This is a genomic window from Streptomyces sp. NPDC007346 (assembly GCF_040703535.1).
Lineage (GTDB): Bacteria > Actinomycetota > Actinomycetes > Streptomycetales > Streptomycetaceae > Streptomyces.
This window is the reverse complement of record NZ_JBEYKR010000042.1, coordinates 1-47,095: the sequence shown is the minus strand read 5'-3', so window position 1 is coordinate 47,095 and position 47,095 is coordinate 1. Positions and strand designations below refer to the sequence as shown.

Annotated in this window: 44 protein-coding genes and 1 pseudogene; 21 read left to right on the top strand and 24 right to left on the bottom strand. The window is 72.2% G+C overall.

Translation table 11 applies throughout. The features are described 5' to 3' along the window. Nucleotides 1-65 precede the first annotated feature (65 nt). The 3 genes from AB0917_RS13975 to AB0917_RS13965 all read right to left on the bottom strand — a co-directional run bounded on the left by AB0917_RS13975 (nucleotide 66) and on the right by AB0917_RS13965 (nucleotide 2,769). Entirely contained in the window at nucleotides 66-1,088 is a 1,023-nt protein-coding gene (locus AB0917_RS13975; protein WP_366819750.1) for a trypsin-like peptidase domain-containing protein, read from the bottom strand. Between the two features lie 281 nt (nucleotides 1,089-1,369). Continuing rightward, on the bottom strand, nucleotides 1,370-2,077 hold the full coding sequence (locus AB0917_RS13970; protein WP_366819755.1) for a methyltransferase domain-containing protein: 708 nt from the start codon (nucleotides 2,075-2,077) through the stop codon (nucleotides 1,370-1,372). 92 nt (nucleotides 2,078-2,169) lie between these two features. Beyond that, the gene (locus AB0917_RS13965) at nucleotides 2,170-2,769 is read right to left on the bottom strand and encodes a DUF3043 domain-containing protein (RefSeq protein WP_366819749.1); all 600 of its coding nucleotides are present in this window, start codon (nucleotides 2,767-2,769) and stop codon (nucleotides 2,170-2,172) included. A 341-nt stretch (nucleotides 2,770-3,110) separates the two neighbouring features. On the opposite strand from AB0917_RS13965, the gene AB0917_RS13960 reads away from it, so the two are divergent. The 5 genes from AB0917_RS13960 to AB0917_RS13940 all read left to right on the top strand — a co-directional run bounded on the left by AB0917_RS13960 (nucleotide 3,111) and on the right by AB0917_RS13940 (nucleotide 10,088). Beyond that, a complete protein-coding gene (locus AB0917_RS13960; RefSeq protein WP_366819748.1) occupies nucleotides 3,111-3,893 on the top strand; it encodes a PspA/IM30 family protein in 783 nt (260 codons plus the stop codon). A gap of 10 nt (nucleotides 3,894-3,903) precedes the next feature. Continuing rightward, the gene (locus AB0917_RS13955) at nucleotides 3,904-4,182 is read left to right on the top strand and encodes a hypothetical protein (RefSeq protein ID WP_366819747.1); all 279 of its coding nucleotides are present in this window, start codon (nucleotides 3,904-3,906) and stop codon (nucleotides 4,180-4,182) included. A gap of 425 nt (nucleotides 4,183-4,607) precedes the next feature. Further along, entirely contained in the window at nucleotides 4,608-5,918 is a 1,311-nt protein-coding gene (locus AB0917_RS13950; protein WP_366819746.1) for a sensor histidine kinase, read from the top strand. A 113-nt stretch (nucleotides 5,919-6,031) separates the two neighbouring features. After that, on the top strand, nucleotides 6,032-6,706 hold the full coding sequence (locus AB0917_RS13945) for a response regulator transcription factor (RefSeq protein WP_366819745.1): 675 nt from the start codon (nucleotides 6,032-6,034) through the stop codon (nucleotides 6,704-6,706). Between the two features lie 226 nt (nucleotides 6,707-6,932). Beyond that, the gene (locus AB0917_RS13940; protein ID WP_366819744.1) at nucleotides 6,933-10,088 is read left to right on the top strand and encodes an efflux RND transporter permease subunit; all 3,156 of its coding nucleotides are present in this window, start codon (nucleotides 6,933-6,935) and stop codon (nucleotides 10,086-10,088) included. Nucleotides 10,089-10,158: 70 nt separating this feature from the next. Here the strand turns inward: AB0917_RS13940 and AB0917_RS13935 are convergent, their stop codons facing one another. Together AB0917_RS13935 and AB0917_RS13930 are read right to left on the bottom strand one after the other, a co-directional pair. After that, nucleotides 10,159-10,353 (bottom strand): DUF397 domain-containing protein, encoded by a 195-nt coding sequence (locus AB0917_RS13935; protein WP_366819743.1) that lies wholly within the window; start codon nucleotides 10,351-10,353, stop codon nucleotides 10,159-10,161. Next, nucleotides 10,350-11,177, bottom strand: a complete 828-nt coding sequence (locus tag AB0917_RS13930) for a helix-turn-helix transcriptional regulator (protein ID WP_366819742.1) — start codon at nucleotides 11,175-11,177, stop codon at nucleotides 10,350-10,352. Before AB0917_RS13930 ends, AB0917_RS13935 begins: the two co-directional genes overlap by 4 nt. 149 nt (nucleotides 11,178-11,326) lie before the next feature. Here AB0917_RS13930 and AB0917_RS13925 point away from each other — a divergent pair, with 149 nt between their 5' ends. Next, nucleotides 11,327-11,626 carry a hypothetical protein gene (locus AB0917_RS13925; protein ID WP_366819754.1) on the top strand — a complete coding sequence of 100 codons (300 nt, stop codon included), beginning with the start codon at nucleotides 11,327-11,329 and terminating at the stop codon, nucleotides 11,624-11,626. Nucleotides 11,627-11,674: 48 nt separating this feature from the next. Here the strand turns inward: AB0917_RS13925 and AB0917_RS13920 are convergent, their stop codons facing one another. Together AB0917_RS13920 and nadA are read right to left on the bottom strand one after the other, a co-directional pair. Next, the gene (locus AB0917_RS13920) at nucleotides 11,675-13,861 is read right to left on the bottom strand and encodes a tetratricopeptide repeat protein (protein WP_366819741.1); all 2,187 of its coding nucleotides are present in this window, start codon (nucleotides 13,859-13,861) and stop codon (nucleotides 11,675-11,677) included. Nucleotides 13,862-14,145: 284 nt separating this feature from the next. Further along, nucleotides 14,146-15,333: a quinolinate synthase NadA gene (gene nadA / locus AB0917_RS13915; RefSeq protein ID WP_366819740.1), complete on the bottom strand. Its 1,188-nt coding sequence runs from the start codon at nucleotides 15,331-15,333 to the stop codon at nucleotides 14,146-14,148. 242 nt (nucleotides 15,334-15,575) lie between these two features. On the opposite strand from nadA, the gene AB0917_RS13910 reads away from it, so the two are divergent. After that, nucleotides 15,576-15,932 (top strand): iron-sulfur cluster assembly accessory protein, encoded by a 357-nt coding sequence (locus AB0917_RS13910; protein WP_003969624.1) that lies wholly within the window; start codon nucleotides 15,576-15,578, stop codon nucleotides 15,930-15,932. A 79-nt stretch (nucleotides 15,933-16,011) separates the two neighbouring features. Here AB0917_RS13910 and AB0917_RS13905 read toward each other — a convergent pair whose 3' ends face one another. Both AB0917_RS13905 and AB0917_RS13900 read right to left on the bottom strand, forming a co-directional pair. Further along, on the bottom strand, nucleotides 16,012-17,445 hold the full coding sequence (locus AB0917_RS13905) for a hypothetical protein (RefSeq protein WP_366819739.1): 1,434 nt from the start codon (nucleotides 17,443-17,445) through the stop codon (nucleotides 16,012-16,014). Between the two features lie 200 nt (nucleotides 17,446-17,645). Then, nucleotides 17,646-17,843: a hypothetical protein gene (locus AB0917_RS13900; RefSeq protein WP_366819738.1), complete on the bottom strand. Its 198-nt coding sequence runs from the start codon at nucleotides 17,841-17,843 to the stop codon at nucleotides 17,646-17,648. 156 nt (nucleotides 17,844-17,999) lie between these two features. Here AB0917_RS13900 and AB0917_RS13895 point away from each other — a divergent pair, with 156 nt between their 5' ends. Next, entirely contained in the window at nucleotides 18,000-18,974 is a 975-nt protein-coding gene (locus AB0917_RS13895) for a carbohydrate kinase family protein (RefSeq protein ID WP_366819737.1), read from the top strand. Here the strand turns inward: AB0917_RS13895 and AB0917_RS13890 are convergent, their stop codons facing one another. Next, the gene (locus tag AB0917_RS13890) at nucleotides 18,975-20,357 is read right to left on the bottom strand and encodes an aminotransferase class V-fold PLP-dependent enzyme (RefSeq protein WP_366819736.1); all 1,383 of its coding nucleotides are present in this window, start codon (nucleotides 20,355-20,357) and stop codon (nucleotides 18,975-18,977) included. A gap of 270 nt (nucleotides 20,358-20,627) precedes the next feature. On the opposite strand from AB0917_RS13890, the gene coxB reads away from it, so the two are divergent. Genes coxB through AB0917_RS13875 form a run of 3 tightly spaced genes read left to right on the top strand, consistent with a single transcriptional unit; the run spans nucleotide 20,628 to nucleotide 23,712 of the window. Continuing rightward, entirely contained in the window at nucleotides 20,628-21,596 is a 969-nt protein-coding gene (coxB, locus tag AB0917_RS13885) for a cytochrome c oxidase subunit II (protein ID WP_366819735.1), read from the top strand. After that, on the top strand, nucleotides 21,593-23,326 hold the full coding sequence (gene ctaD, locus AB0917_RS13880; protein ID WP_366819734.1) for a cytochrome c oxidase subunit I: 1,734 nt from the start codon (nucleotides 21,593-21,595) through the stop codon (nucleotides 23,324-23,326). The genes coxB and ctaD overlap by 4 nt, the downstream gene beginning before the upstream one ends. 44 nt (nucleotides 23,327-23,370) lie before the next feature. Beyond that, nucleotides 23,371-23,712, top strand: coding sequence for a hypothetical protein (locus AB0917_RS13875; RefSeq protein ID WP_366819733.1), 342 nt, complete (start codon nucleotides 23,371-23,373; stop codon nucleotides 23,710-23,712). A gap of 154 nt (nucleotides 23,713-23,866) precedes the next feature. Here AB0917_RS13875 and AB0917_RS13870 read toward each other — a convergent pair whose 3' ends face one another. The 5 genes from AB0917_RS13870 to AB0917_RS13850 all read right to left on the bottom strand — a co-directional run bounded on the left by AB0917_RS13870 (nucleotide 23,867) and on the right by AB0917_RS13850 (nucleotide 30,240). After that, nucleotides 23,867-25,606: an FUSC family protein gene (locus AB0917_RS13870; RefSeq protein WP_366819753.1), complete on the bottom strand. Its 1,740-nt coding sequence runs from the start codon at nucleotides 25,604-25,606 to the stop codon at nucleotides 23,867-23,869. A 355-nt stretch (nucleotides 25,607-25,961) separates the two neighbouring features. After that, the gene (locus AB0917_RS13865) at nucleotides 25,962-27,584 is read right to left on the bottom strand and encodes a sigma-70 family RNA polymerase sigma factor (RefSeq protein WP_366819732.1); all 1,623 of its coding nucleotides are present in this window, start codon (nucleotides 27,582-27,584) and stop codon (nucleotides 25,962-25,964) included. 220 nt (nucleotides 27,585-27,804) lie between these two features. After that, complete coding sequence (locus AB0917_RS13860) at nucleotides 27,805-27,999, bottom strand: antitoxin (protein ID WP_366819731.1); 195 nt, start codon at nucleotides 27,997-27,999, stop codon at nucleotides 27,805-27,807. Nucleotides 28,000-28,351: 352 nt separating this feature from the next. Further along, a complete protein-coding gene (locus tag AB0917_RS13855; protein WP_366819752.1) occupies nucleotides 28,352-29,347 on the bottom strand; it encodes an MASE1 domain-containing protein in 996 nt (331 codons plus the stop codon). 65 nt (nucleotides 29,348-29,412) lie between these two features. Then, nucleotides 29,413-30,240 (bottom strand): PP2C family protein-serine/threonine phosphatase, encoded by an 828-nt coding sequence (locus tag AB0917_RS13850; RefSeq protein ID WP_366819730.1) that lies wholly within the window; start codon nucleotides 30,238-30,240, stop codon nucleotides 29,413-29,415. A 159-nt stretch (nucleotides 30,241-30,399) separates the two neighbouring features. Between AB0917_RS13850 and AB0917_RS13845 the strand changes: the two genes are divergently transcribed. The 3 genes from AB0917_RS13845 (at nucleotide 30,400) to AB0917_RS13835 (ending at nucleotide 34,290) form a co-directional block, all read left to right on the top strand. Next, a complete protein-coding gene (locus AB0917_RS13845; protein ID WP_366819729.1) occupies nucleotides 30,400-30,669 on the top strand; it encodes a hypothetical protein in 270 nt (89 codons plus the stop codon). Nucleotides 30,670-30,825: 156 nt separating this feature from the next. Further along, nucleotides 30,826-32,307, top strand: coding sequence for a polyprenol phosphomannose-dependent alpha 1,6 mannosyltransferase MptB (mptB, locus tag AB0917_RS13840; RefSeq protein WP_366819728.1), 1,482 nt, complete (start codon nucleotides 30,826-30,828; stop codon nucleotides 32,305-32,307). A 306-nt stretch (nucleotides 32,308-32,613) separates the two neighbouring features. After that, nucleotides 32,614-34,290, top strand: a complete 1,677-nt coding sequence (locus AB0917_RS13835; RefSeq protein WP_366819727.1) for an ABC-F family ATP-binding cassette domain-containing protein — start codon at nucleotides 32,614-32,616, stop codon at nucleotides 34,288-34,290. A 187-nt stretch (nucleotides 34,291-34,477) separates the two neighbouring features. Here the strand turns inward: AB0917_RS13835 and AB0917_RS13830 are convergent, their stop codons facing one another. From AB0917_RS13830 to AB0917_RS13810, 5 genes are all read right to left on the bottom strand, one after another. After that, nucleotides 34,478-34,702: a hypothetical protein gene (locus tag AB0917_RS13830; RefSeq protein ID WP_018512798.1), complete on the bottom strand. Its 225-nt coding sequence runs from the start codon at nucleotides 34,700-34,702 to the stop codon at nucleotides 34,478-34,480. Nucleotides 34,703-34,814: 112 nt separating this feature from the next. Continuing rightward, nucleotides 34,815-35,447, bottom strand: coding sequence for a hypothetical protein (locus tag AB0917_RS13825; protein ID WP_366819726.1), 633 nt, complete (start codon nucleotides 35,445-35,447; stop codon nucleotides 34,815-34,817). A gap of 5 nt (nucleotides 35,448-35,452) precedes the next feature. After that, a complete protein-coding gene (locus AB0917_RS13820; RefSeq protein WP_366819725.1) occupies nucleotides 35,453-36,073 on the bottom strand; it encodes an L-threonylcarbamoyladenylate synthase in 621 nt (206 codons plus the stop codon). Nucleotides 36,074-36,177: 104 nt separating this feature from the next. Then, nucleotides 36,178-37,194, bottom strand: a complete 1,017-nt coding sequence (locus AB0917_RS13815; RefSeq protein WP_366819724.1) for a hemolysin family protein — start codon at nucleotides 37,192-37,194, stop codon at nucleotides 36,178-36,180. Continuing rightward, nucleotides 37,191-38,528 carry a hemolysin family protein gene (locus AB0917_RS13810; protein ID WP_366819723.1) on the bottom strand — a complete coding sequence of 446 codons (1,338 nt, stop codon included), beginning with the start codon at nucleotides 38,526-38,528 and terminating at the stop codon, nucleotides 37,191-37,193. Before AB0917_RS13810 ends, AB0917_RS13815 begins: the two co-directional genes overlap by 4 nt. Nucleotides 38,529-38,774: 246 nt before the next feature. Between AB0917_RS13810 and AB0917_RS13805 the strand changes: the two genes are divergently transcribed. From AB0917_RS13805 to AB0917_RS13795, 3 genes and pseudogenes are all read left to right on the top strand, one after another. Next, entirely contained in the window at nucleotides 38,775-39,752 is a 978-nt protein-coding gene (locus tag AB0917_RS13805) for a sporulation protein (protein WP_366819722.1), read from the top strand. A 217-nt stretch (nucleotides 39,753-39,969) separates the two neighbouring features. Next, nucleotides 39,970-40,557 (top strand): TetR family transcriptional regulator, encoded by a 588-nt coding sequence (locus tag AB0917_RS13800; RefSeq protein ID WP_366819721.1) that lies wholly within the window; start codon nucleotides 39,970-39,972, stop codon nucleotides 40,555-40,557. A 112-nt stretch (nucleotides 40,558-40,669) separates the two neighbouring features. Further along, nucleotides 40,670-41,601: pseudogene (locus AB0917_RS13795) on the top strand (IS5 family transposase). Between the two features lie 9 nt (nucleotides 41,602-41,610). Here the strand turns inward: AB0917_RS13795 and AB0917_RS13790 are convergent. Genes AB0917_RS13790 through AB0917_RS13780 form a run of 3 tightly spaced genes read right to left on the bottom strand, consistent with a single transcriptional unit; the run spans nucleotide 41,611 to nucleotide 42,753 of the window. Further along, nucleotides 41,611-41,841, bottom strand: coding sequence for a bacteriocin immunity protein (locus tag AB0917_RS13790; protein ID WP_366819720.1), 231 nt, complete (start codon nucleotides 41,839-41,841; stop codon nucleotides 41,611-41,613). A 53-nt stretch (nucleotides 41,842-41,894) separates the two neighbouring features. Continuing rightward, nucleotides 41,895-42,257 (bottom strand): DUF4180 domain-containing protein, encoded by a 363-nt coding sequence (locus AB0917_RS13785; RefSeq protein ID WP_366819719.1) that lies wholly within the window; start codon nucleotides 42,255-42,257, stop codon nucleotides 41,895-41,897. Then, nucleotides 42,250-42,753: a helix-turn-helix domain-containing protein gene (locus tag AB0917_RS13780; RefSeq protein WP_366819718.1), complete on the bottom strand. Its 504-nt coding sequence runs from the start codon at nucleotides 42,751-42,753 to the stop codon at nucleotides 42,250-42,252. Before AB0917_RS13780 ends, AB0917_RS13785 begins: the two co-directional genes overlap by 8 nt. Nucleotides 42,754-42,931: 178 nt before the next feature. Here AB0917_RS13780 and AB0917_RS13775 point away from each other — a divergent pair, with 178 nt between their 5' ends. From AB0917_RS13775 to AB0917_RS13760, 4 genes are all read left to right on the top strand, one after another. Further along, nucleotides 42,932-43,366, top strand: coding sequence for a hypothetical protein (locus AB0917_RS13775; RefSeq protein ID WP_366819717.1), 435 nt, complete (start codon nucleotides 42,932-42,934; stop codon nucleotides 43,364-43,366). Nucleotides 43,367-43,473: 107 nt separating this feature from the next. After that, nucleotides 43,474-44,697, top strand: a complete 1,224-nt coding sequence (locus AB0917_RS13770; protein WP_366819716.1) for a lycopene cyclase family protein — start codon at nucleotides 43,474-43,476, stop codon at nucleotides 44,695-44,697. Then, a complete protein-coding gene (locus tag AB0917_RS13765; protein ID WP_366819715.1) occupies nucleotides 44,694-45,422 on the top strand; it encodes a class I SAM-dependent methyltransferase in 729 nt (242 codons plus the stop codon). The genes AB0917_RS13770 and AB0917_RS13765 overlap by 4 nt, the downstream gene beginning before the upstream one ends. After that, nucleotides 45,419-46,978 (top strand): NAD(P)/FAD-dependent oxidoreductase, encoded by a 1,560-nt coding sequence (locus AB0917_RS13760; RefSeq protein WP_366819714.1) that lies wholly within the window; start codon nucleotides 45,419-45,421, stop codon nucleotides 46,976-46,978. The genes AB0917_RS13765 and AB0917_RS13760 overlap by 4 nt, the downstream gene beginning before the upstream one ends. A gap of 17 nt (nucleotides 46,979-46,995) precedes the next feature. Here the strand turns inward: AB0917_RS13760 and AB0917_RS13755 are convergent. Next, on the bottom strand, nucleotides 46,996-47,095 hold a 100-nt coding region (locus AB0917_RS13755), incomplete at its 5' end, for a DUF5914 domain-containing protein (protein ID WP_366819751.1).

Sequence of the window (47,095 nt, the reverse complement as noted above, 5' to 3'; positions counted from 1 at the left end):
GGTAGATCTCCAGGCCCGAGGCGCCGGGGCGCGCTTCACCGTAGCAGCGCTCGGAGCGCGGGGTCTCAGATCTCCCCGAGCGTGACCTCGGCCGTCCTGCTGTCGCCGTCCCGCGTGTAGGTCACGGTCACCTTGTCGCCCGGCTTGTCGCTCGCCAGGGCCTCGGAGAGCGCGGTGATGGTGGTGACACCGGTGTCGCCGATCTTCGTGATGATGTCCCCGGCCCGCAGCCCGGCCTGGTCCGCCGCGCCGTCCGGGTCCACGCTCACCAGCGCCACCCCGGCCGGCCGGTAGGAGCCGTCGACGACCGTACGGGCGGTGATGTTCAGGGCCGCCCGGCCCGAGTCGGTGACCCGGCCGTCCTTGATGATCTGGTCCGCGACCGTCTTCACCATCGAGACGGGGATCGCGAAGCCGATGCCCGGCGCCGCGCTGTCGCCCATCTGCGGGTCCGTCGCCGCGAGGGTCGGGATGCCGATCACCTGGCTGTCCAGATCGACCAGCGCCCCGCCGCTGTTGCCCGGGTTGATCGCCGCCGAGGTCTGCACCATGTTGGCGATCGTCGCGCCCGTGCCGCCGCCGGCCCGGCTCTCGCTGACGGTCCGGCCGAGCGCCGAGACGATGCCCTGCGTGACGCTGCTGGAGAGGCCGAGCGGCGAGCCCATCGCCATCACGATCTGCCCCACCTCGACCTGGTCCGCGTTCCCGAACTTCGCGGGCTTCAGCGCGTCGGGCACCTGGTCGAGCTTGATGACCGCCAGGTCCTGCTCCGGGTAGGAGGAGACCAGCGAGGCGTTCAGCACGGCCTCCCCGGTGGCGACGCTGACCTTGAACGTCTTCTCGTCACCGATCACATGGGCGTTGGTGACGATATGCCCCTTGTCGTCGTAGACGACCCCCGAACCGAGGCTGTCCGACGCGTCGATCTGCACCACGGAGGGCAGCACGTTCTTGATGACGGCCTGGTAGGCGCTCTCCAGATCGGCGGGGTCACGGGTCACGGAGCCCTGGGCCGTACCGGAGGGGCTGGCCTCCGGGGCCGGGGCGGCCGCCGGCGCCGCTCCGGAACAGCCTGCCGCCAGGGCCATCACGCAGACACCCGCCGACAGGGGCAGCAGCAGACGGCGACCTGCGGACAGGGGCGGCGGTGGCCGACGCGTACGGCCACGGGAAGAGATCTCCGGGGCTGACGGGGGCGTCGGGGTCTCCGGGGCTTCCCGGGATTCCGGGGCGGCCGGTGGTTCCGAGGGGGATGCGTCCATATCCGGAGTCTGGTGCCCCCACCCTTTCGGGTGCCTGTGCTGATGGGCCGAACGAGGCCCGCTCCCGTACGGCCCAGGGCCGAACGAGCCCGCCCCCGTACGGGCTCCTAGCCGCGCACCCCGCACAGGTGCAGCAGCGCCGCGACACTCCGGTACGGGTCGGTCCGCGCCGCCCGGTCCTCCAGGGCCAGCACCCGCTCCAGTTCGTCGGCGGGCAGCTCGGTCCCCTCGGCCACGTTGTCCGTGAAGACCCGCACCCCGTACCAGGCGTGCAGCGGGGCCGCGATCCCGGCCAGGGTGGCCCGCAGCGCGTCGAGCCGGTCGGCCCGCACGGTGGCACCGAGGCGATCGGTGTACGTGGGCGTGTCGAAGGCCTCCAGGGCCGCGCCGAAGTCCCCGCAGAGCCCGGGGCGCATCGCGAGCGCGTCCGCGTTCCGCACGAGCAGCGACAGCAGGCCGCCGGGCGCCAGCATCCGGGCCAGTCCGGCGAGCACCGGGTCGGGCTCCTCCACGTGCATCAGGACGCCGTGGCAGAGCACCACGTCGAAGCTGCCCGGCAGGAAGTGCACGCCGGTCTCCCGGCCGTCCCCCTCGATCAGCCTGACCCGCTCCCGGATGCCCTCGGGCTCGCCCGCCAGCACCTCGCGGGCCGCGGAGAGCAGCTCGGGGTCCGGCTCCAGACCGGTCAGCGAGTGGCCGGCCCGCGCCAGGCGCAGCGCCTGGACGCCCCGGCCCATGCCGACGTCCAGGATGCGCAGCCGTCGGCCGACCGGGAACCGCCCGGCCATCTGCTCGTCCAGCTGCCGGGCGACCAGCTCCTGGCGGACCGTGTCACGTACCCCGCCGGGGTCCCGTACGCCGCCGAGGCTCGCCGGAGAGACCCCGGTGGAGTCGGAGGGTTCCGTGCTCAGGGCCGCTCTCCGCGCTTGACCTGCGGCTTCGGGAGCCGCAGACGACGCATCTGGAGCGTGCGCATCAGACCGTAGGCCACGGCTCCGCGCTTGGGGGTGTCCGGGAAACGCTCCCGCAGCTGCTTCTTCAGCCGGATCGACAGACCGACCGAGTCGATCACGATCAGGATGATCACACCCATCCAGAGCATCAGCGAGATCGTCTGGATGTTCTGCACCTGGATCACGCTGAGGATCAGGATGACCACGGCGAGCGGCAGGAAGTATTCGGCGATGCAGAAGCGCGAGTCCACGAAGTCACGGACGAAGCGCCGCACCGGGCCCTTGTCACGGACCGGGAGGTACCGCTCGTCGCCCGAGGCGAGCGCCTCACGCTGCTTCGCCAGGTCGGCCCGGCGCGCCTCGCGCTGGCGCTTCACGGCCGCCTTGCGGTCGGTCGGCGCGCTGGACGCGGCGCGTCGGCGCTGCGTCTGGGCCTCGCTGCGCTTCGGGGTGGGGCGACCCTTGGGAGCCTGCGGGTCGCGGGGCTGCTTGGAGAGATCCGCCGTCACCTTGTCGGTGAGGCCCTTCTCTGTCTTGGCACGGCTACGGAACACAAAACCCAAGGGTACGGGGTCGGGATGCGGGCTCACGGACCCGGGCGGGAACGATCCGGCAACGGACGGCGTCCTGGTAAGCACCCCGACAGGGGCAGAAGGGACGTTTACCGCCGGTTTCCCTGACCGTATCGCCCGTTTCCTCGGCCGTCCCGACGGTTTCCCCGACCGCCGCCTACACCCTGGGCGGGAGCGGTCGCGGGGCGCAGTCGTCCTTGGGGAGGAGCACATCGGGACTCGAACAGTGCGGTAATAGAGGCAGGGCCCGTACTGTGGGTTCTATCGGGAGTGCTGGAGCTCAGTCCGTCAGAAGGGGGCGCGCGAAGCCCATGAGCGGTGTCATGAAGCGTATGGGGATGCTTTTCCGCGCGAAGGCAAACAAGGCCCTTGACCGGGCCGAGGATCCGCGCGAGACCCTGGATTACTCGTACCAGAAGCAGCTGGAGCTGCTTCAGAAGGTGCGCCGCGGCGTCGCCGACGTGGCGACGTCCCGCAAGCGACTGGAGTTGCAGCTGAACCAGTTGCAGGGCCAGTCGACCAAGCTGGAGGACCAGGGCCGCAAGGCGCTGGCGCTGGGCCGCGAGGACCTGGCGCGCGAGGCGCTGTCCCGGCGCGCCGCCCTTCAGCAGCAGGTGACCGACCTGGAGACGCAGCACACCACGCTGCAGGGCGAGGAGGAGAAGCTCACCCTCGCGGCCCAGCGGCTACAGGCCAAGGTCGACGCCTTCCGCACCAAGAAGGAGACCATCAAGGCGACCTACACGGCGGCCCAGGCGCAGACCCGGATCGGCGAGGCCTTCTCCGGCATCTCCGAGGAGATGGGCGACGTCGGCCTGGCGATCCAGCGGGCCGAGGACAAGACGCAGCAGCTCCAGGCGCGGGCCGGCGCCATCGACGAGCTGCTCGCCTCCGGCGCCCTGGACGACCCGACCGGCACGGCGAAGGACGACATCGCCGCCGAGCTGGACCGGATCTCCGGCGGCAGCGACGTGGAGCTGGAGTTGCAGCGCATGAAGGCCGAGCTGGCCGGCGGCTCCTCGTCCTCGCAGCAGGCGATCGAGGGCGGCGCGCAGGGCGGTGCGCCCCAGTCGCAGCAGTCCCCGCACAAGTTCGACAAGCAGTGAGGGCGGCGTCATGATCGTACGGATCATGGGGGAGGGCCAGGTCAAGCTGGCCGACAGTCACTTCGCCGAACTGAACGAGCTGGACGATCTCCTGCTCAAGGAGATGGACAGCGGCGACGGTCCCGGCTTCCGCACCACGCTCCACTCGCTGCTGGACAAGGTGCGCGAGCTGGGCACCCCGCTGTCCGACGACTCCCTGGAGCCGTCGGAGCTGATCCTGCCGGCGCCCGACGCGACCCTCGAAGAGGTGCGCGCCATGCTCAGCGACGACGGGCTCATCCCCAACTAGAGGCAGCCGCTCCGACGGAGCACCTGGCGGGTGGCCCCCGACCGGCGGCACCGGCCGGGGCGCCCGGCCTGAGGGCCTGCTCCATCAGCACTCGCACGTCTGCGCCCCGCGCCCGGCCCACCCGGCGCGGGGCGCGGTGCTGTCCGGGCTCTGCCCGGCCGCCCTCGTACGGTCCGGGGCCCTGGCTCGCCACCCTTGTACGGTTTGCGGCCCCGCTCCGCCCCGCCGCGTCCGTACGTCCGGAGGCTCGCCCCGCCGCGTTCGTACGGTCCGGAGGCTCGCACCGCCACTCTCGTACGGTCCGGGGCCCCGCCCCGCCGCGTCCGTACGGCCCTGGGGCGCCCGACCCCTCCGTACGGTTCCGTGGTCGTATCGGCACACCGCGGAGACGGTTCCGTACGCGACACGCCGTACCGTTGCTGGACGTGACCACCCTCCCCTCCGGGTTCGCGCGCGCCCGTCACTGGCTTCGGGACCACTCCCTCGCGTTCGACGCGGCCCTGGCGTTCTGCGTCCTGGTCTCGATGATCTGCGGTTCGTTCGCCGACCCGGGTACGGGCCACGGGCCGACGTTCGGGACCCGCACCCCCGAGGTCGTCAGCGTCCTGCTGATGGTGGTGGCCGCCTCGGCCCTCGTGCTGCGCCGGCGCCACCCCATGGCGGTCCTCGCGGCGACCGGTGTCCTCACGGCCACCGAGTACATCTTCATGGACCCGCCGGCCCCGGTCGTCATGAGCGCGGTCATCGCGCTCTACACCGTCGCCTCGCGCACCGACCGCCCCACCACCTGGCGGGTCGGCCTGCTGACCATGGGCATCCTGACGATGGCCGCGATGGTCTTCGGCTCGACGCCCTGGTACAGCCAGGAGAACCTGGGCGTCTTCGCCTGGACCGGGATGGCGTCGGCCGCCGGCGACGCCGTACGCAGCCGGCGCGCCTTCGTCGACGCGATCCGGGAGCGCGCGGAGCGGGCCGAGCGCACCCGGGAGGAGGAGGCCCGCCGCCGCGTGGCCGAGGAGCGGCTGCGGATCGCCCGGGACCTCCACGACGTCGTCGCCCACCACATCGCCCTGGTCAACGTCCAGGCCGGGGTCGCCGCCCACGTCATGGACAAGCGCCCCGACCAGGCCAAGGAGGCGCTCGCCCACGTACGCGACGCCAGCCGCTCCGCGCTCAACGAACTCCGGGTCACCGTCGGGCTGCTGCGCCAGTCCGGCGACCCCGAGGCCCCCACCGAACCGGCCCCCGGCCTCGCGGTCCTGGACCAGCTGGTGGACACCTTCCGCAACACCGGGCTCCCCGTCGAGGTGGCCGGCGCCGACCGGGCCCCCCGGCTCCCCTCCGCCGTCGACCTGGCCGCCTACCGGGTCATCCAGGAGGCCCTGACCAACGTACGCAAGCACGCGGGCGCCGGGGCCAAGGCCGAGGTGAGCGTCGTACGGGTCGGGGCCACCGCCGAGATCACGGTGCTGGACAACGGCCGGGGGAGCGCCGGTCGGCGCCCGGGAGGCGGGCCGGGCGGCGCACCGGAGGGCGGCCGGGGCACCACGCCCCCGGACAGCGGCGGCCACGGTCTGCTCGGCATGCGCGAACGTGTCACCGCCCTGGGGGGCGCCCTCACGGCGGGGCCTCGTTACGGGGGCGGGTTCCGGGTCCATGCGATCCTGCCCATCGAGGCCCGCACGGGCGAACCGGAACCACCCGGCCCGGCGGCCGCGACGGGGGAGCGCCGATGACACAGCCCGCACAGACGCCAGACACGCCACAGGCACCACACACGCCACAGGCACCGCCCACGCCAGACACGCCACAGGCACCGCAGCCGGCACCTGTTGAGGCACCGATCAAGGTGCTGCTCGCCGACGACCAGGCGCTGCTGCGCAGCGCGTTCCGCGTGCTGGTTGACTCCGAACCCGACATGGAGGTCGTCGGCGAGGCGGCCGACGGGGCGCAGGCGGTCGAGCTGGCCCGGACGACCGGCGCCGACGTGGTGCTCATGGACATCCGGATGCCGGGCACGGACGGACTCGCCGCCACCCGCATGATCAGCGCCGACCCGGAACTGGCCGCGGTGCGGGTGGTCATGCTCACCACCTTCGAGGTCGACGAGTACGTGGTCCAGTCCCTGCGCGCCGGAGCCTCCGGCTTCCTCGGCAAGGGCGCCGAGCCGGAGGAGCTGCTCAACGCGATCCGGATCGCCGCGGGGGGCGAGGCGCTGCTCTCCCCGGCGGCGACCAAGGGGCTCATCGCCACCTTCCTGGCCCAGGGCGGCAGTTCGGGGGAGGAGCCGGACAGCGCGGAGTACGGGGAGAGGCTGGCCGCGCTCACCGTGCGCGAGCGGGAGGTGCTCGTCCTGGTGGCGGGCGGCCACTCCAACGACCAGATCGCCGAGCGGCTGGCGGTCAGCCCGCTCACCGTCAAGACCCATGTGAACCGGGCGATGGCGAAGGTGGCGGCCCGGGACCGGGCCCAATTGGTGGTCATCGCGTACGAATCGGGCCTGGTACGCCCACGGGGGGAGTGACGGGGCGGTCGCAGGACGCGAAGGGTGGAGAAACGGCGTACTCCACCTGCGGTATGCGCGGCGTAAGAAAGCAACCCGGGGACCGACGTCCGGGCGATGCGGGTCGGAGATCGTATAAGCGGGCGGGATGTGTCCCCGTTGTACCCCTGTTTTCGATCCCTGCTTTCGACCCTTGCTTTCGCGTTCCGCCCTTCCGTCTCGCACGCCACAGAAGAGAGACCCACCCATGTCCTGGCTGTCCAGATTCAGCCTCGCGCAGCGGGCCCTGATCGGGCTGATCTCGATCGTCGCGCTCGTCTTCGGCGCGATTGCGATCCCGCAGCTCAAGCAACAGCTGCTGCCCACCATCGAACTCCCGATGGTCTCGGTGCTGGCCCCCTACCCGGGTGCGTCCCCCGATGTGGTGGAGAAACAGGTCGTCGAGCCGCTGGAGAACTCCCTCAAGGCCGTCGACGGCGTCGAGGGCATAACCTCCACCGCCAGTGAGGGCAACGCCCTCATCATGGCGACCTTCGACTTCGGCAGCGACGGCACCAAGCAGCTCGTCGCGGACATCCAGCAGGCGGTGAACCGGGCCCGCGCCCAGCTGCCCGCGACCGTCGACCCGCAGGTCATCGCCGGCTCCACGGACGACATCCCGACCGTGGTCCTCGCCGTCACCTCCGACAAGGACCAGCAGGCGCTCGCCGCCCAGCTGGACCGCACGGTCGTCCCCGCCCTCCAGGGCATCGACGGCGTCGGCCAGGTCATGGTGGACGGGGTGCAGGAGCTCCAGGTCTCCGTCGTCCCCGACGACAGGAAGCTCGCCGCGGCCGGCCTGAACGCGGGCTCGCTCGCCCAGGCGCTCCAGGCGGGCGGCGCCACGCTGCCGGCCGGTTCGTTCTCCGAGGCCGGCAAGAGCCGCACCATCCAGGTCGGCGGCGGCTACACCTCGCTGAAGCAGATCGAGGACCTCCAGGTCGTCGCCACGGGCCCGGCGGGCGCCTCGGACGGGCCGGGCAAGCCGGTGCGGGTCGGTGACGTGGCGGAGGTGAAGCAGGAGCCGTCCACCGCGGTCTCCATCACCCGTACCAACGGCCGTCCCAGCCTCGCCGTGATGGCCACGATGGACAAGGACGGCAGCGCCGTCGCCATCTCGGACGCCGTGATGGACAAGCTCCCCGACCTCCGTAAGGACCTCGGCGCCGGCGCCGAGCTGACCGTCGTCTCCGACCAGGGCCCGGCCGTCTCCAAGTCGATCTCCGGTCTCACCACCGAGGGCGCGCTCGGCCTGGTCTTCGCGGTCCTGGTGATCCTGGTCTTCCTCGGCTCGATCCGCTCGACGCTGGTCACCGCCGTCTCCATCCCGCTCTCGGTCGTCCTCGCGCTCATCGTGCTCTGGACCCGCGACCTGTCGCTGAACATGCTCACCCTCGGCGCGCTGACCATCGCGATCGGCCGGGTCGTCGACGACTCGATCGTCGTCCTGGAGAACATCAAGCGGCACCTCGGCTACGGCGAGGAGCGCCACGCGGCGATCATCACCGCGGTCAAGGAGGTGGCCGGAGCGGTCACCTCCGCCACCCTCACCACCGTCGCCGTGTTCCTGCCCATCGGCCTCGTCGGCGGCATGGTCGGCCAGCTCTTCGGCTCGTTCTCGCTGACCGTCACCGCGGCCCTCCTGGCCTCGCTGCTGGTCTCGCTCACGGTGGTGCCGGTCCTGTCGTACTGGTTCCTGCGCGCCCCCAAGGGCACCCCCGAGGACGCGGCGGAGGCCCGCCGCATCGCCGAGGAGAAGGAGGAGGCCAGCAAGCTCCAGCGCCTGTACGTCCCCATCCTGCGCTTCGCCACCCGCCGCCGGGTGACCAGCCTGGTGATCGCCGCCGCGGTGCTGCTGGGCACCTTCGGCATGGTGCCCCTGCTCAAGACCAACTTCTTCGACGCGGGCGAGCAGGAAGTCCTCACCGTCAAGCAGGAACTGGCCCCCGGCACCAGCCTCCAGGCCGCCGACGAGGCGGCCCGCAAGGTCGAGAAGGTCCTCACCGAGGACAAGGGCGTCAAGGACTACCAGGTCACCGTCGGCTCGTCCGGCTTCATGGCGGCCTTCGGCGGCGGGACGGGCGCCAACCAGGCCTCGTACCAGGTCACCCTGAAGGACGCGGCGGACTACGAGGACGCCCAGGACCGTATCGCGGAGGCCCTCGGCAAGCTGGACGCCATCGGGGACACCACCATCACCGCGGGCGACGGCTTCGGCGCCCAGGACCTGAGCGTCGTGGTCAAGGCGTCCGACGGCGACGTCCTGAAGAAGGCCGCCGAGGCGGTCCGTACCGAGGTCGCCACCATCAAGGACGTCACCGACGTCCAGAGCGACCTGGCACAGAGCGTCCCGCGCATCTCGGTCACGCCGAACGACAAGGCGGCCGCCGCCGGATTCGACTCCTCCACCCTCGGCGGGATCGTCGCCGGAGCCGTACGCGGCACCCCGGCCGGCACCGCGACGCTGGACGACACCGAGCGCGACATCGTCATCAGGTCCGCCCGCCCGACGGCCACCATGGCCGAACTGAAGGCCCTGCCGCTCGGCCCGGTCAAGCTCGGCGACATCGCCACGGTCGAACTGGTCCCCGGCCCGGTCTCGATGACCCGCATCGACGGCCAGCGGGCGGCGACCATCAAGGCCAAGCCCGTCGGCGACAACACCGGCGCGATCGGCACCACCCTCGCCTCGAAGATCGACGCGCTGGACCTCCCCGAGGGCGCCACCGCCACCATCGGCGGCGTCACCGAGGACCAGAACGACGCCTTCATGAAGCTCGGCCTCGCCATGCTGGCGGCCATCGCGATCGTCTTCATGCTGCTGGTGGCCACCTTCCGGTCGCTCATCCAGCCGCTGATCCTGCTGGTCTCGGTCCCGTTCGCGGCGACCGGCGCCATCGGCCTGCTGCTCATCACGGGCACCCCGCTGGGCGTCCCCGCGATGATCGGCCTGCTGATGCTCATCGGCATCGTGGTCACCAACGCGATCGTGCTGATCGACCTGATCAACCAGTACCGCGACCGAGGCCTCGGCATCGTCGAAGCCGTCATCGAGGGCGGCCGCCACCGCTTCCGCCCGATCCTGATGACGGCCCTGGCGACCATCTTCGCCCTGCTCCCGATGGCCCTCGGCGTCACCGGCGACGGCGGCTTCATCTCGCAGCCGCTGGGCGTGGTGGTGATCGGCGGCCTCATCAGCTCCACGCTGCTGACGCTGCTGCTGGTCCCGACGCTGTACGCGATCGTCGAACTCCGCAAGGAGCGCCGCGCGAAGAAGAAGGCCGCCAAGCGCGCGGCCAAGGCGGGCGTCCCGGCGCAGCCGGAGCCGGAGGAGACGAAGGAGGCACAGCCCTCGGGCGTGTAGCCGGTCCGGCCGTACGACACAGGGGCCTGTCCCACGCGGGTGCGTGGGACAGGCCCCTTGGGTATTCCGCCTACTTGAGAGAGGTGACGAACGCGTCCCAGGCGGGTGCCTGGATGACGAGTGCGGGTCCGGTGGGGTTTTTGCTGTCGCGTACGGGGACGAGCCCGGGGAAGCCGTCGCTGACCTCCACGCATTCGCCGCCGTTGGTGTTGCTGTAGCTGCTGCTGCGCCAGTGGGCGGTGCTCAGCTCGGGGGAGTGGGTCATGGTCGGTAGCCCTCCATCGCGGTACGAATCCGTTCCGCCGACCCGTCCAGCGTGAGGGAGTTGGCCCGCAGTACGTCGTACTGCCGCCGCCACTTCTTCACCGCGACCGGGTCCTCGTAGAGATGACCGGCCTGGATGCCCTCCTCGTACGCCACCGAAGTGCCATCCGGCAGGGTCAGCAGAGTCAGCGCGCCACCCAGCAGCGAGTGCGGTCCCGCACTGAACGGCATCACCTGAACCTTACTGTTCGGCGTGTCCACCTGCTCCAACAGCGAAGCCAGTTGCTCACGCATACAGTCCGGGCTACCGACCTGCCGCCGCAGCACCGCCTCATCGATGATCGCCCAGCGGAACGGTGGGTTCTCCGACCGCAGCCGCCCCTGGCGGGACATCCGTGCGGTGACGCGTTCCTCGACCTGCTCGGGGCTCAGCTCCTCCTGGCAGCGCAGCAACTCCCGTGCGTACTCCTCCGTCTGCAACAACCCCGGCAGCGCCTGCGCCCCGTACTGCTCTATCACCTCGGCCCGGAACTCGAAGTCCATGTACCGCTTGTACTGGTCCGGATGGATCTCGCGCCGGGCCAGTTCGTACAGCCCATGGAAGTGCTTGCCGGTCCCGAAGGCGATGTCCAGCCGGTCGGGGATGTCCGGCGGCGGCATCAGCTCGGCCGTCTCGATGCGGCCCAGCGTGCTCTTGCTGGAGTTGACGATGCCCGCGAGCTGATTGAGGGAGAGGCCTGCCTGCTCGCGGTGGCGGCGTTGTTCGGAGCCGAAGTAGTGGCGGGCGGAGAGATACGGGGTGAGGGGCTGGGGCTTGAACGTCACGGTGCGTGCCTTTCGTGTGTCCCGTTCCCAAGGCCGGGACAGCGGCGCCCTGTTGGGGAGAGGTTCCCCAGGGCGACGATTGCGGCACACACCGTAACCGCCTTCTCGTGCGGCGCACCAGAGGGCCTTCACCGGAGGTAGCGACCGAGATGATGTTCGACGGCAAGGGCCGGGCCATGCGACTGCTCCCGTGGACCAACGACTTCGGGGCGCCGTGCTGGCTCAGCACGACGGACCCCGACAGCCGTGTCTCCCGGATGGCCGACGAGCTGGAGGACGCGATGATCGCCTCGGCCGAGGAAGTGCTGGCCGAGGCGCGGGAGTTGCTGGCCGATTCCGTGGTGGGGGAGCAGGAGTTGCGGTTCGCGGGAACCCGGCTCGCCGAGTCGCTGGGGGACACCCTGCGGATCGCGGCGAGCCGGGGCGGGCGGCTGGAGAGTGCCGGATGACGGGCGGGCCGGTCGGCCTCAGGCGTTCCCGCCTCGGGCCGGTCGGCCTCAGGCGTTTCCGCCGAGGGCCTGGATGATCCGGTGCCAGGTCTCCCCGTGCGGTTCGGGGTGGCGGAGGCTCAGGGCGACGGTCTCCCTCACCAGGCGGGCGCGGGTCTCCTCGTCGGCCTTGTGGCGGAGTGCGGCCAGGTCGTCCGGGTCGAAGCCCTTGGTCTCGCCCGAGAGCACCAGGGCCACCTGGGCGTGGGTGAGCGAGGAGAGCCGGTCGCGGAAGACCTGGCCCTCGATGCCGCCCCCGTGCATCAGCGCCGTGCCGTCGCCGGCCTCCAACGACCGGTCCACGTAGGCCTGGAGGGCCTCGCGGTCCTCCACCAGACGGTACGCGGCGTCCAGCCCCTCGGCGCGGCCGATGTCGAGCATGGCCACGTGGGCCAGCGGGGTGTCCTCGGGCGGCTCCACGGTCAGCAGGCGCGGGTGCTCCTCCAGGTAGGCGCGTGACTCCGCCCAGTCCGCGCACTCCAGCCACTCCGCCAGCTGGTCCGACAGGATCAGCGGGTCGTAGGCGGCGGTCACCCCGTGGACGAGTACGGCGTCGCGGAGCGTGGCGTGGCGTTGTGCGCCGTGCGGGTCCAGGATCGCCAGCTCGTCCAGGGCCGTCGCCGCCTCCTCGCTGCCCAGCACCTCCGCGTTCCCGGACCAGAAGTCGCGCGAGCGGGGCCAGTTCGGCGTGAACATCCACGCGCTGACGGTGTCCAGGGTCTCCTGCGGCAGGGCGAGCCAGTCCGGTACGGGCGTGAAGGTCTCGTCCTCCCACGCGGTGTGGACCGCCGCGGCGTCACCGTACGAACGCAGCGCCTGCCGGGCCCGTACGGTCACGGTGTCCGGGCTCCCGACCGCCTCCCCGTCCTCGTCCAGCCACGTCACCAGCTCGGCCACCCCGGTCGTGGGCCAGGGCGCGGGGCAGCGCAGCAGGAAGGTGCTCCGCTCCACGCCCAGGCGCCGGGCGGTCGCCGGGTCGGCCGCGGTGAACTCCTTGACGGTCTCCTCGTACTCCTCGATCGCCGCCGCGTGCTCGCCGGTACGGGCGAGAGCCCGGGTCAGGTCGTCGAGCGCGGAGACCAGGGAGGCGGCGGAGGTGCCGGGTGTCTCCAGGGCCAGGGACCGGTGGAGGGCCACCGCTTCCCAGAACGCCTCCACCGCCTCCTGGGCATCGCCGTTCAGCTCCAGGTGGGTGCCGAGCACCTGGAGGGAGCGGGCCAGATCGGGCAGGAAGGCGTCGCCCTGTTCGCGGAGCAGTTCGACGGCCTCCCGCGCCGGGGGCAGGGCCTCCTCCGGGCCGCCGGTCCCGGCCAGGCTCCGGGCGAGGGTGCGCAGGGCGGCGGCGAGGCCCGGACGGAACTCCTCGGGGTCCTCGGCCGCCAGCTCGCGGTGGAGGGCGACGGCCTCCCGCGCCGTCCGGAGGGCCGCCTGGGGGTCCGCGGCCTTGGCGAGGTGGCCGGCCAGGTCGGCGAGGGTCGCGGCCAGTTCCGGGCGGAAGGCGGCGGGTCGCCGCGCGGCCAGGCCGTGGAAGAGGTCGCGTGCCTCCTGGGTCGCCTCCAGCGCCCCGGGGGTGTCGCTCACCACCGCGCGCCGGGTGCCGAGGGCGTGGAGCGCGGCGCCGAGCCGGGGGAGGAAGGCCTCCGGGTCCTCCTCGGCCAGGTGCCGGAGGAGCGTGACCGCCTCCTCCGCGTGGGGCACGGCCTCCACGGTCTCCCCGGAGCCCGCCAGATGCCCGGCGTAGCCCAGCAGGTACTCCGCGAGCGCCGGGACGGAGGCGCCCGGCTGCTCCTCCTCGACCAGCTCGCGCTGGAGCCGTACGGACTGCTTCGCGAACGGTACGGCGGTGGCCCGGTCACCGGTGTCGGCGATCCGGTCGCCCAGGGCCCCCATGGCCTGGGCCAGCTCCGCCTGGAAGTCCCCGGGGCGCTTCATGCCCAGCTCGGCGTAGATCCGCGCGGCCTCCTTCGCCGGGGCCAGGGCCCCTTTCCGGTCCCCGGCCCCGGCACGGAGGGCGGAGAGGTGGCTCAGGGCGGCGGCCAGGGCGGGCAGGCCGGTGGCGGGGTCGCGTTCGGCGGCGCTCCGCCGGCTCCGTACCTCCTCCTCCGCCCGCGGCAGGCCACCCAGGTCGGCCGCGGCCCCTACCCCCGTCCCCCGCGCCTCATCGCCCGCACCCGTCCCACGGTCCTCGTAACTCATGCCCGCCCCACTGTCCTCGCCGTACGTTCCGGTCAGCTGTCCCGCGCGCGTGAATGGCCGCTGCGGTGAGTAGCAGCGTAGTTACGGGGAGGAGGGGGCGGGTGCCGTATGGGGAAGATTCAGCCCGCCGGGAGGGGGAGCCCGCCGGGAGGGGGAGCCTTTCGGCGGCGGAAAGCCCGCCAGCAGCGGAAAGCCCGCCAGCAGCGGAAAGCCCGCCAGCAGCGGAAAGCCCCGGTATGCCGGCCTGCGGCATACCGGGGCTTCCCGGCGGACGACGGCTCCCGCTACGGCAGCGCCAGCATCCGCTCCAGCGCGAGCTTCGCGTACTTCTCCGTCTCCGGGTCGACCTCGATCCGGTTGACCAGCTTGCCCTCGGCCAGCGACTCCAGCGTCCAGACCAGGTGCGGCAGGTCGATGCGGTTCATGGTCGAGCAGAAGCAGACCGTCTTGTCGAGGAAGACGATCTCCTTGTCCTCCGAGGCGAAACGGTTCGCCAGGCGGCGGACCAGGTTCAGCTCCGTGCCGATGGCCCACTTCGAGCCGGCCGGGGCCGCCTCCAGGGCCTTGATGATGTACTCCGTCGAGCCCACGTAGTCCGCTGCCGCCACGACCTCGTGCTTGCACTCCGGGTGCACCAGCACGTTGACCCCGGGGATACGGGCCCGTACGTCCTCGACCGACTCGACCGAGAAGCGGCCGTGGACCGAGCAGTGGCCGCGCCACAGGATCATCTTCGCGTTCCGCAGCTGCTCGGCGGTGAGACCGCCGTTCGGCTTGTGCGGGTTGTACAGGACGCAGTCGTCCAGGCTCATCCCCATGTCCCGCACGGCCGTGTTGCGGCCCAGGTGCTGGTCGGGGAGGAAGAGGACCTTCTCGCCCTGCTCGAAGGCCCACTCCAGGGCCCGCTTCGCGTTGGAGGAGGTGCAGATCGTGCCGCCGTGCCTGCCGGTGAAGGCCTTGATGTCGGCGGAGGAGTTCATGTACGAGACGGGCACCACCTGGTCGGCGACCCCGGCCTCCGTCAGGACGTCCCAGCACTCGGCGACCTGCTCAGCGGTGGCCATGTCGGCCATCGAGCAGCCCGCCGCCAGGTCCGGCAGCACGACCGCCTGGTCGTTCGTGGTCAGGATGTCCGCGGACTCGGCCATGAAGTGGACGCCGCAGAAGACGATGTACTCCGCCTCCGGGCGCGCGGCCGCGTCACGGGCGAGCTTGAACGAGTCGCCGGTGACGTCCGCGAACTGGATGACCTCGTCGCGCTGGTAGTGGTGGCCGAGGACGAAGACCTTGTCCCCGAGCTTCTCCTTCGCCGCACGGGCGCGTGCGACCAGGTCCGGGTCGGAGGGGGAGGGCAGGTCACCGGGGCACTCGACGCCGCGCTCGCTCCTCGGATCGGCCTCGCGGCCGAGCAGCAGCAGCGCGAGGGGTGTCGGCTGTACGTCCAGGGGCTGGGCCGTGGTCACGTCACGCACCCTTTCTTCTCTGCGTTCTGCTCTGCGCTTCGGCGAACGCGCCTTTTCGTCTATTTGACGCTATCTATCATAGCTCCTTCGTGTCACTTTGACGATGCCGATAGCGTCGATGTGACGCATCCCCCGGGCGACCGGGTGTGCGAGCATGAAAAGGAACAGACAAGCGCTTGGCCCGGAATGAATCCGCGGCGCAGGCGGTTGAACCGTCGGCAAGCAGTCCGTACAACCCGGGAGAGAAGCAGATGTCCGTATCGGACGAGACCACCACCGTGAGCGACGGCATCCTCCTGTCCGACGCCGCCGCAGCCAAGGTCAAGGGCCTGCTGGAGCAGGAAGGCCGCGAGGACCTGGCGCTGCGTGTCGCCGTCCAGCCCGGCGGTTGCTCGGGCCTGCGCTATCAGCTCTTCTTCGACGAGCGTTCGCTCGACGGGGACGTCGTCAAGGACTTCGACGGCGTCAAGGTCGTCACCGACCGCATGAGCGCCCCGTACCTGGGCGGCGCCTCCATCGACTTCGTCGACACCATCGAGAAGCAGGGCTTCACGATCGACAACCCGAACGCCACCGGCTCCTGCGCCTGCGGCGACTCGTTCAGCTAGAAGCTGCGAGCACAGACGTACGACGGCGGCCCCGGGATCACCCCGGGGCCGCCGTCGTACATCTGTGCTGCCGCCCGTCTCAGCTGCGCGGCACCGTCGTCCCGCTCGCCGCGTCGATCACCGTCCGGTCGCCCAGCGGCTCGTCCAGCGTCACCGTCCGCTTCAGCTCCTTGGCGATCATGATGCAGGCGCCCTCCTTCTGCGGCTTCTCCGCGATGGAGATCCGCACCTGACCCGCGCTCTCCTCGGCGCTCGCCGTGTACGTGGCGCACACGCTGCCCCAGAAGGTCACCTCAAGGGTCCGGCCGTCCGCCGCGTACGAGGTCGTCTTCCGGTCGCCCGTCGGCGTCGGCGTGGCCGGCCTCTCGACGAACTCCGGCGCCACCGCGATCTGCGTGACCGTGCTCTCCGGCCCGCCCGGCGCCTGGCGGACGTGGAAGAGCCAGGACGGCACGAGGGTCTGCCGCCCGTCGACGTAGCTCAGGGCCAGCCCGAACACCGCCTCCTGGACCGTCTGCGTGACGGGCGCCCGCTTGCCGTTGGACGGCACGCACTGCGGGTCCGAGGGCTTGGGCTCGCCCTCCAGCGGTACGGGAGTGGCGCAGCCGCCGATGTCCCGGCCCCCGTCGCCCCTGGCCCTGCTCGCCTCGTTGAGCTGCTCGAGCGCCGCGCCGGCCCCGATCACCGGATAGGTGTCACCCTTCTCCAGCGCCTTCAGCTGCCCGCTGCCCCCGGCCACCGTGCCGTCCGGGCCGATCTGCACCCCGGTCGACCAGCCGTACGTGGGCAGCCCGTCCACCTTCGGCTCCGCGTTCACCACCCGTACGTCACCCATGAGCTGGCCCGCGTTCAGCGCCGCGTCGTCCTGGCCGACGGCCTTCAGCACCGGCGCGGCGGCGGCCTTCGCGGCCTTCTCGCTCACCGGCTGGCCGTCCGCCTGCGGCGGGCTCTGGTTGGCGCACATCTTCCCCTGCTCGCAGGGCTCGACGGGCGTGGTGCGGGCGAACGTCCAGGTGCCCGGGGCCTGCTTGGTGACCTTCAGGAGCGCGCCGGGCCCGTCCTCGTCGCCGACCACCCAGGACGCGTCCACGGTCCGCGGGGTGCCCGGGATGCCGAGCGCCTTCGCCAGCCGGGCGACCTCCGCCGGGGCGACCGTGCCGGTGGCCCGGTGGACCGCCGCCTCGTCCGGGCCGTCGGGGAGCTGGCCCGCCGCCCGGTAGACCACGGGCGGGCCGCCCGGGTCCGGTTCGCCCGGCGCGATGCCCGGGGGAGAGGCGCTGGAGTCACCGGGCGTGGCCGGGGCCGCCTCGGCGGCGTCCAGGGCCAGCACGGGGGCCGTGTCGCCGGAGGCGCCGCGGCGGTCAGCCGTGCCGCCGTCACCGGAGGCGGTGGAGGCCCAGTAGGCCCCGCCGCCCCCGGCCAGCAGCACTGCTGCCGCCACCGAGGCCACCGCGAGCGGCGGACGTCGCCGCCGGGGGCCGGTCACGTCGTTGTCGGGTCGCTCGGTGCTCACCGGATCGCTCCTTCGACTGCGTTGCCGTCGCGTTCACTGCCGCGTGCCCCCGGGGCGGGGACACCGGTGGGACGGAACGGAGGAGGATGCGGTTCCCGTGCGGCGGCCGACCGGGTGCGGGCACCGTACGGTTCACGCCAAAACCCGGGCGGCCTCGGCCATACCCGTGGGTGAGCCGGCCCTCGGGCCCCGGACCGCTCTCAGTCCCCGTACTCGGACATCGCGTCGATCAGCCGCGCCGACGCGGGCGGCACCGTCACCCCGTGGATCAGGGACGGCTCCACCGGCGCGGCGACGGTCTTCACAGGTGCGGCCCAGTGCGGAGCCATACGAGCGCAGTCCCCGCGCAGCTCGGCCAGGCTCACTTCGGACTCTCGCGATGCGGTGTGGTTCGACATATCCGCACCGTAACCACGGTCACGCTCAGGTAGAAAGCCCTACTATCGGGTAGTTTTCCCTTTTCCCGGCCGGAGAGATCACCCGGTAGCGTGAACTGTCACGCCGTCCCGGAGGGCGCACCTCGGCCCTTCGCCTTCCGCAGGAGAAGCCTCCCCGTGCGTATCGCAGTCACCGGCTCCATCGCCACCGATCACCTCATGACCTTCCCCGGCCGCTTCGCCGACCAGCTGGTCGCGGATCAGCTGCACACGGTCTCCCTCTCCTTCCTGGTCGACAACCTCGATGTGCGCCGGGGTGGTGTCGCCGCCAACATCTGCTTCGGCATGGGGCTGCTCGGCACCCGGCCGATCCTCGTGGGCGCCGCGGGCTCCGACTTCGACGAGTACCGCGCCTGGCTCGACCGGCACGGCGTCGAGACCGGCTCGGTCCGGATCTCCGAGGTCCTGCACACCGCGCGCTTCGTCTGCACCACCGACTCCGACCACAACCAGATCGGCTCCTTCTACACGGGCGCGATGAGCGAGGCCCGCCTCATCGAGCTGAAGAGCGTCGCCGACCGCGTCGGCGGCCTCGACCTCGTCTCGATCGGCGCGGACGACCCGGAGGCGATGCTCCGCCACACCGAGGAGTGCCGCACGCGGGGGATCCCGTTCGCCGCGGACTTCTCGCAGCAGATCGCGCGGATGGACGGCGAGGAGATCCGCATCCTGCTGGACGGCGCCACGTACCTCTTCTCCAACGAGTACGAGAAGGGGCTCATCGAGTCCAAGACCGGCTGGAGCGACGAGGAGATCCTCGCCAAGGTCGGCCACCGGGTCACCACCCTCGGCGCCCGCGGTGTCCGCATCGAGCGGGTCGGCGAGCCGGTCATCGAGGTCGGCTGCCCCGAGGAGGAGGCCAAGGCCGACCCGACCGGCGTCGGCGACGCCTTCCGGGCCGGGTTCCTCTCCGGTCTCGCCTGGGGCGTCGGCCTGGAGCGCGCGGCCCAGGTCGGCTGCATGCTCGCCACCCTGGTCATCGAGACGGTCGGCACCCAGGAGTACACCCTGCACCGCACCCACTTCATGGACCGCTTCACCAAGGCGTACGGCCACGAGGCCGCCGCCGACGTCCGGCAGCACCTGGCGTGATCAGCTGAGCCGGCGGACCACATAGGCCGAGCCCCGGTCCGCCGGCTCCTCGCCCACGTACTCCTGCTCGCGCATCTCGCACCAGGCGGGGATGTCGAGCCGCGCCGCCTCGTCGTCGGCGAGCACCGTCACCGTGGCACCCACCGGTACCCCTCCGATCACCTTTGCGAGCTCGATCACCGGGATCGGGCAGCGCCGGCCGAGCGCGTCGACCACCAGGGACGCGGCCGGGGCGGGGGAGGGCGGCGTGGAGACCGGGGCGCCGAGCCGCTCCCGTACCTCCGCGACGACCCCGGGCAGCACGTCCAGGAACCGCTCCACGTCCGCCTCCGCCGCCCCCCTCGGCAGCGACACCCGGACGTTCCCCTCCGACAGCACGCCCATCGCCTTGAGCACATGGCTCGGCTCCAGCGTGCTGCTCGTGCAGGACGAACCGGACGATACGGAGAATTCATACCGGTCCAGCTCGTGCAGCAGGGTCTCCCCGTCGACATAGAGACAGGAGAAGGTGACCAGATGCGGCAGCCGCCGCTCCGGATCGCCGACCACCTCCACATCGGCCACCCGCTCCGCCACGACCGACCGGATCCGGCCGACCAGCGCCCGCAGCCGCACCGCCTCGGCCGCCGCCTCGTCCCGTACCGCGCGCAGCGAGGCCGCCGCCGCCACGATCGCCGGCAGGTTCTCGAACCCCGGAGCCCGGCCCGACTCCCGCTCCCCGGCCGGGCCTTGCGGGGCGAACCGCACCCCCTTGCGTACCGCCAGCAGCCCCACCCCGGCCGGCCCGCCCCACTTGTGCGCGCTCGCCGTCAGCAGCGACCAGCCGCCCGCCACCGGCCCCCACCCCAGCGACTGGGCGGCGTCCACCAGCAGCGGCACCCCCGCCTCGGCGCAGAGCCCGGCCACCCGCTCCACCGGCTGCTCGGTGCCCACCTCGTGGTTGGCCGACTGGAGGCAGGCCAGCGCGGTGTCGGGGCGCAGCGCCGCGGCGTACGCCGCCGGGTCCACCGCCCCCGACCGCTCCACCGGCACCTCGGTGAACGATCCGCCCGCCGCCTCGTGGGCCGCCGCCGCATGGAGGACCGAGGAGTGCTCGACCGCCGAGAGGGCCAGATGGCGGCCGACACGCCGACGCCCCGAAAGAGCTCCGGCCATTCCCGCGTGCACCGCGCCCGTCCCCGAAGAGGTGAAGACCAGCTCGTCCGGGCGGCACCCGACCGCCTCCGCGGCGGCCTCCCGGGCGGCGTCCAGCAGCAGCCGGGCGCGCCGCCCCTCGCGGTACAGACGGGCGGGATCGGCCCAGCCCTCGTCGAGCGCGGCAAGCAGCGCCTGGCGGGCGACGGGGTGCAGGGGGGCGGCGGAGGCGGCGTCGAAGTAGGGCACGCCGCCACGCTAGCCCGCCCCGGCCCCGCCCCGGCGGCGGCTGCCGGGTCCGGCCGGGAGAGAGGGCGTCAGTTGGGCGCCGGAGGCCCGGATTCCACCCCTTCGGGGAGTCGGGCGGCGCGTTGGGCACCCTCCCCGCGCGACCCCAAATAGCGTCCAGTAGGGTTTGGTCCGCATAAACATCCAAACCCCTGCCCGCGACAGGGACGGCGACCGGCCAGAGAGACGGGCGCGCCGACCGTGCGGGCGAGACTCTCGGGAAGGCGCTACGTGAGTCCCAACGGCTCCGACCGCTCGTCGCGGCGCCCGATGCGGCGGAAGCTGCCGCAGGTGCTGACTGCGGGCCTGGTCCTGGCGACGGCCTCCGGTTGTTCATACAACTGGGAAAATTTTCCCCGCCTCGGTATGCCCACCCCGGTAACGGAAGAGGCCCCTCGGATCCTCTCCCTCTGGCAAGGCTCGTGGGCGGCAGCGCTCGTCACGGGCGTTCTTGTCTGGGGGCTGATCCTCTGGAGCGTCTTCTTCCACCGGCGTAGCCGGACCAAGGTGGAGGTACCTCCGCAGACCAGGTACAACATGCCCATCGAGGCGTTGTACACAGTGGTTCCCCTCATCATCGTCTCGGTGCTCTTCTACTTCACCGCGCGTGATGAGTCGAAGCTCCTCGAGCTCTCCGACGAACCGGCCCACACCGTCAACGTGGTCGGCTACCAGTGGAGCTGGGGCTTCAACTACATCGAGAAGGTGGAAGGCCAGCCCGCAGCGGGCAACGAGGTCCCCAAGGAGCTCGCGGCCATCCCCGACAAGTTCCAGAAGGACTTCCCGAAGGACGCCACCGGCGTCTACGACGCGGGCATCCCCGGCACCCGTAACCCCCAGAACGGCAACCCGGGTCCGACCCTGTGGCTGCCGAAGGGGGAGAAGGTCCGCTTCATCCTCACGTCACGTGACGTCATCCACTCGTTCTGGGTGGTGCCGTTCCTCATGAAGCAGGACGTCATCCCGGGCCACACCAACGTCTTCGAGGTCACTCCCAACCGGGAGGGCACCTTCATGGGCAAGTGCGCCGAGCTCTGCGGCGTCGACCACTCCCGGATGCTCTTCAACGTCAAGGTCGTCTCCCCGGAGCGTTACCAGCAGCACCTCAAGGAGCTGGCTGAGAAGGGTCAGACGGGCTACATGCCGGCAGGCATCGAGCAGACGGACCCGGCCAGGAATGCGGAGAAGAACCAACTGTGAGCATCCTCAACGAACCTCAGGGTGCCGCTCCAGCAGACGACTCGTACGAGGACGAGCTGCCGGTTCGGCGCAAGCAGCCGGGTAATGTCGTCGTCAAGTGGCTGACCACCACTGACCACAAGACGATCGGCACGCTCTACCTGGTCACGTCGTTCGCGTTCTTCTGCATCGGCGGACTCATGGCGCTCTTCATGCGCGCCGAGCTGGCCCGTCCCGGCACGCAGATCATGTCGAACGAGCAGTTCAACCAGGCGTTCACGATGCACGGCACGATCATGCTGCTGATGTTCGCGACGCCGCTGTTCGCCGGATTCGCGAACTGGATCATGCCGCTCCAGATCGGCGCGCCCGACGTGGCGTTCCCGCGGCTGAACATGTTCGCCTACTGGCTGTACCTCTTCGGCTCGCTCATCGCGGTGGCCGGCTTCCTCACCCCGCAGGGCGCCGCCGACTTCGGGTGGTTCGCCTACGCGCCGCTGAACGACACGGTCCGTTCGCCGGGCATCGGCGCCGACATGTGGATCATGGGTCTGGCCTTCTCCGGCTTCGGCACGATCCTCGGCTCGGTCAACTTCATCACCACGATCATCTGCATGCGCGCACCCGGCATGACGATGTTCCGCATGCCGATCTTCACCTGGAACGTCCTGCTGACCGGTGTCCTGGTCCTGCTGGCCTTCCCCGTTCTCGCCGCCGCGCTCTTCGCGCTGGAGGCGGATCGGAAATTCGGCGCACATATCTTCGATGCTTCCAACGGCGGCGCGTTGTTGTGGCAACACCTCTTCTGGTTCTTCGGACACCCAGAGGTGTACATCATCGCCCTGCCGTTCTTCGGCATCGTTTCCGAGGTCATCCCCGTGTTCAGCCGCAAGCCGATGTTCGGCTACATCGGTCTGATCGCGGCGACGATCGCCATCGCCGGTCTCTCGGTGACGGTCTGGGCGCACCACATGTACGTGACGGGCGGCGTGCTGTTGCCGTTCTTCTCGTTCATGACGTTCCTCATCGCGGTGCCGACAGGTGTGAAGTTCTTCAACTGGATCGGCACGATGTGGAAGGGGTCGTTGTCCTTCGAGACACCGATGCTCTGGTCCATCGGCTTCCTGATCACCTTCCTGTTCGGTGGCCTGACCGGCGTCATCCTGGCCTCGCCCCCGATGGACTTCCACGTCTCGGACTCGTACTTCGTCGTCGCGCACTTCCACTACGTCGTCTTCGGCACCGTGGTCTTCGCGATGTTCGCCGGGTTCCACTTCTGGTGGCCGAAGTTCACCGGCAAGATGCTGGACGAGCGGCTCGGGAAGATCACCTTCTGGACGCTGTTCGTGGGCTTCCACGGCACGTTCCTGGTGCAGCACTGGCTCGGTGCCGAGGGAATGCCGCGTCGCTACGCGGACTACCTCGCCGCCGACGGATTCACGGCGCTGAACACGGTCTCGACCATCGCCTCCTTCGTGCTCGGCCTGTCGATGCTGCCGTTCTTCTACAACGTCTGGAAGACCGCCAAGTACGGCAAGAAGATCGAGGTCGACGACCCCTGGGGTTACGGCCGTTCGCTGGAGTGGGCGACCTCCTGCCCGCCCCCGCGGCACAACTTCCTCACCCTGCCGCGGATCCGCTCCGAATCCCCGGCGTTCGACCTGCACCACCCTTCGTTGCGGGCGATCGACGAGGCCGCCAACCGGCCGGACGCCTCCGCAGTCGTGGCCCCGGGGGACAGCCAGGAGTGAGCGCGGTCCGTCCCGGTCCGCAGAGCCCGACGAGAGGAGGAGGCGTGAACCCCGACAAGGACAGCGCCCGCGGCCTGGCCCAGCTGGAGGGCTACCTGCTGTGGAACGCCGAGATCGAGAGGGCGCGCGCGCAGGCACGCCGCCTCACCGACCAGCTGCCCTGGCTCACCACCGCCCAGCGCGAGGACCTGGAGCGCGTCTATCTCACCGAACGGGTCGCCGTCTCCCGCGAGTCGCTCACCCGCGTCCGCGACCGGGCGGCCGAACTGCGCGGGGAGTACACCGCGCGCTACGAACGGCTCCGGGCCCGCTGCGTCGCCCTCTCGGTCATGGCGGTGTCCACGGTCACCGGCATCGGTACGTCACTGACACTGCTCCTGCGCTGAGCCACCGTGACCCGGCGCGGCCCCGGACGGCCCGGGTCACGGCCGCTCCGGCCACTTCCGTACGGCGCGGAACGGTGGCCGGCGGGATCGGCAGCGAGGCCCGCGTGACCGCGCCGCCCGTCGTCCCCGGCGAGGGCCCCCGCCCGACGGGCCGTCACACCAGCACACCGGGGCGTGCGGACGCCCGGTGCGCCTCCTCAAGGGCGGCCAGCTGCTCCCGGATCCGTTGGGCGTGCGACGGTGGCAGCGCGGCGCCCCCGTCGTGGAGGTGCACCGCACAGGCCGTCGTCGTGTCCACGAGACGCTCCACAGCACCGGCCACCTCCTCGAAACCGGCCGTGCGCCCCGCGACCGGCGGGAGTTCGGCCGCCGAGAGATCCAGCGCGGCCCGCGCCACCCCGAGCGAACGGTAGGCGTCCCGGCGCAGCACCTCCCGTCCCGCACCGTCCTGAGGATGGGCGAGCACGTGCCGCAGATACCGGTGCGCCGCCGCCACCGCCGTGTCCACCGCCTCCCGCACCCGGTGGCCGCGCTGGCCGGGCAGCGGCAGATGCCCCACCAGCACCACGATCGCGCAGGCCGTCAACGACTCCACGACCCGGCCCCACGCGGCTTGCGGCTCCCCCGACAGCACGACGAGGGAGAGCACGAGCACCGTGACGACCGCCGTCTGGGCCGCGAAGTGCCGGGTGGCGAGGGGGATCAGCGCCCCGCACACGGCGACGGCCGCGACGGCGGGCAGCGGGCCGGCCACCAGCGCGAAGAACCCGGCGAAGACGGCGGCGCCCACGACCGTCCCCGCGGCCCGGCTCAGCACGCGGGAGACGAGCGGCCCCAGGTCCGGCTTGACCAGGAAGACCGCCGTCGCGGGCATCCAGTACCAGTGCCCGTGGTCCAGGCCGAGCGCCACCGCCGCACTGACCGCGCAGCACAGAGCCACCCGGAACCCGTACTCACGCCCCGCCGGACCGAAGGCCCCGCGCAGCAGCGGGAGGAGCCCCGGCCGCCCGCGCGCGGTCCGCAACGCCTGCCCGGCCCGGCGGTCGAAGGCCTCCGCGGCCGCCAGCAGGGCGTCGTCCAGCGCGCGGAGCCCCGCACCGGAGCGCACCGGCGCGGGCAGCGGCCCGCAGGCACTGCCCGTACGCACCGCGTGGGCCAGGCGCAGCGGCCCCTCCGCGACCCGGCCGGGCAACGGCTCCCCGGCCCAGGCGAGCGCCGTCGCCGCCTCGGCCAGTGGCAGTGCCGCCGCGTACCGGGCGTGCAGCCGCCGCTCCGCCGCCGAACTCGCGTACTGCCGCAGCCGGGGCCCGGACAACGCGTCCTGCGCCCGGTCGAGCGCGGCCGTGAGCGCTGCCCGGCGGGCCGGCGCCCGCGTACCGCCCGCCGCGCGCAGCAGCCCGGCGACCGCCGTGTACACCCCGGCGACCGCCTCGCGCTCGCCGTCGTAGCGGTACGGGCCGCCGCCGGTCGGCCGCCGCGAGGGCACCACCAGCAACAGGAACAGCGCCCATGCCGCCCCCGCCAGGAACAGCAGCGCCCGCTCCCCGCCGGGCTCCGGCAGCGGCATCCCGGCCCCGATCACGGCCGAGACCAGCAACTGCGTACCGCAGGCCGAAGCGACCGGGCCCGTCGAACTGAGGGCCCCCGCCAGCAGTCCCAGCGCACCGAGCAGCACCGGCAGCACGAACATCGCCGCCCCCGGCGGACCGACCGCCGGCAGGAGCGAGCCGATCAGCAGTCCGGCAGCGCCCGCGAGCGCGGGGACCCCCACCCGGGACACGGACGAACGACGTCCGCCCGGCCGGTCGTTGATCCCGGCGAACATCGCCCCCAGCGCCGCCGGAACACCTGCCGTCGGCCGGTCGGCGAGCACCGCGAGGAGCAGCGGGAGCATGGCGAGCGCCCCGCGCAGCACCGCACCACCGTGGACCGGGCCGCGCTGGGTCCGCAGCACGTGGCCGAGCCAGAGCGGCAGCGGCCGGACGGCGAAGGGGAAAACGGGTGACACCACCGGGCTCCAGTCCACAGGGGAGGGGGATCCGCCGGGGGACACCATCGGCCTGGGCGCTGATGCCAGTCTGGACCACCGAGGTGGAGGTGGCGCTTCCGCCGCATTTCCATCACGTGAAAGATCACCACGTGCGGGAGAAGGGCGCCGCGTCCTCAGCAAGGGGCGCCGCGTCCTCATAAGGGGACGCCGCGTCCTTACGGAAGGGCGCCGCGTCCCCCTGGAGGATCACGCCCATCGCTCAGCGGGCCCCGAACTTCTGCGTCCACACAGGTCCCCCGCCGGAGTCCTGCTTCCCTATGCCCATCTCCTTGAAGGAGCAGTTCAGGATGTTCGCCCGGTGCCCCGGACTGTTCATCCACGCCTGCATCACATCGGCCGGTGTCCGCTGCCCCTTGGCGATGTTCTCGCCGTAGGTGCTCCACCGGTATCCGGCCGCGGTGATCCGGGCGCCCGGGTCGGTGCCGTCCGGGGAGGTGTGCGAGAAGTAGTCCCGGGACGCCATGTCGGCGGAGTGCCGCTGCGCCGCCGTCGCCAGCAGGTCGTTGGAGGTCACCGGAGCGCAACCCTCCTTCGCCCGCTCGGCGTTGACGATCTGGAGGACCTGGCCGCTCTCCGACGCCGGGGGCGCGGGCGCGGGTGCGGGCGGCGGCGGGGGCTTGGGGGCCGGGGCGGCCGTGCTCGGCGCGGGGGGCCGTGCGCTCTTCGTCGGTGAGGGCTTGGGCTCGGTCGAAGGGCTCGCGGAGGGCGAGGCACTGGCCGAGGGGGAGGCGGAGGAGGCCGAGGGGGACGGCGAAGGGGTCGTCGGCGTGGGGGAGGGGGAGGGCGAGGACGCGGCTGCCGTGGGGAGGGCCGCACTCTCGGTCGGAACCCCAGCGCTCAGGGTCGTCGCGTCCCGGTCCTCGCCGTCGGTGTAGAGGTGCACGGCCGCGCCGCCCGTACCCAGCGCCGCGACGGCGACCACGGCGGCGATGGCCGAGTTGCGGCGCCGCCGCCGTACCTGACCGCGCCTGCGCTCGGCCCGCCCGGCCCCGGCGGCGGAGGGGACGGTGAGGTGCGCGGCCGTGGTCAGCAGCTCCGGGGCCACCGCCCCGCCCGCCGCCCCGGCCACCGGGACCAGCGCGAGACCGACCAGCAGGCCCTCCGCGGGCACGAGCCCCGAGCCGTGGCCCGAGCAGACGGTGCACTCGCGGGCGTGGCGGGCCAGCCGCTTGCGCCACAGGGCGGACGGCACCCCGTCCCAGCCGGCGAGGATGTCCTCCAGCAGCACGCACGGCGGGTCGGCCGCCAGCGCGCCCACCACGACCCGGGCCGCCTCCAGCTGAGCCTTCATCCGCTGGACGCGTACGGCTGTGTGCTGGAGGGAGAGTTCCAGGGCCGCCGCGACCTCGGCACGCGAGAGCTGCCCCGCCGTCTCCAGCCACCACAGCGACAACAGCGCGCGGTCGTCCTCGTCGAGCCACCGTGTCGCCTCCGCCACCTGGCGCCGCTGTCCGGTCAGCCCGAGCCGCAGAATGGTCAGCTCGACGAAGTCGGCGCGCGGATCGGCCAGGTCGAACGTGTCGTCCAGCCGGTCGGCGGACACCGCCCCCGACCGGCCCTCGCGCCAGTGCCTGCGTATCTCGTTCATGGCTATCGCCACCAGCCAGGACCGGAATCTCTCCGGATCACGGAGCTCGGGCAGGCTGCGCAGCATGCGCAGCACCGTCTCCTGCACCACGTCGTCCACGTCCGCGTGCCCGTTCAACGCCCGGCCGACGACGTTGTAGAGCAACGGCAGATACGACGCTACGAGCCGGTCCTTGGCCTCCTGGTCGCCCTTCCGCGCCGCCGCGACCAGGGCCGTCCCGTGATCCTTGCCCATGCTGTGCTCACTCTTCCGGGGTCCGGTGCTGTCACTTCCCACACTCGGGAGATGCGGTGCGGGCCGGACGATAACAAGAATCCGACGACCATCCCGGAAATCTTCCGGGGCCCCGCTCGCCCCGGGCGGGCCCACGGAAACGCACCCGGTCCGTGCCACGGGTGGGACCCGCGGCACGGACCGGGTGTGCGGACAGGGCCGGCAAGTCACCGGCGGCGGTTCAGGAGCGCGGCGATCCGTCCTGGCCGCGATCCGTGCCGAACTGCTGCCTGAGCTTGTCCTGGGCGGAGTCGACCTGGCCGCTGTACTTGCCCTTGGTCCGGTCGTCGACCATGTCTCCGGCCTTGTCGATGCCCTTGCCCGCCTTGTCCTCGTGGCCCTTGAGCATCTTCTTGATCTTGTCCAGTGCGGACATGCCTGATCCTCCTCGCCTCTGCGCCCCCACCCATCAAGGGTCACCGCCCCCGGCCCGGACCGCATCTCCGCACCGCCCGGCCCGCATCTCCGCACCGCCCGGACGCGCGCCCGGACCTCGGCCGCGTGGCGCCGGGGAAGGTGTGCCGGGGGCGGGGAAGTGTGAACGCGCGCCGACTGGGCAGATACCGGTCACCTGGAGGAGGTGGTGGCCATGGGCCGCATCCGCATCGTTGTCCGTCGACCCGCGCCCCCGTCCGGACCGCCCCCGCTCGACCTGCGGACCCCCTCCGGCCGGCCGCTGCCCTACTGACCGGGTTCGCGACGCCACCGACCGGGGCCGTGAGGGCTCGTCACCGGCCGGAGTGCGGCGGGTCGTCGTCGTACCGCGCCGGAGGCGGTCCCGACAGCGGGGCGAGCTGCTCCACCAGCGCCTCCAGCTCCACGACCGCGTGCTCCGTCTCACGGCGGATGTTCTGGTGCTCGGCCACGATCGCCCCGAGCAGCAGCGCGGTGAGCGCCACGCACCCGTTGAGCACGGTGAGGTTGGCCATGACCTCCATGAGGGTGTGGCCCGCGAACGGCCCCAGGGCATCGGTACCGGCGGTGATCGCCAGCACCGACACCACCAGGGCGCACGGCGCGCTGCCGGGCAGCTGGAACCGCAGCGCCGCCCAGATGATCACCGGGAACACCAGGTAGATCATCGAGAGCGAGCTCCGGGTGGAGAAGTATCCCGCCACGACCACGACGACGGCGAGGAGACAGGCCTCCGGCCACCGGTCGGACAGCCGGGGCCACCGCACCCGTCTCAGCACCAGCAGTACGGGGGTGACCACGAGGACCCCCATGGCGTCCCCCGCCCACCAGGACGACCAGACCAGCCAGAACCGCCCCGGGGGAACCTTGTCGTCCAGCATCAGCGTCACGGCGCCGACGGTGGCGCTGATCAGCATCCCGGCGAGCGCGCCGAGGAAGACCAGACAGACCCCGTCCCGCAGCCGGGCCAGTTCGCCGCGGAAGCCGACCCTGCGCAGCAGCGCGTAGGCGGCCAGCGGCGCGAGGGTGTTGCCGAGGACGATGCCCAGCCGGGACACGGTGAACGCGTCACCGATGGCGGAGACCGTGAAGAGCGCACCCAGGGCGATGCCCGGCCAGACCCGCGCCCCGAGGTACAGCAGGGCGGCCAGCGCGATCCCGGTGGGCGGCCAGAGCGGGGTGACCATGGCGCCGTCCACCACCACCTGACGCGTCAGCCCGAGCCGTCCGGACAGGTAGTAGGCGCCGGCCACGCCCAGGACCTGCGCCACGTACACGGCCCGACGTCTGGCTTCCTTGCTGCGGATCACAGCACTCATCAGACACCGACCTCGCGGAGGAGGTGGCCGGTGACACGCACCCTGCCGCCTCGGCGTCACCCCGCTCGGGCCGGGGCGTGCCGCAGGACGAGTACGGCCGCGTCGTCCTCGTGGCCCGTCAGCTCCGTCGCCCCGAGAACACCGTCGGCCAGGGTGTCCGCGCTCTCCCCGGCATGGGCGGCGACCAGCCGCCGCACCCGGTCGAGCCCCTCCTCGATCAGCAGCGACGGGCCCTCGACGACACCGTCGGTGAGCAGCACGATCGCACCGTCCGCGTCCAGGGTCCGCCGGGTGACGGGATACCTCTCGCCCGTCTGGATCCCCAGCGGCAGGCCCCCCGGGTCCTCCGTGACGCCGGACCGCCCGTCCACGGTCGCCCACACACTGGCCACGTGCCCGGCCCGCGCACTGCGCAGCTCCCAGGTCCGCGGGTCCAGCCGCAGGAACGTACAGGTCGCGAAGAGACCGGAGTCCACGGACAGCAGCAGGTCGTTGGTCCGGCCCATGACCTCACCCGGGTCGGAGACCGTGCCCGCGATGGCCCGCATCGCGATGCGGACCTGCCCCATGAAGGCGGCCGCCTCCACGTCGTGTCCCTGGACGTCACCGATCGCGAACCCGAGGGCGCCGTCCGCCAGCGCGAAGCCGTCGTACCAGTCACCGCCGATGTCCAGGCCGTCCCGTGCCGGCGCGTAGCGCGCCGCGGAGCGCAGACCGGGGAGGTCGGGAAGGGTCGCCGGGAGCATGTCGCGCTGAAGGGCCTGCGCGAGTTCCACTCTGGCCTGGTGCAGTTCCACCTCCCGCCGAGCGCGGGCGGTGAGGCTCTGCAACGTGGTCAGCAGGTCCTCGCCGCTCACCGAGCGGGGAGTCCGTCGCCGGTTCATTGGCTGCTCCGCGGTGCGTGAGTCCCTGAATCATATGGTGCACGCCCCGCGGCGGCGACTTCGCCGACGACGGGGCGCACCCCGTTCCCGCAAGGAGCGGGATGGCCGGATGGCCCCGCACGCCGGGCCGTTGTCAGTGGCCGGTGGGATGCTGCCTGCATGGACGAGCTGATGAGGCAGCGACGGGTGTACGGCACCGACCACGACGATCCGCATCCCGGTCCGAGGCCGGGCCACGACTACCGGGAACTGGTCGGCGGCCCGCTCGACGGTCTGCTCCTGGACGTCACCGGCTGGAGCGAGGCGGCCCTGCGTGAAGGCGTCGGACTGGTCACGGAGATAGGCGCCTACGGGCCGGGTGGCCGCGCCGAGTACGGGCCCCGCTCGATCGACGGCCACCAGTGGGACTGGCGGGGAGACGTGCGCTAGGAGCGGCCGGACACCCCCGGGGGGTTGCGCGGTGCCCAGGACGATGTCCGAGGTGGCGCCCGCGCCCAGGCGCACGGGGACAAGAGACAGGGGGACGGGGGAGGGAACGGGGGGAGGGGAACGGCAGCCTCACGCCGTCCGATAGGTTCTGCGGTCATGTGGGCTTTGAGTGCTGTCGGATACCGTCGGCTGGGTGCGGCGGGTGCCCTGGCGACCGCCGCGGGCGGCTGGATCTCCGGCAAGCTGCCGGCTCACGACCCCTGGGGCCTCTGGGTCGACCACGGATCCGCCGTACGGACGGCCGCCGCGGTCCTCGCCTACGCCGGACTCACCGTGCTGGTCGTCGCCTGGTGGCAGTACGGCAGGGCCGCCGCATCCGTGCGGGAAACGCTCACCACCCTCGCCTGGTGGACCGCGCCCTTCCTCCTCACGCCACCGCTCTACAGCGCCGACGTCTACAGCTACATCGCCCAGGGCGCGATGGTCATCGAGGGCCACGACGTCTACACTGTCGGCCCCTCCAGCCTGGACCCCGCCGGAATCGGCGGCGACGCGGCGGCGAGCGTCGGCAACCACTGGCGCGACACCCCGGCCCCGTACGGCCCCCTCTTCCTCCTTCTCTCCGCCGCCGTGGCGAAGACGACCGGCGGCACGATCGTCCCCGCCGTCCTGGCGATGCGGCTCATCGCGCTCGCCTCACTGGTCCTCATCGTCTGGGCCCTGCGCAGGCTGGCCCGCGAACACGGCACCAGCGAGAGCCGCGCCCTGTGGCTGGGGGCGCTCAACCCGCTCCTGCTGATGCACGTCGTCGCGGGCATGCACAACGACGGCCTGATGATCGGCCTGATGCTGGCCGGGATCGCGCTCGCGCTGCGCGGCAGATGGGTGGCCGGCAGCGCCCTCGTCGGGCTCGCGATGACGGTCAAGTCCCCGGCCGCCGTATCGCTGCTGTTCATCGGCGTCACCGTGCACGCCTCCGCGACCGGCCCCCGGCTACGGCGGTGGGCCAAGGGGCTCCTCGCACCCGGCCTCGTCGCGTGTGCCGTCGCCGGCTCGGCGACCCTGATCAGCGGCACCGGCTTCGGCTGGCTCAGGACCCAGGGCGTCGCCGGCAACATCCACACGGCGCTCTCCGTCGTCAGCGACCTCGGCCTGGGCCTGGGCGAGCTGGGCCGCCTGCTCCTGGGCACCGACCCCGAACCGGTCAAGTCCGCCGTGCAGACCCTCGGCCTGGCGGCGGCGGTCGTCGTGATCGTCGTCCTGGCCCGCAGGTCGATGAACGGCCACCTGCCACCGGCCCACGCCCTGGGCCTCGGGCTGCTGGCGCTGGTCGCGCTCTCGCCCATGGTGCAGCCCTGGTACCTCCTGTGGGGGCTGGTCGTCGTGGCCGCCACCCAGCAGTACGGCCGGGTCGTCACGGTCCTCATGGTGCTGTCGGCGGCGCTCGTCTACGAGACCCACCCCACGGGCGCCACCCCTCCCTTCGGGTTCGCCCTCGCCGCACTCGCGGCCCTCCTCGCCACCCTCGTCGCCCGCCGCACCCCGCCCGCCGCGGAAGGCGCGCAGGTGCTCGGAGCAGGCGGTGGCCGCCCGCAGGGCGCCCCGCGGTCCACCGAGATCCCGCAGAGCACGGCGTAGCCCATCGCTCGACGCCCGGGGCGGGCCTCCGGTACGCTGATCCCGTCCTGTTGTCTCCGATAGAGGTGGACGTTGCGCATCTGAGGTCCGCGATCATCGCGCGGTACGGCCTGGCCCGTACACCGGTCACGACGCTGTCGGCATCTCTGCCGCCCGTGACTTCCGCGTGGATGCGACCTCGGTGCTGAGCCGTCCCTCCTGCGCAGGGCTGTTCTCCCCACCACTCTCCGGCCCCGGCCGGGTCGCCGCGTGCTGTTCGCATACGAAGCCCCCCGTTCCTTCCGCTTCCGACTGCGAGAACCCACCATGAGCCATCCCACCGCGCCCAGCGCCTCCGTGGCCGTCTCCAACCTCACCTTCCGGTGGCCCGACGGCACCAGCCTCTTCGACGGCCTCTCCCTCACCGTCCCCCGGGGCCGCACCGGCCTGGTCGGCACCAACGGCACCGGCAAGTCGACCCTGCTGCGCCTGCTCGCCGGCCACCTGCGCCCCTCGGAGGGGTCCGTCAGCGTGGGCGGAAACCTCGCCTACCTGCCCCAGAACATCACCCTGGACACCGGCCTGCGGGTCGACGGGGCCCTCGGCATCGCCGAGCGGCGGGCCGCCCTGCGCGCCATCGAGTCCGGAGACGTACGGGAGGAGCACTTCGAGACGGTCGGCGACGACTGGGACGTCGAGGAACGCGCCCTGGCCACCCTCGGCTCCCTGGGACTCGGCGCCGTCGAACTGGACCGCACCGTCGGGCAGCTGTCCGGCGGGGAGACCGTCCTGCTGCGCCTGGCCGCGCTGCTCCTCGAACGCCCCGACGTCCTCCTTCTCGACGAGCCCACCAACAACCTGGACCTGTTCGCCCGCCGCAGGCTCTACGACGCCGTCGACTCCTGGCGCACCGGCATCCTGATCGTCGTCAGCCACGACCGGGACCTGCTGGAGCGGGTCGACCGCATCGCGGAACTGCGATCGGGCTCGGTGAGCTGGTACGGGGGCGGCTGGTCCGCCTATCAGGAGGCCATCGCCACTCAGCAGGAGGCCGCCGGACGGATGCTGCGCTCCGCCGAGGCCGACGTACGGCGCCAGCAGCGCGAGCTGGAGGAGACCCGGACCAAGGTGGCCCGCCGCCAGCGCCACGACAAGAAGCTGGACGCCCAGCGGCGCGCCCCGCGCATCGTCGCGGGCGAACGCAAGCGCTCGGCCCAGGAGTCCGGGGACCGGCTGCGCGGGCTCCACGAGGACCGGCTCGACGAGGCACGCGAGCGCAGGGAGGAGGCCGCCGAAGCCGTCCGCCGCGACGCCGAGATCAAGGTGAGCCTGCCCCACACCGCCGTACCCGCCGGCCGCACCGTCCTGACCGTACGGGACCTGAGCCTGCCCTACGGGCGGCTGCGCGAGGGCAGCCTCCAGGTGAAGGGACCCGAACGCATCGCCCTGGTCGGCCGCAACGGGGCGGGCAAGACGACCCTGCTGCGCACGCTCACCGGAGAGCTCGCCCCCAGCTCCGGCGAGGCCACGGCGTCGGTGCCGCTGAAATTCCTCCCGCAGCGGCTGGACGTCCTGGACGACACCTTGAGCGTCGCCGCCAACGTCGCCCGCACGGCGCCCGGCACCACCGACAACCGGATCCGCTCCCAGCTCGCCCGGTTCCTCTTCAAGGGGGCCCGCGCCGAGCAGCCGGCGGGCACCCTCTCGGGCGGTGAACGCTTCCGGGCCGCGCTCGCGGCCACGATGCTCGCCGCCCCCGCACCGCAACTGCTCCTGCTGGACGAGCCGACGAACAACCTCGACCTGGCCAGCGTGCGGCAGCTGACGAGCGCTCTGGAGTCCTACGAAGGCGCCCTTGTCATCGCCAGCCACGACCTGCCGTTCCTGGAATCCATCGGCATCACCCGCTGGATCCTGCTGGACGACGAGCTGCGGGAGAGCGACGCAGAAGAAGTCCGCGCACTGTTCGGCAGCCCGGAGTCGACCCCGGCGGGCACGCCGTGAGCCCTGCCGACGGGAAGGAGATCCGGACGGGCGCCGACCTCGGCCCCTGTGCCGTACGGATCACCGGGGTGATGGCCGCGGGGAGGCCGACCGTCGCCCAGCTCGGTTCCGGCCGTTCTCGACACCTTGACCCGGTGACCCGGTGACCCGGTGACCCGGTGACCCGGTGTGAGGGGGAGGCGGCCTCTCAGGCCGCTTCGTAACGGTGGGCCCGCCCGCCCCGCCACTCCACCCAGACCGGGTTGTCGAGGATCCGGTCCGCCTCTTCGAGGCCGGCCTCGCTCAGGAACACGATCACGTCGTGGTCGCTGTGGGCCAGCCCGAGTATCTCGTCCCGGCCTTCGTAGTGCACGGTCACCCGGCGGCCGCCCGAGGGGGTCGGCCGGTGGATGACGATCGGTGGATTCGCCATGGCTCCACCCTGCGACGCGCCCCGCCCCCTCGCATCCCCGGCCCGTCCTCTCCGCGAGCGAGCCGCCGGCGGTCCGGCGCGGCCGCACCCTCCCGAGGGGCGGGGGAGGCCCTCACCGCCCGGCGGCCCCGACTTCCACCGTTGTGGTGACGCGCACCAGGGAGGGGGTGCGCGGGGCGGAGCCGAACCCGAAGGCCACAGGCGGATCGAGCGGGGCGAGCGGGCCCAGGTCCACCCCGTCCAGTACGGCGTGGGCGGCCAGGACGGGCCGCAGGTCCCGCGCCCCGTACCACTCCCGCCGCCCGGGGCCCGCGCGGCCCAGGGTGCGTACGCCGGGCATCAGCAGCCGGGCCGGCACGTCGCACAGCGCGGCCCAGAGCGGGCTGCGGACGAGCGGGGCCGGTACGGCGGCCAGCAGCAGGCCGAGGGCGGACCGGCGTCCGGCCCGCAGCCGCAGGCGCAGCGTCCCCGCCTCGACGAGCCAGATGGCCCCGGAGCCGGAGAGGGAGCCGGTGACGGCCACGGGGACCACCTCGATCCGGTCGAAGCGGTACGTGGCGGCGACGAAGTCGGCGACCGGCCGGGTGGGCGCCAGCAGGACCCGTTCGCCGTCGGGACGCTCGACCATGACGTCGCTGAACGCCCCGAACGGCGAACGCGGCCAGTGGCCGACCACCAGCCGGGTGCCCGAGGACGTACCCACACCGGCGATCCAGCCGTCGAACCGCAGCCGCTCGCCCGCCACAGCCCCTACTCGAAGCGCGACGGGTCGCCGGCGCCCCGGCGTACGATCTCCGGCTCGTCACCGGAGAAGTCGATGACGGTGGTCGGCTCGGTGCCGCAGTCGCCCGAGTCGATGACGGCGTCCACCTCGTGGTCGAGCCGCTCCTTGATCTCCCAGCCCTGCGTCAGCGGCTCCTCCTCGTCCGGCAGCAGCAGTGTGCTGGACAGCAGCGGCTCGCCCAGCTCGGAGACCAGCGCCTGGGTCACGACGTGGTCGGGGATGCGGACGCCGACCGTCTTCTTCTTCGGGTGCAGCAGCTGGCGGGGCACCTCCTTCGTCGCCGGGAGGATGAAGGTGTAACTGCCGGGCGTGGCCGCCTTGACCGCGCGGAACACGTCGTTGTCCACGCGGACGAACTGCGCCAGCTGCGCGAAGTCGTGGCACACCAGCGTGAAGTGATGGCGGTCGTCGAGGTTGCGGATCGACCGGATCCGGGCGATGCCCTCGCGGTTGCCCAGCTGACAGCCCAGCGCGTAACAGGAATCGGTCGGATACGCCACGAGCGCACCGGAACGGATGCTGTCGACCACCGTGCCGATGGTGCGCGGCTGGGGATTCTCGGGGTGCACGTCGAAGTACTTGGCCATCCGCCGAGCTTACGTGCTCCGGAGGCGGCCCGTCCGGACAGCGGGCACGACGACGGGGAGACGGCCCGGAACACCGGACCGCCCCCCCGCCGCTCTCCGTATGGTCAGACCGTGGCGGGCCCGACCAGCTCCTCCAGGACGTCCTCCATCGTCACGAAGCCGATGACCGTCCCCTTGTCACCGGCGACGGCGGCCAGGTGCGTACCGGCGGCACGCATCGCCGTCAGGGTGTCGTCGAGCGGGGTGTCGATCTCGACCCGGATGACGGGGTGGATCGCGCTCGTGGGCAGCGGCTTGGTGCGCTCCGCGACCCCGAGGGCGTCCTTGATGTGCAGATAGCCCAGCACCCCGTCGTCCGGGGCGGTCACCGGCAGCCGGGAGAAGCCGGAGGCGACCGCGGCCCGCTCCAGCTGCTGCGGGGTGATGCCGAGGTCGACGGTGACGGTCCGGTTGAGCGGGACCATGACCTCGCCGACCGGCCGGGTGCCCAGCTCCAGGGCGTCCCGCAGCCGCTCCCCGTCGGCCGGGGCGAGAAGACCGGCGTCGCTGGAGTCCTTGACCAGGCGGACCAGTTCGTCGTCGGTGAAGACCGAGGCGACCTCGTCCTTGGGCTCGACCCTCAGCAGCCGCAGCAGCATGTTGGCGAACGCGTTGATACCGAAGATGACCGGGCGCAGCGCCCGGGTCAGGGCCACCAGGGCCGGGCCCAGCGCCAGGGCCGTGGCGACGGGCGCGGCGAGCGCGATGTTCTTCGGGATCATCTCGCCGATGAGCATGTGGAGATAGGTCGCCAGGGTCAGCGCGATGACGAACGCGATCGGATGGACCAGTGCGTCCGGCACGCCGATAGCGTCGAACGGCGGCTCCAGCAGATGCGCGATGGCCGGTTCGGCGACGGCGCCCAGCACCAGCGAGGAGATCGTGATGCCGAGCTGGGCGGTGGCCATGGCGGCCGACAGGTGCTCGATGCCCCACAGGGTGCTCTTCGCCCGCCGGCTGCCGCGCAGGGCCTCCGGCTCTATCTGGCTGCGGCGCACGGAGATCAGGGCGAACTCCGCGCCGACGAAGAACGCGTTCGTCAGAAGGGTGAGCGCCCCGATGAGAAGCTGAACGGTGGTCATCGGGCGTCCTCCTCGACCAGGGCTAGCGCCGGGTCGGGGGCGGTGATCCGCACCCGGTCGGCCCGGTGGTGCTCGATGTCGAGCACGTCGAACTGCCAGCCGCCGATCTCGATCCGGTCGGTGCGGACCGGGATACGGGCGAGCTGGTTGGCCAGCAGCCCGGCGAGCGTCTCGTAGGGGCCTTCCGGCGCGCGGAAGCCGATCCGGTCGAGCTGGTCCAGCCGGATGCTGCCCTCCGCCTCCCAGACCGGGCGGCCCTCGCCGAGCGGCTCGGCCGGTTCCAGGTCGGGGCGCTCGTGCGGGTCGTGCTCGTCGCGGACCTCTCCGACGACCTCCTCGACGATGTCCTCGACGGTGGCGACCCCCGCCGTACCGCCGTACTCGTCGATGACGACCGCCATGGTCCGGTGGAGGCGCATCTGCGCCAGCAGTCGGTCCACAGGGAGCGAATCCGGTACGAGAAGGGGCTCGGTGGCCAGGGCGGTGACCGGCGTCCGGGCACGCTCGGACTCGTCCAGGGCCAGGACGTCACGGATGTGGACGGTCCCGATGACCTGGTCCAGGCTGTCGCGGTAGACCGGGAAGCGGGACAGGCCGGTGGCCAGCGTGAGGTTGGCGGCGTCGGCCGCGGTGGCATGGGCCTCCAGGGCCCGTACGTCCACCCTCGGCGTCATCACGTTCTCGGCGGACAGCTCCGCCAGGTGCAGGGTGCGGACGAAGAGCTCCGCCGAGTCCTGCTCGATGGCGCCCTGGCGGGCCGAGTGCTGCGCGAGAGCGATGAGCTCCTGCGGGGTACGGGCCGAGGCCAGCTCCTCGGCCGGCTCCAGGCCGAACCGGCGCACGACGCGGTTGGCCGTGTTGTTGAGGTGGCGGATCAGCGGGGCGAAGCAGGCCGTGAACGCACGCTGCGGGCCGGAGACGACCTTGGCGACGGCCAGCGGGTTGGAGATCGCCCAGTTCTTCGGGACGAGTTCACCGACGACCATGAGGACGACGGTGGACAGCGCCACACCGAGCAGGGTCGCGACCGTGGACACGGCGCCCGCCGGGAGACCGGCGGACTCCAGCGGGGTGCGCAGGAGCGCGGCCAGGGACGGCTCGGCCAGCATGCCGATGACCAGCGAGGTCACCGTGATGCCGAGCTGGGCGCCGGACAGCTGGAACGTGAGCCGCTTGGCCGCCTTGAGCGCGCTCTCGGCGCCGCGCTCACCGGCCCGCGCGGCTCGTTCGAGCTCACTGCGCTCGATGGTGGTCAGCGAGAACTCGGCCGCGACGAACACCGCGCACGCCAGAGTCAGACCGAGGGCGAGAAGGAGCAGGAGCACTTCGCTCACCGTGTCACCTCCGTCCCCTGGTGTGCCGGGGCAGGGATGACACGGTTCGTACTGGGAGGCTCACCCATTGCGGTACCGCAGCTCCTTCTCTGTTCGGGGCGTCGGGCTCGACGCCGAGGGCGGATGACTACCCGCCCTGTAGATAGTAAAGGGAGAGCAAATCGATGGGGAGTGGCGCGCATCACGGCAGGGGTCGGCTGGGTAGAGAGGTGTTCTCACCCACCGAAGAAGGAGTGGACGCCGGACATGGTGTTCAAGAAGTTGCTCGGAGCCCTCGGGGTCGGCGGCCCCTCGGTCGACACCGTTCTGCAGCCCGCCCCCGCCCTGCCGGGCGGCCCGCTCTCCGGCGAGGTCCGCCTGCGCGGCGGCGGGAGCGAGGTGACGGTCGAACGGATCACGCTCCTCCTGGTCGCCCGGGTCGAGGCGGAGGGCCAGGACGAGGAGCGCGAGGGCACGGCCGTCCTCGAACGGTTCTTCGTCGGCGGCGGATTCCGGCTCGCGGAGGGCGCCGAGCACACCGTGCCGTTCACCGTCACCCTGCCCTGGGAGACCCCGTTCACCGAGCTCCACGGCCAGCCCCTCGGGCTGGTCCTGGGGATCCGGACGGAGCTGGAGGTCGCCGGGGCGCGGGACAAGGGCGACCTCGACGCGCTCGCGGTGGCACCCCTGCCCGCCCAGGAGGCGGTCCTGGAGGCGTTCGGGCAGCTCGGATACGGATTCAGGTCGGCCGACCTGGAGCTCGGCCACATCCGGGGGACCGGTCAGCAGCTGCCCTGCTACCAGGAGATCGAGATGGTGCCGCCCGCCGGGGAGGCCCACGCCGTCAACGAGATCGAGGTGACGTTCCTCGCCGCGCCGGCCGGCCTGGAGGTCGTGATCGAGGCGGACAAGCGGGCCGGGCTCCACTCCGAGGGCCACGACACCGTGCACCGTTTCACGACCTCGCACCACACCGTGGCACAGGCCGACCGCAACGCCGAGGTCGACGCCTGGCTCCAGCAGGTGACCGGCGCCCGCGCGGCCCACGCCGCGCCGTACGCGTACGCCCAGGACGGCCACCACGACGCTCACGCCCACGACGGCCACCACCGATCGGGCCCCGGGGCCGGAGCGGTGGTGGCGGGGGTCGCGGCAGGGGCCGCCGTCGGTGTCGTCGGCGGAATGGTCGCCGCCGAGGTGATCGACGAGATCGGCGACGCCTTCGAGGACGACGAGGAGGAGTGACCCCGGCACGGCCCGGCGCGAACGGCTCCTCGCGGGCGCCGGGCCGCGCCGGGCCGGGCATGTCCGCTCGGGCATGTCGGTTCGGGGGAGGCGCGTTCATGGCGGCGGCGCGGCGGCCCTGATCGGGCCGGGACGGAGCGGCGGAGGCCTGGAACGTGGTGTCCCGGGGGCGAGGGGCGGGAAAAGACGGCGAACCGGTTGGTTTTATCGTGGGGCCATGAAGACGGGACGGATCACCAGCGCGGGCCAGGCTTCCCGGCGGCGGCTGCTGGACACGGCGACGGCGGAGTTCGCGGCCTACGGCATCGCCGGTGCCCGTATCGACCGCATCTCCGCCGACGCCCAGGTCAACAAGGCCCAGATCTACAAGTATTACCGCAGCAAGGACGAGCTTTTCGACGCCGTCTTCGCCGAGCACGTGGAGCGGATCGTCGAGACCGTCCCCGTGACGGGCGACGACCTCCCCGGCTACGCCGTCCGCCTCTACGACTCCTACCTCGTCCGCCCCGAACTGGTCCGCCTCGCCACCTGGGCCCGACTCGAACGCACTCCCACGGGCGACCTGTTCCACTTCATGCCGGGGCACGACGAGACCAAGCTCCGGTCGATCGCCGACGCCCAGGCGAAGGGCCTCGTCGACCCGGAGCTCCCGGCGGCCGAGGTGCTCTCCCTCGTCACCGCCATGTCGATGACCTGGTCCCCGGCCAGCGCCCTGTACGCCGCGAGCAGGGACGAGGCCGAGGCCGAACACGACCGGCGCCGCACCGCACTCGCCCGCGCGGTGCGGCGCGCCTTCGCGCCGTGAACGGCCCCTCCTGGGGCGTGGCCGGCGGATCAGGACCCCAGGGGCCGGAGATCCGCTAGGACTTGTCCGGCCGATCATGTGACTGCACCGCACCTGGGTCGTTGATGTGGGCATGGGGCGGGGTGATCTGAGTGATGCTGAGTGGGAACGGCTGCGGCCGTTCCTGCCGGTCAGCAACAGGCGTTGTGGCAGGTGGCGGGACCACCGGCAGGTGATCGACGGGATTCTGCACCGAGTGCGGACCGGCGTGCAGTGGCGTGACCTGCCTGAACGGTTCGGGCCGTGGAAGACCGTCTATGAACGCCACCGGCTGTGGTCGGCCGACGGGACGTGGGAGCGTCTGTTCCAGCAGGTCCAGGCCGCAGCCGACGCGGCAGGTGAGATCGACTGGGACATCTCGGTCGACTCCACCATCGTTCGTGCGCATCAGCATGCGGCGGGTGCCCGCACCGACCCACCGCCGGCGCCCGGCTCAAAGGGGGCCGAGGAGCCAGAACACCAGGACGAAACGCCGTGGCAGAGCCTGCACGCCCGCCTGGTGGAGGTGGTGCTGGAGGTGAGGGCCTGGGCCGTTCGCGCGGCGGGTTCACCACCAAGCTCCACCTGAGCGCGGATGGCCGCTGCAGACCGCTGTCCCTGATCGTCACACCAGGTCAGCGGGCGGACTGCACCCAGTTCAAGCCGGTCCTGGAGAAGATCCGCGTTCCGAAACTCGGGCCGGGCAGGCCCCGTAAGAAGCCCGACAGCGTCGCCGCCGACAAGGCGTACAGCAACGGGCCCGTCCGGAACTACCTGCGGCGCCGGGGCATCCGGCACACGATCCCGGAGAAGTCCGACAGTCAGGCCGCCCGCCAGCGCAGAGGCTCACGCGGCGGACGGCCACCAGGCTTCAACGAAGAGCGGTACAAGAAACGCAACACTGTCGAACGGGCCATCAACCGCTTGAAGCAGCACCGGGCAGTCGCTACACGCTACGACAAACGCGGCTACGTCTTCCTCGGCACCGCCACCGCGGCAGCCCTTGTGATCTGGCTCCGTAGCTGAATACCGGCATCACAAGGCAATCGGCCCGTATGCCAAGGCCTGGTCGACGACTTCCTCGGCCGACAACTCCCGCTCCGGCGGCCAGAAGATCAGGCCGCTGACGTGACCGGACGGGCAGGACAGAGCTCTGTCGAGCCTGTCCAGCCAGTCGTTCACCTCGTCTTCGGAGGCGTAGTCCGCCTCCATGATCCGCTGCACAAGCGCGACCGCTTCCGCCCGACTCAACCCCACCGCACTCATCAGGCCCCTCCATCGGTGCACCTTACCGAGCGGCGTGATCGGCCGGACAAGTCCTAGGCGAGGCGCGCCGCCAGGGCGTCCAGGTCGGTCACGAACCAGATGTCCCGTCCCCGGTTGGCCTCGCGGACCAGGTCGGGCAGGGCCGTGCTCGCCGCCAGGTGGCGGGTGATGTCCCCGACGACGACCAGCCGCAGCCGGTAGTTGGAGAACTTCTGGAGGATCGCGCCGGCGACCCCGGTGCTCAGGTCGAAGAAGCGGTCGTCCAGCCGCTCGGCCGGGACCGCGACCACCTCGGCGCCCTGGAACGCGGGCCCGATCAGATGGTCGAGCGCGTCCTGCACGGTGGCGATCGGGGGGCCGTCGGCGGAGCAGGTCAGCACCGGTGTGCCGTGGTGTTCCACCAGAAGGTCAGGCACGGTGCGCCTCCTGTCCGTCGCCGGTTCCGAGCATGTCGTTGTCCGGACCGAGTACGCCGTCGATCAGGTGCAGCAGTTCGGCGGTGGCCGAGGCGCCGCCGAGAATCACGATCTTCATCCGGGCTCTTTCCCTGTCGTGGACCGTCTGGACGTGCAGGGGGTCCGGGGTGTCGCGGGGGGACTGCGCGCTCGCGGTGAGGAAGGTGCTCAGCCGATGCGCGGCGTCGGGGCCGATCGCGTCGATCCGCACGATGCTCGACACCTCCAGGTGCCCTCGCCCGCCGCCCGCGCCGGACGGCGGGCCATCGGGCGCGTCGGCGGCCGAGTGGCTGGTCAGAGCCTCGAAATCCGCCCGGCTGATCCGGTACTGCTTGCCGATCCGGACGGCCTTGAGCCGCCCGTCGCGCACATAGTTCCGGACGGTCCGCACATGCAGGCCCAGCCGCTCGGCCACCTCGCCGATCGAGTACAGCTCACGCCCCTCGCCGCTCTCCATGCTGCCGAACAGTACCTCAAAGAACCCTTCTGAGGGAGTGATAGGGAGTGGTGAGGAGTAATGGGGAAGGATGCATGCCTCTTGGTCCGGGTGGAGCTGACAGCAGGTGTGGCGAGCCTCTGACGAGGAAGGTGGGGAGTGAACCACCGCTCGGACGTCGACGTCGACGAGGAGATCCATGAACGCCAGCAGCCGGCCTCCCGACCCGGGGCACCAGCGCCCCGAAGGAGTCACCGACACCACCGTCGAGGCGCTCGGTGCCCTCTCGAAGGCGCTGGAGACCACCGAACGGGCTCGCGGCGCCCTCTACACCTTCCACCAGCTCACCGGCAGCGCCGACCTCACGCTCGACGACGCGGTACGGCTGCTCCGCGAGGCGGGGCACGGGGCCCAGGCCGACCGGGTCGAGCGGGAGATCCTCGGCCGCAACGTCACCCCCGGCCACTGGACCTTCCAGATCGTCGAGGAGTACAACGCCACGTACTACGACGTGTTCCGGACGGTCGAGCGGGAGATCCGGGGCGAACTCGCCGAGGGCCGCGACCACCTGTACGAGGCCGAGATGAAGGAGGCCCGGCGCACGCGGGGGCACCCGGACCACACCGCGAAGTAGGGCGTGTCACGGGCGCGTCGCACACGTCCGGCCGGCCCCTCGGTACGGAAGGATTCAGTACCGGTCCAGCCGGAAGGGTCCCTGCCCGTCCAACCGAGAGGCAAGCCGTGCCAGACCCCGACGTCGTCATCGTGGGCGCCGGAGCGGCCGGGCTGAGCCTGGCGTACCACCTCTGCGCGCCGGGCGGCGCCGTACCGCTGTCGGTCGTCCTCGTCGACGCCCCGCCGGGGCCCTTGAGGCCACCGCCGCGCACCTGGTGCTACTGGGAGCCGCCGGGCGGCGCCTACGACGTGGCCCTCGCCGCCTCCTGGCCCCGGCTGAGGGTGCGGGGAGCCGACGGGGCGGCCACGGTGAGCGACCCGTCCCCCTTCCGCTACAAGATGCTGCGGTCGGACGCCTTCGAGGCCCTGGCCGGCCGGCGGCTGACCGGCGCGCCGGCCTTCCGCCGGATCGAGGCGACGGTGACCGCCGTACGCGAGGCACCGGACGGCGGCGGCGAAGTCCTCGCCCGCGACGCGCGGGGCGGACACGTCCTCGTGCGCGGCCGCCGGGTCTTCGACTCGCGCCCGCCCGCCCGCATGCCGCCCGCCCGCACCACCCTGCTCCAGCACTTCATGGGCTGGTTCGTCCGCACCGAGCGCCCCTCGTTCGACCCGACGACCGCGGACCTGATGGACTTCCGTACCCCGCAGCCCTCGCGAGGACTCTCCTTCGGCTACGTCCTGCCGCTCGACCAGCACACCGCCCTGGTCGAGTACACCGAGTTCTCACCCGCCCCGCTGGACACCGACGACTACCTGCGCGCCCTGCGCCACTACACCCGAGAGGTGCTGAAACTGGGGGAGTTCCGCGTCCAGGCGCAGGAGCGCGGGGTCATCCCCATGACGGACGGTCACTTCCCGCACGGTGACGGGCGGTCGGTGCACCGCATCGGCACCGCCGGAGGCGCGACCCGCCCCTCCACCGGATACACCTTCGCGGCCGTGCAGCGGCAGAGCCGGGCCGTCGCCGACCGACTCCGCGCCGGCCGGGGGCTGCGCGTGCCCGCGCCCTACGGGGCCCGGCCCCGCGCGATGGACGCGGTCATGCTGCGGGCGCTGGACAGCGGCAGGGTGGACGGCGCCGACTTCTTCACCCGCCTCTTCCGCGGTGTCCCCGGCGAACGGCTCCTCCGCTTCCTGGACGGCGACTCGCGCCTCCACGAGGACCTGCTGGTCGGCCTGCGCACCCCGGTCGTTCCGATGCTGCGGACCGTCGTGGAACTCCCCTTCCGAACCAGACGCGAACCGCCCCCGCCCCCACCGACCGGCCACGAGGAGAGCACCCCATGACCCTGCTGCGCGGCGACGCACTGTCCCGGGCCTTCGACCACGGCTCCGCCGCCTACGACCGCCTGGTCGCGGCCAGCCCCGGCTACCACGCCCATCTGCGCCGCTCCGCCCGCCGGACGGGCCTGCCGGACGGCGGACGCGGGCTGCGCGTGCTCGACCTGGGATGCGGTACGGGCGCCTCCACGGCCGCGCTCCTGGCCGCCGCCCCGTACGCCCGGATCACCGGCGTCGACGCCTCCGCCGGCATGCTGGACCGGGCATCCGCGAAGAGCTGGCCGCGGAGCGTCGACTTCGTGCACGCCCCGGTCGAGGAGCTGGCCGGCCGGCTGCGACCCGGCTCCTTCGACGCGGTGTTCGCCGGATACCTCTTCCGCAACCTCACCGACCCCGACAAGACGCTCGACCTGGTACGCGGTCTGCTCGCCCCGGGCGGCCGCCTCGCCGTGCACGAGTACACGCTCGGCGGATCCCCCGTCCACCGTGCCGTGTGGAACGCGGTCTGCGCCGCGGTCGTCCAGCCCGCCGGGCGGCTCGCCGGGGACGGTCAGCTCTACCGCCATCTCCGGCGCAGCGTCGTCGAGTTCGACACGGCCCCGGCGTTCGCCGGGCGCCTGCGGCGGGCCGGGTTCCGCGACGTGCGCGTCCTGCCGCTGCCCGGCTGGCAGACCGGGATCACCCACACCTTCGTCGGCCGGACGCCCTCCGGTGCGGAGGAGCGCTCATGAGGTCCCCGCGGAACACCAAAACGGGCCACCGGCACGGCCGGGACCGGCAGGCCTCCGTGGTACCGGCCCCCGCCGGCCGCGCCCGCCTCACGGGCCAGGCCCCCGCCGTCGCGGTCGTCGGCGGGGGCATCGCCGGGATCGCGGCGGCCACCCTGCTGGCGGAGCGCGGCGCACGCGTCACCCTCCACGAGCGCGAACGCGGCCTGGGCGGACGGCTCTCCGGCTGGCCCACCGAGCTCGCCGACGGTACGGCCGTCACCATGAGCCGTGGCTTTCACGCCTTCTTCCGGCAGTACTACAACCTGCGCGGCCTGCTGCGCCGGGTCGACCCGGGCCTCGACTCGCTCACCCGGCTGCCCGACTACCCCCTGCGGCACAGCTCCGGCCTCCACGACAGCTTCGCCCGGGTGCCCCGTACCCCTCCCCTCAGCGCCCTGGGATTCGTCGCGCTCAGCCCCACCTTCGGCCTGCGCGACCTGGCCCGGATGAACCCGCGAGCCGCCCTGCCGCTGCTGGACGTCCGCGTGCCCGAGGTCTACGACCGTCTCGACTCCGTCAGCGCCCACGACTTCCTCACCCGCGTCCGCTTCCCCGAGGCCGCCCACCACCTGGCGTTCGAGGTGTTCTCGCGCAGCTTCTTCGCCGACCCGCGCGAACTGTCGGCGGCGGAACTGGCGCTGATGTTCCACATCTACTTCCTCGGCTCCAGCGAGGGCCTGCTCTTCGACGTCCCCGACGAACCGTTCCCCACCGCCCTGTGGGACCCGCTGCACCGCTACCTGGAAGGCCACGGCGTCCACGTACGGACCCGGACGGCGGTCCGGCAGGTGCGGCCCCAGCCGGACGGCGGCCTCGACATCACCACCGACGAGCGCACCACGCGGTACGACGCACTCGTCCTCGCCCTGGACAGCGGCGGCCTGCGCCGGGTCGTCGCCGCCTCCCCGGAGCTGGGCGACGCCGACTGGCGCGGCCGGATCGGACGGCTGCGCACCGCCCCGCCGTTCCTGGTCTCACGGCTCTGGCTCGACCGCCCGGTGGCGTACGACCGGCCGGGCTTCCTGGGCACCAGCGGCTACGGGCCCCTGGACAACGTGAGCGTCCTGGACCGCTGGGAGGGCGAGGCCGCCCGCTGGGCCCGGCGCACCAGGGGCTCGGTCGTCGAACTGCACGCGTACGCCGTCGCACCGGACGCGGACCGGGCGGCCGTACAGGCCCAGGCGCTGCGGCAACTGCACCGGATCTACCCGGAGACACGAAGTGCCCGCATCGTCGACGAGCGCCACGAATGGCGGGCGGACTGCCCGATGTTCCCCGTGGGCGGCTACCGGGACCGGCCGGGCGTACGCAGCCCCGACCCCGCCGTCACGGTGGCCGGGGACATGGTCCGCACCGGGCTGCCGGTGGCGCTGATGGAACGCGCGGCCACCAGCGGATTCCTCGCCGCGAACGCGCTGCTGGAGAGGTGGGGCGTACGCGGGCAGAGGCTCTGGACCGTCCCACGCGCCGGGCGCTCCGCCGTCCTGCGCCGACTCGCGGCGCTGGGGGCCGGCTGACGGAGGGGCCGCCGGGGTCAGCCCGGGAACCGCCCGCTGTCACGCAGCTCCCAGCGCCTCTCCGCGTACGCCAGGTCGTCGCGCCACAACCGGCCGGCCGAGGCGCGCATCAGCGGG

Bases quoted from the DNA above. Each gene is read 5' to 3' on its own strand.
- AB0917_RS13975 (WP_366819750.1), bottom strand. From the start codon at position 1,088: ATGGCCCTGGCGGCAGGCTGTTCCGGAGCGGCGCCGGCGGCCGCCCCG.
- AB0917_RS13960 (WP_366819748.1), top strand. From the start codon at position 3,111: ATGAAGCGTATGGGGATGCTTTTCCGCGCGAAGGCAAACAAGGCCCTT.
- AB0917_RS13955 (WP_366819747.1), top strand. From the start codon at position 3,904: ATGATCGTACGGATCATGGGGGAGGGCCAGGTCAAGCTGGCCGACAGT.
- AB0917_RS13940 (WP_366819744.1), top strand. From the start codon at position 6,933: ATGTCCTGGCTGTCCAGATTCAGCCTCGCGCAGCGGGCCCTGATCGGG.
- AB0917_RS13935 (WP_366819743.1), bottom strand. From the start codon at position 10,353: ATGACCCACTCCCCCGAGCTGAGCACCGCCCACTGGCGCAGCAGCAGC.
- AB0917_RS13925 (WP_366819754.1), top strand. From the start codon at position 11,327: ATGATGTTCGACGGCAAGGGCCGGGCCATGCGACTGCTCCCGTGGACC.
- AB0917_RS13920 (WP_366819741.1), bottom strand. From the start codon at position 13,861: ATGAGTTACGAGGACCGTGGGACGGGTGCGGGCGATGAGGCGCGGGGG.
- AB0917_RS13910 (WP_003969624.1), top strand. From the start codon at position 15,576: ATGTCCGTATCGGACGAGACCACCACCGTGAGCGACGGCATCCTCCTG.
- AB0917_RS13900 (WP_366819738.1), bottom strand. From the start codon at position 17,843: ATGTCGAACCACACCGCATCGCGAGAGTCCGAAGTGAGCCTGGCCGAG.
- AB0917_RS13870 (WP_366819753.1), bottom strand. From the start codon at position 25,606: ATGCTCCCGCTGCTCCTCGCGGTGCTCGCCGACCGGCCGACGGCAGGT.
- AB0917_RS13865 (WP_366819732.1), bottom strand. From the start codon at position 27,584: ATGGGCAAGGATCACGGGACGGCCCTGGTCGCGGCGGCGCGGAAGGGC.
- AB0917_RS13860 (WP_366819731.1), bottom strand. From the start codon at position 27,999: ATGTCCGCACTGGACAAGATCAAGAAGATGCTCAAGGGCCACGAGGAC.
- AB0917_RS13850 (WP_366819730.1), bottom strand. From the start codon at position 30,240: ATGAACCGGCGACGGACTCCCCGCTCGGTGAGCGGCGAGGACCTGCTG.
- AB0917_RS13845 (WP_366819729.1), top strand. From the start codon at position 30,400: ATGGACGAGCTGATGAGGCAGCGACGGGTGTACGGCACCGACCACGAC.
- mptB (WP_366819728.1), top strand. From the start codon at position 30,826: ATGTGGGCTTTGAGTGCTGTCGGATACCGTCGGCTGGGTGCGGCGGGT.
- AB0917_RS13835 (WP_366819727.1), top strand. From the start codon at position 32,614: ATGAGCCATCCCACCGCGCCCAGCGCCTCCGTGGCCGTCTCCAACCTC.
- AB0917_RS13830 (WP_018512798.1), bottom strand. From the start codon at position 34,702: ATGGCGAATCCACCGATCGTCATCCACCGGCCGACCCCCTCGGGCGGC.
- AB0917_RS13820 (WP_366819725.1), bottom strand. From the start codon at position 36,073: ATGGCCAAGTACTTCGACGTGCACCCCGAGAATCCCCAGCCGCGCACC.
- AB0917_RS13815 (WP_366819724.1), bottom strand. From the start codon at position 37,194: ATGACCACCGTTCAGCTTCTCATCGGGGCGCTCACCCTTCTGACGAAC.
- AB0917_RS13805 (WP_366819722.1), top strand. From the start codon at position 38,775: ATGGTGTTCAAGAAGTTGCTCGGAGCCCTCGGGGTCGGCGGCCCCTCG.
- AB0917_RS13800 (WP_366819721.1), top strand. From the start codon at position 39,970: ATGAAGACGGGACGGATCACCAGCGCGGGCCAGGCTTCCCGGCGGCGG.
- AB0917_RS13790 (WP_366819720.1), bottom strand. From the start codon at position 41,841: ATGAGTGCGGTGGGGTTGAGTCGGGCGGAAGCGGTCGCGCTTGTGCAG.
- AB0917_RS13780 (WP_366819718.1), bottom strand. From the start codon at position 42,753: ATGGAGAGCGGCGAGGGGCGTGAGCTGTACTCGATCGGCGAGGTGGCC.
- AB0917_RS13775 (WP_366819717.1), top strand. From the start codon at position 42,932: ATGAACGCCAGCAGCCGGCCTCCCGACCCGGGGCACCAGCGCCCCGAA.
- AB0917_RS13765 (WP_366819715.1), top strand. From the start codon at position 44,694: ATGACCCTGCTGCGCGGCGACGCACTGTCCCGGGCCTTCGACCACGGC.
- AB0917_RS13760 (WP_366819714.1), top strand. From the start codon at position 45,419: ATGAGGTCCCCGCGGAACACCAAAACGGGCCACCGGCACGGCCGGGAC.